Below are 57,671 nucleotides of genomic sequence, written 5' to 3'. Positions count from 1 at the left end.
TCAGAGCCGCCCCGCTTTGCAAAATTTGCTTGCCGGAACTTTTAAGCGCGCCCCATCCGCCCGCAGCTTTAGAAGCCTTGCCGATAAAGCCGGTTTTACCGCTGCACTTGCTCATGCCCGTTCCTCTTTATACGTCAGCTATGCTTTCATTCTGCCAGTTATTAACTTCATTGAATAGTAGTTTATTCATATTGGCAATTAATGCTATCCGTGTTTCTGTGCACTATATTTTAGAAAAAAGGGTGGATACTATGGCGCAAATACTGGAAATCGCAGATCTGAAAAAACTTGCACGCCGTCGTGTGCCGAAAATGTTTTTTGATTATGCAGATTCCGGCGCTTTTACCCAATCCACCTATCAAGCCAATGAAGATGATTTCAAAAAGATAAAATTGCGTCAGCGCGTGCTGGTCGACATGACCAACCGCTCGCTTGAAACCACCATGATTGGTGAAAAGATAGCGATGCCGGTGGCTCTTGCTCCAACCGGCCTCACCGGTATGCAACATGCTGATGGTGAAATGCTGGCAGCCCAAGCGGCCGAAGCGTTTGGCGTGCCATTTACCCTTTCCACCATGAGTGTTTGCTCAATTGAAGATGTGGCATCGGTTACCACCAAACCATTTTGGTTTCAGCTTTATGTGATGCGTGACCGCGACTTTGTTAAAAGCCTGATTGAACGCGCCAAAGCCGCCAAATGTTCGGCACTGGTTTTAACCCTTGATTTGCAGATTTTAGGCCAGCGCCATAAAGATTTGCGCAATGGCTTGTCGACACCACCCAAATTTACGCCGCATCATATCTGGCAGATAGCAACGCGCCCAAACTGGTGCCTTAAAATGCTAGGCACCAAGCGCCGCACCTTCCGCAATATAGCCGGACACGCCAAAAACGTCACCGACCTCTCCTCACTCGCGGTTTGGACAGCAGAGCAGTTTGACCCGCAGCTCAATTGGAGCGATGTGGAATGGATCAAAGAGCAGTGGGGCGGCAAGCTGATCCTTAAAGGCATTTTAGATGTCGAGGATGCCCGCATGGCCGCCAAAACCGGTGCTGATGCAATTATAGTTTCCAATCACGGCGGCAGACAACTGGATGGTGCCTGCTCTTCCATTTCCATGCTGCCGCAAATTGTCGATGCGGTTGGCCACCAGATTGAAATCCACATGGATGGCGGCATTCGTTCAGGCCAGGATGTGTTGAAAGCACGCGCTCTTGGAGCGCGCAGCACCTTTATCGGCCGCCCGTTTCTTTATGGGCTTGGCGCCATGGGCAAAGAAGGTGTCACCAAAGCACTCGAAATTATCCGCAACGAGCTGGATATCAGCATGGCACTTTGCGGCAAACGCGATATTGAAACCATTGATCGCTCTATTTTACAGGTTAATCCTTGGGAAAACGGCCGCTCATGATGGCTTAACCAGCACGTTGCTGGCTAGGCGCTTTCGACAACAAAACCGTGCGGATGGAAAAGCTGGAATGAATGCGCGCAACCCCCGGCAAGCGTGACAAGATTTCCTTATGAATGACTTCATAGGCGGCGGCATTTTCTGCCTCCGCCCGCAAAATATAATCGGCATCTCCCGTCATCAAATAACATTCCTGAATTTCAGGATGACGGCGCACCGCCTCTTCAAAACGATTAAGATATTCCTCCGTTTGTCGGTCAAGCGTAATACGCACAATCGCCACCAGACGCTCGTCACCATCAGTGGAGCCGACAATCGCCGTATAACCGCGGATGACGCCCGATTGCTCCAGAATCTGGACACGGCGCAAACAGGCCGATTGCGATAATCCTACTTCCGCCGCCAACTGGCTATTGGTCATGCGACCATCACGGCGCAAGCTACGGATGATATTGCGGTCGATACTATCAAGCGAGGACATGCATAATCTTCCAATAAAAGATGAAAAATACCTAAATCTCGATTATAAATCGCATAATATTCGAAAGATAGCAAAGATATTCGAACGATCTTCGACTAGCATATCATGATAAACAAAATTTACTGCTGTTCTGTCAGGGTCATGGTCGATGTCACTTTCTAAAATGCAGCTTAACAGTAATGAACATGATCTGGCTGCAGGTGGCATCCTGACAATCAGCCTGAAGGCTTTGCGCCATAATTATCAGGCTGTTGCCAAGCAAATTGCGCCCACACGCGCCGGTGCTGTGGTTAAGGCGGATTCTTATGGTCTGGGCGCAGATAAAGTGGCACCCGCTTTTTATCAGGCCGGTTGCCGCGACTTCTTCGTCGCGCATTTGGGTGAAGCTTTAAAATTGCGCCCGCTCCTTGCCAATGATGCAACACTTTATGTGCTCAATGGCTTGCAGCCACATACAGAAGAGGTTTGCGCCGATGCGCAAATTATTCCCGTCCTCAATTCATTAGAACAGCTTGCCAACTGGCAAAATCTTGCCATCAAGCGCGGTATAACATTACCCGCACTTTTGCAGATCGATACCGGTATGGCGCGTTTGGGGCTATCGCATGAAGAGCTTGATCATTTAGCCGATCACCTTGATCTGCTTGATCATCTCGACATCAAATTCATCATCAGCCATCTGGCTGTCGGTGATGAATTTAATAATCCATTCAATAAACACCAGCTTGAAACCATGAAAGGTGCATTGGCGCGTTTGCCAGAAATGCCGGTCGCCTTCGCCAATTCCGGTGCATGTTTTCAAGATAAAAGTTTCCATTATAATCTGGCGCGTCCGGGTGTGGTTTTATATGGCGTCGGCCCTGATTTGCCGGATCATCCGATTCTGCCGGTTGTCGAACTTTCTGCCCGTATCATACAGGTGCGCAATGTGGCGCAAGGCACGCCGGTTGGCTATGGCTGCACCTATGTGACACCAAAACCCATGCGCATTGCCACCATTGCCGTTGGTTATGCCGATGGCTGGTTTCGCAGTTTAAGCAATAAAGGCTCGGCCTTTTATGGCGATACACGACTGCCGATCGTTGGTCGTGTGTCGATGGACAGCATTACCCTTGATGTCACTGACTTAGCCGAAGGCACATTGAAACTTGGCAGTCTGGTCGAACTGATCGGCCCGCATCAATCATTGCAAGACGTAGCGCGGGATTGTGATACGATCCCTTATGAAATTCTGACAGCTTTAGGGAGCCGCTATTCACGCCACTATGTGGATTAAAAGCACCCGACAACCGCAATTTGAACAATTAAAATTATAAGCAATAAAGGGGTCATCCCATGAAAGTTACTATTTTAGGCAGCGGCGTTGTTGGTGTTTCCACCGCCTATTATCTGGCCAAAGCCGGTCATGAAGTGACCGTTATCGACCGCGAAACCGGTCCGGCACTGGAAACCAGCTTTGCTAATGCCGGCCAGATTTCGCCGGGTTATGCCTCCCCTTGGGCAGCACCGGGCATTCCATTTAAAGCGGCCAAATGGCTGTTTATGAAACATGCGCCGCTGATCATCCGCCCGACCTCCGACCCGTTCCAATATACTTGGCTGTTGTCGATGCTCGCCAACTGCACATCGGGGCGTTATGCCGTCAATAAAAGCCGCATGGTGCGCATTGCCGAATATAGCCGCGATTGCCTCATTCAGCTGCGTGCAGATACCGGCATTGAATATGACCACCGTACACAGGGCACTTTGCAGCTTTTCCGCGAACAGTCACAGCTGGATGCGATTGGCAAAGATGTGGAAGTTCTGCGTAAAGACGGCGTACCGTTTGAAGTGCTTGACCGTGAAGGCTGTGCACAGGCTGAGCCGAGTCTGGCTCGCGTCAAAGAAAAATATGTCGGCGGTTTGCGTTTGCCAAATGACGAAACCGGTGATTGCTTCAAATTCACCAATGCGCTAGCCAAAATTTGCGAAGGCTTGGGCGTCAAATTCCAATATGGCGTCAACATCAAATCCTTCCTGAAATCCGGCGACCGTGTTACTGCGGTTGAAACCGATCAGGGTAACATCACCAGCGACCGTTTTGTCGTGGCTCTTGGCAGCTATACCCGTGCGATGGTCAAAAGCCTCGGCCTCAATGCACCGATCTATCCGGTCAAAGGCTATTCGCTGACACTGCCGATCATCAATGAAGACAATGCACCGGTTTCGACCATTCTGGATGAAAGCTACAAGATCGCGATCACCCGTCTTGGCGACCGTATCCGCGTTGGCGGCATGGCAGAATTGTCAGGATTCAGCAAAGATCTGCCAGCCAATCGTCGTGCAACCTTGGAATTATCGGTAACCGACCTCTTCCCGGGTGGTGGCGATGTTAAGGCTGCAACCTATTGGTCAGGTCTTCGCCCGATGACACCGGATTCAACCCCAATCATTGGCGCCACACGCTATGACAACCTCTTCATCAACTCCGGTCATGGTACACTGGGCTGGACAATGGCTGCCGGTTCAGGCCGCGCTTTGGCCGACATGATCACCGGCGTTAAACCAGAAATCGACATGAGCGATATCGGTATTTCCCGCTACGGCTGAATCTAACTCTCAATAAAAAAGCCCGCGATGTTTTAAGTAACATCGCGGGCTTAACTTATTGAATCAATATTAAAAACTTGGGGGCGTACAGGCGCTCACCACTTCGCAAGGCACCGGCCCTACACAGCGGAAACGATGCGGCAGTTTACTGTCAAAATAATAAGCGTCCCCTGGCCCCAAAATGCGCCGCTCGGAGCCGACAGTCACTTCAATGCGGCCGGAAATCACAATGCCGCCCTCTTCGCCCTCATGCACCAGCATGACCTTGCCAGTGTCAGCACCGGCTTCATAGCGCTCTTTGAGCAATTGCAGCGCACGATTGAAGAGATTTTCACCCACCTGCCGATAAGAAATGGGCCCTCGCCCAATCTCCACCAGCTCATTGGCCTGATAGAAAACCGTCTGCGGCACATCCGGCTCAAGTGCAAAAAATTCCGCCATCCCGATGGGAATACCATCGAGGATTCGTTTTAAAGCCCCCACCGACGGATTGCTCTGGTTGGCTTCAATCAGCGAAATGGTGGAATTGGTGACACCGGCACGTTTTGCCAATTCTCTTTGCGAGAGATTCTGCCGCATTCTGAGGGTGCGTAAACGTCCGCCAATATCCATATTCACAGCACTTCTCCTCCGATTACTGTTACTGATGTTGAATATATCAAACAATCACGAATTTGCACCTGTTTTTTCAATGGCTTAGTCTTTTGCAGAAAAGGACTTGTTGCGGCTCAGAAAGCATGAATATGATAGTGCCTGAAAGAGGAGATCGCTATGCTGACCAAAAACAATGCCCCGAGCCTTGAAAATTTCTGGATGCCGTTTACGGCTAACCGCCAGTTTAAGGCGTCCCCGCGTATTCTCGCTGGCGCTTCGGGTGTTTATTATACCGATATCGACGGCAATCAGGTTCTCGACGGAACCGCAGGTCTGTGGTGCTGTAATGCCGGACACGGTCGTAAGCGCATCACCGAAGCCGTTGAGCGTCAGCTATCCACCATGGACTTCGCGCCAACCTTCCAGATGGGTCACAATGTTGCTTTCGACTTTGCTGAAAAACTGGCAGCAATTGCGCCGGGCAAAGGCGATAAAAAGCTTGATCGTGTTTTCTTCACCGGTTCCGGTTCTGAATCCGTTGATACTGCGCTGAAAATTGCCATCGCCTACCAGCGCTCCATTGGTCAGGGCACCCGCACCCGCATAGTTGGTCGTGAAAAAGGCTATCATGGTGTGGGCTTTGGCGGCATTTCTGTTGGTGGTCTCGTCAACAACCGCCGCGTATTCCCGCAGATTCCTGCCTCCCATATGCGCCATACCCTCGATGTTGAACGCAATGCTTTCAGCAAAGGTCTACCTGAGCATGGTGTTGAACTTGCGGAAGATTTGGAACGTATCGTACAGCTCAATGGTCCAGAAACCATTGCCGCCGTTATCGTTGAGCCTATGTCCGGTTCTGCCGGTGTTATTCTCCCTCCCAAGGGCTATCTGGAACGTCTGCGCGCGATTGCCGACAAATACGGCATCTTGCTGATCTTTGATGAAGTCATCACCGGCTTCGGACGTCTCGGAACACCTTTTGCTGTTGATTATTTCGGTGTTGAACCGGATATGATGACCACGGCAAAAGGCCTGACCAACGGTGCCATTCCAATGGGTGCTGTATTTGCGACCAGCAAGATTTATGATGGTCTGATGACCGGTCCGGAAAACGCCATCGAGCTTTTCCACGGCTACACCTATTCCGGCCATCCGGTTGCATCCGCTGCCGGTATTGCAACATTGGAAATCTATGCTGAAGAAGGCCTGCTCACCCGTGCAGCTTCACTGGCTGACCATTGGCAGGAAGCATTGCATTCGCTTAAAGGTCTGCCGCATGTCATCGACATCCGTAATATCGGCCTTGTTGGCGCGATTGAACTTTCATCACGTGCCGATGCTGTCGGCGCCCGTGCATATGATGTCTTTGTTGATTGCTTCCACAAAGGTCTGCTCATCCGCGTCACCGGCGACACCATTGCGCTGTCACCGCCACTGACCATCGAAAAAGAGCAGATCGACACCATCGTGTCGACGATTGCCGATGCATTGAAGCGCGTTGCATAAATAAGACGAATGAACAAAAAAGCCGCGGAAGATATCTTCCGCGGCTTTTTTTATTGTCTTCAATAAAACTCAAATTATGCACTTTTAAATTTTGCGATAATTCAAATTATGCGCCAGCCAGCAACCAACACGAATACCGGCAATATTGCCTAATGTGTCGCGCTGGAAAACCAGCGTCCAATCGCCGGGTGCCGGTGCATCCATCGAACGCTGGCATGGCAGCAACCACACATCACCACCCGCATAATATACCGGCTGCATGTTGCTTTTGCCCAAAAACCCCTCAAAAGCTGCATAAAAAGCCGTACCAACTTTTTCAACAACCACAGCCGCATCCAATTCACCGCAATAATAACGACCACAAATATTGGGGGTTTCCGCTTTCACAAGCTTTCGGCATTCAAGCACCAGTTTTTCGGCATCACGGCGCAAATGCACAATGTCGCCATCGCGCTTCAAACTGGTCAAGCCATTGGTGGCTTCACTCTCGCTCACAACACGCACCATTTCAGCAGACGTGCCAAGACGGCATTTCATCTGGCCTTCTGAAGCTTTTGAAAGCGTGATCGACAGGCCGGTGCGCTCATCCAGATAATCGCCATACCATGCTGCATCAACAGCAACGGGTGCCGCATCATTTGCAGCCTTGGCCTCACCCAATGCCACCCGCATCAGATCAAGACAAGCACCATAAGCGCTGCTTTCATGGTTGAAGAGAATGATGGCAGACAAGCGCTCATCCTGCGAATGGAAGCGCTGGCAACGCCAACCATTCAGTGCACCACCATGACCGCTCAAACGATATTTGCCTGCATCTGCATATTTCAAGCCCATACTATAAGGGCTGGCACTACCATCGGCAAAGGTCTGCGGGCGCGACAAGCGACGATAAATGCCGTTTTCATCATCGCGGGTTTTATCGATAAAAATTTCCCATGCGATCATGTCTTCAAGGGAAGCCACCATACCGGCATCACCGCTCCAATGGATGCGGTTTTTTGCAGGTTTAAAACCGGTGACAATATCACCAACATAGCCAACGCAATCAGTAAATGTGCCGGTATTCGGTCGCAGTTCTGCGGTTTTCATCTCTGCCGGATCAAAGATCCGCTCATGCATCAAATCAATCAGCGTGCGACCAGTGTGCTGCTCGATCAATTCGTCAACAATGCGAAAATTACCGTTATTGTAAGAATATTCAGTGCCGTGCAAAAACTGTACATGCTGCATACGTTTCAATAATTTACGCGCATCTTCGGGCAAAAATTCGCCTTCCGGATCAGCCCCGCATAAAACCGTCAGCGCCCAATAATCGCGCAAACCTGACTGGTTGTTGCAAAGCTCTCGCACTTTCGGCAGTTCGTCTTTAAAATCATGGAAAAACTTGGCAAAAGCCGCATCCAGCACTTCCGGCTCACCCACCGCATCCAGCAAGGTGGCACAGGTAAATTGTTTGGTCACCGAGCACATAGCAAAGCGCGTATCGGGCTTTATTTCACGGCGCGATGTTAAATCCGCATAGCCCCAGCATTGCTTTAAAACAACTTCACCGTCTTGAATAACCGCGACCGCACCACCTGGTCCTTTATAGAGATCAGGCAATGAATTGACGTATTTTTCAATATCGGCAAAATTTTTTATAGTCGGAGAATTTTGGCGGGGCATCATTTTCACTTCTTCTGGTTCGTCAAACGTCTGCATAGTTCAAAACAGCTGATAATACTGCTTACGCATGGCATCATGACACTTGGTCATCAAATTCAAGCTATGCGGCAGCGCTCAGCTGTGCTGAAATCATGATAATCAAATCAGACCTTTGGTAGCCTAAATCCAAAGCAGTTACGAGCTAAAAACGGGAACAAAAATCATGACAGATCACGCGCATCAACGCACAGGCGGGCAATTGCTGGTGGATGCGCTCATCCATCAGGGAGTGGAGCGTATTTTCTGTGTTCCGGGCGAGAGCTATCTGGCTGTTTTGGATGCGCTGCATGATAAACAAGATAACATTGATCTGATCGTCTGCCGTCAGGAAGGCGGTGCCGCTTATATGGCAGAAGCTTACGGTAAAATGACCGGAAAACCGGGTATCTGTTTCGTCACCCGCGGCCCCGGCGCCACCAACGCGTCCATCGGTGTGCATACCGCTTTTCAAGATTCCACCCCGATGGTGCTGTTTATCGGACAAGTGGCCAGCGATCAGGTCGAGCGCGAAGCCTTTCAGGAAATCGACTATCGCCGCATGTTTGGCCAGATGGCTAAATGGGTGGTGCAAATCGATGATCCGGCACGCATTCCGGAGCTTGTCAGCCAAGCCTTTCATCGTGCGCTTAATGGTCGCCCCGGCCCCGTTGTCGTGGCACTACCGGAAGATATGCTGACCTCACTTGCCATAGCACAGGATGTGCCAGCCGCTCGCCAAGTGGAAATGCATGCAGCCCCTTCGCAATTACAGGAAATGCTGGAGCATTTAAGCCAAGCCAAACGACCAATGCTGATTGCCGGTGGTGGCGGCTGGAATAAAGAAGCTGTCGCCAATTTGCAGCGATTTGCCGAACATATGCATATTCCGGTCGCTGCATCCTTCCGCTGTCAGGATTTATTCAACAATCTTCATCCGCTTTATGCCGGTGATCTCGGCACCGCAGTCGGGCCGCAACTGGCAGAAAGCATCAGGCAGGCTGATCTTTTGCTGGTGCTTGGCGCGCGTTTGGGCGAAATGACCACCCAGGGCTATGCTTTGGTTGAAGCGCCAGTGCCGCAACAAAAACTGATCCATATTCATACCGGAGCCGAAGAACTCGGCCGCGTTTATTATCCAACATTAGGCATCAATGCCAGCATGCCAGCCTTTTGCCGTGAAGCGGCAAAACTCGCACCAATCCACAATCCGGCCGATAAACCGGTATGGCAGGACTGGACACAAAAACTGCATCAGGACTTCCTCCAGCACATCCAGACACCCACTATTCCGGGCAAGGTGCAAATGGGCGAAATCATGGAATGGTTAAAAGCCCATGTGAAAGCCGATACGATCATCACCAATGGCGCGGGAAATTATTCCTCATGGGCGCATCGTTTTTATCAATATAATCAATTTCGCACCCAACTTGCGCCTACCAATGGCTCGATGGGCTATGGCGTTCCGGCTGCCATTGCCGCCAAATTGCAATATCCTGAACGGATGGTTTTAGGTTTTGCCGGTGACGGCTGCTTTCTGATGAATGGTCAGGAACTGGCAACGGCTGCACAATATGGTGCCAATGTTATTTTCATCGTCATCAATAATGGCATGTATGGCACCATCCGCATGCATCAGGAGCGCACCTATCCGGCGCGTGTTTCCGGCACAGGCTTGCAAAATCCTGATTTTGCCGCTCTTGCCCGCGCTTATCACTGCCATGCCGAGCTGGTTGAAAAAACAAAAGATTTCGCCCCTGCATTTGAACGATGCGAAAAATCAGGCAAACCATCATTGATTGAAATCCACATTGATCCGGAAGCACTGTCGCCCAAAATGACACTGAGCCAGATGCGCGAGCAAGGTTTTGCCAAACAAAAATAACTAAAAATCCCTTATAAAAGCCCTGATCAATATCAGGGCTTTTTTGTATGATTCATCGCTTGAAACAGCCACTTTCCGATAAATGACAAACGAATCCTGAAATACCAACTTTCCGGTGAAACAATCACTGCGCATATGGCCTCAGTAGAATATTTTTCCTTGTTTAACGGCAAATTACAGTGAATTATCAAAAATAATTCAAAGTGAGGGGAAGTTTAAACCCTTTGCAGAGATCGTTAGAAATTAATACTCGTCAAAGGGCACAAAATGACACAAGATATCTCGCGCAGAAACAGCCTCAAAGCAATTTTGTTTGCAGCCACCGCATTCAGCCTCGGTCTTGCTCCCCTCGCAGTTCAGGCACAAGATGCCGTTAAAGTCGGCATCATGGGCGGTGAAGACGAATCCGTCTGGAAAGTTGTTGTTGAAGAAGCGGCGAAAAAAGGCCTTACAGTCGAGACCGTTATTTTCAACGATTACAACCAGCCAAATGAAGCGCTGAATCGTAAAGAAATTGACGCCAACTCCTTCCAGCATACCCCGTTTTTGGATGCCCAGATCCAGCAGCATGGTTATAAAATCAGCGTTGCCGGTTACACAGCTGTTTGGCCGATCGGTATTTATTCCCGCAAGCTGAAATCACTGGATGACGTTAAAGACGGCGCAGTGATCGGTGTGCCAAATGACCCATCCAACGAAGGTCGTGCGCTGCGCGTATTGGAACAGCATGGCATTATCAAGCTGAAACCGGATGCCGGTGTGCTGGCCACACCTATCGATATCATCGAAAACCCTAAAAATGTCGATATCAAAGAGCTTGATGCCGGTGTAGTCGGGCGTGCGATTGATGATCTTGATATTGCCATCGTTAATAATGATTGGGCAGCCAAAGCCGGTCTCGAGCCAAAAGATGCCATAGGTTGGGAAAGCCGCGAGAACAACCCGTATAACAACTTCATCGCTGTGCGCACCGATGATCTGGACAAAGATTGGGTAAAAACCCTCGTCAGCTCTTTCCAGAACGATGCGGTGAAAGCCGAGCTTGACCGCGCCTATAAAGGCACCGGTATTCCTGCCTGGGAATAAGCCTCTCAGGCATTAAAACAAACCGCGCCATAGCTTTGGCGCGGTTGCTTTTTGAGCATATTTCTATAATCAGAAAAAATTGCAAAATATCTGAGTGCTGAGTGATAATTAAGAAAGACATCAGACCGTGCCCACAGAGCCAGACGCTGCCAATATTGTCGAATTAGAAAACGTAACACGGTTTTTTGGCACGACACCTGCGATTAACGGCATTACTTTAAATGTTAAGCGGGGTGAGATTTTAGGAATTATCGGGCGCAGCGGTGCCGGTAAATCCACCCTCATTCGTTGCATTAATGGTTTGGAAAAACCCAATAGCGGCTCCATCCGCATTGAGGGCCGCGAGATTTCCAACTTAACCGAAAGCCAGTTGCAACCGGTTCGACGCCGTGTCGGCATGGTGTTCCAGCATTTCAATCTGCTGTCGGCCAAAACGATCGAAGATAATATTGCACTGCCGTTGAAAATTGCCGGTCAAAAGCCTGAACAGCGCAAAAAGCGCGTTGCAGAATTGCTGGATCTAGTCGATCTTGCCGACAAAGCAAAACATTATCCGTCGCAATTATCCGGTGGCCAAAAACAACGTATCGGCATTGCGCGTGCACTCGCCGCAGAGCCTGCGCTTTTATTGTCTGATGAAGCCACCTCTGCGCTTGATCCGGAAACCACGCAGTCCATTCTGGAATTGTTGAAAAACATCAACAAACAGCTTGGTCTCACCATTTTGCTGATTACCCACGAGATGGATGTCATCCGCCGCATTGCCGACCGCGTCATTGTGCTTGATAAAGGCGAAATCGTCGAGCAAGGCTCCGTCTGGCAGGTTTTTGCTCATCCATCTGCTGCAACCACGCAAAGCCTGTTGCAAGTGCTGACACCGCAACTACCGCAAACCATCGCCAGCCGCCTGACTTCAAACAGCAATGATGACGCTGTGGTTCGGGTTAAAATTTCCGGAGTGGATGCAAGACGGCCGCTTTTCAATGATCTGACCTATGCGACAGGTGTAACAGCCCATATGTTGCATGGCAGCATGGATACCATCCAGGGTCAGCCAATCGGCACATTATTCTTACAAATTTCAGCCAAAGACCAAAGCCGCCTGAAAGCTGCAATTGATTATTTGACCCAAAATTCAGACGCAACGGAGGTGCTTGGTTATGTCTCAGGCGATGCTTAATCTTCTCTGGCGCTCTTTCTGGGAAACTATCCTGATGACCGGCATGTCGAGCTTGATCTCGTTAGTTGTCGGCCTGCCGCTTGCCATCATCATGGTGATGACAGAGCGCGGCGGATTGGCACCAAATCGCACTATCAATATGATACTCGGCGCTTTTATCAACGGTTTCCGTTCCGTGCCTTTCATCATTTTGCTGGTGGCGCTTATTCCGCTCACCCGCCTCATTGTCGGTACGGCTATCGGCACATGGGCATCGATTGTGCCACTTTCCATCGCTGCCATTCCTTATTATGCGCGCATCGCAGAAGTATCTTTGCGCGAAGTGGATAACGGCTTGATTGAAGCGGCCCGCTCGATGGGTGCCAACCGTTGGACGATTATCCGTGATGTGCTGGTACCTGAAGCCATGCCTAGTATTGTCTCTGGCTTTACCGTCACCATCATCACGCTTATCGGCGCGTCTGCCATGGCGGGTGCCATCGGTGCCGGAGGTTTGGGCGACCTTGCCATCCGCTATGGTTATCAGCGTTTTGAAACCACCATCATGATTGCCGTTGTTGCTATTTTGATTGTACTTGTCTGCGGCATTCAATGGATTGGTGACCGCATCACCGCCGGTGTCGACAAACGCAATATGAAAGCTTGACGGGCTCAAATCGAAGACAAAAAAAGCCGCGATGAACATCCATCGCGGCTTTTTTATTCACCAAACTTAATCTTCAGCCAATCACTTAACGGGTACGTGCCAGACCATCTTTGGCAGGCTTATAGTTCGGGTCAAGCTGCACGGCACGCGCATAAGATTTAGATGCTTTATCACGCTCGCCACGCTGCTCGTAAACCAGTGCCTGATTGGCCCAGCTTTCCGCCAAGCGATTATCAAGATTGATGGCTGCGTTAAAATCATCAAACGCATTATCGTAATCGCCAAGTGCTACATAAGAAATACCGCGGCCATTATAGGGTTCAGGTGCGGTTGATTGCAGCGACAAAGCGGTCGAGAAATCTTCAATTGCCTGTTTGTGCTGGCCACGCGCCTGATAAATCAAACCACGATTGTGATAGGCACGGCCATTGGTGGTATCTTGCTCAATCGCTCGGTTGAAATCAGCCATTGCCTGATCGAGACGCCCCGCCAAACGATAAACATTGCCGCGTCCGATATAGGCCGCATCATATTGCGGATTGATCTGCAAGGCACGGCTGTAATCTGCAATCGCCTTGGCATTATCGCCCATATAACGATAGATTAAGGCACGGTTGGAATAAGCCTGATAGAAATTCGGATTAAGCTGCAAAGCCGTATCAAAATCCTTCAGCGCATCTTTGTAGCGCCCCGCCTTGCCATAGGCAGAACCGCGCACATTATAGCCTTGCGGGTCACGAGGATTGGCCTGAATAACAGCTGTCAGCGAACCGATATTCTGCGAAGACGCCTGTGCCAGATCCACAGTCGTCAGACCGCTATTGCCAGCGCCCTGACAACCTGCCAGCAGCATGGAAACAAGTCCGAGCGTCGCCAGACTTTGAAGCGAATGTGAACGGACAGCATGGCGCAAGCCAGCCTGATAAGGTGCTCCAGATCGCAGTCCCAATGGCATGTCCTTTCAACTCAAAACATGGTCGCCGTCGTGCTACAAGCACCATGGCCATCATGCGGTCTCTAAAATCCAGCGTAACAGAACGGATATAATTCCATTATATTGCCCGTGATTTTTATGAAACTTAAGTTAGTTTAACTTGAGCGCCCTGACAATGCAGCAAGCGCAAGAAAGCAATTCAGAGCGCCTGATACTGACTTATATGCAACTATGCTTGGCATCCAAATAAACAGCAGACATGCAAAAAGGTGGCAGCGATTAACATCACTCCACCTTTGCAAAGTCTTTAAGCTTTTCACATCAACCATCACTTAAGCCGGTTCATGTTTTATCTTTAAAGCAGTAAACTTGAATAAGCTTACCAAGCCATATGCCGTGACAGCATATGCATTTTAAAGATAATTAGCGGGCAGCTACGCGGCCGCCGCCTACAAGACCTTCACGCTGCGCGCGCTTACGAGCCAGCTTACGAGCGCGGCGAACGGCTTCAGCCTTTTCGCGAGCACGCTTTTCTGAAGGTTTTTCATAATGACCGCGCATTTTCATTTCGCGGAAAATACCTTCGCGCTGCATCTTTTTCTTGAGAGCGCGGAGAGCCTGATCAACATTGTTATCGCGGACGAGTACCTGCACGTGTAATCCCGTTTCGGTTAGAATTTCGTTATAGCCTGAGCCTCAGGGGTCTTTAAAACATTCGATGATAATGAAAAATTATCAAAACGCCCAAAGGCACCCAAGCTTCGCAACGGTCTACCGCTGCAAATTGGTGTTGGCTAATAACAGAATGGCGCTGCCCTGTCCACATCCCACAAGAGATTTCCTGCATTTGAGCGCGATTTATTCAAAAATCAGGGGTTAAACTCATTTCTATCAAACAAATTCAGCCTGTCATTAGCGGATTATTCACCGGAATCTTTCATAAGCAGCCACCATTTTACTTTCAAGAATCATAAAAAAGCCTAGGGCGATTCTTAAAAAACTCGCTTTATCGTGATCAAGTCGGCACAGTTTCTTCACAATCACGCTTTATCAGGCAGTCTTTCAACTGCGGTTCCATTTTTGTCCCCCTTGCCTATAGATTGCAAACACCCCGCCATGCATATTCAAAAACGTCTGGTCGTCCAGTTCACAGGCTATGAAGGCCTCCATGCAAAAGCCATTCGCGGTCGTCATATTCAGGCGGTGAATGACTTCGACAAATTGTGGCACGTTAAATCTACAGCCGGAGCAATCAATAAAACAAGCGACTTCACCTCCACAATGCAGGTGACGAGCAAGGCGGAAAACTGGCAGACAGAAAGCGAATTTTGCCAATTCAGCTCGGCTGAAATTTACGATCATTATGCAGCACGCAACACGATCACCCGTATTATCACCGGCTTTCGCGCCTTTGCCAGCATTGTGCTGACCGGCACACTTTATCGCTATGCCCGCAATAGCTGGCGCTTTGTGCTGTTTTTCCTTTGGCCGTTTTTATTATCTGCCACCCTCATTGCCATCACCGGCATGATTGCTGCCGCACCTTTAATTGCCGGCCTCTCGATGCTCCACCTCTTCTGGTCTCTACCTTTGAGCCTGATGATCGCAACCATACTCATCCGCCATCCCGGTGATAAACTGTTCTTTTCTTATCTGCTGGATGATTGGTCTGCCGCTTATGACCGCGTCAAAGGCAAAAGCCCTCTGCTTCAAAAACAACGTACCGATTTTGCCGAAAGCTTAACCAAAAAGCTGCAGACAACAGATGCGCAGGAAGTGATTGTCTTTGCGCACAGCCTTGGCTCGGTGCAGGCGATAGAGGCGCTGGCGGATGTTTGGCGTGAGCACCCTGACTTATTACGCAAACAACCTGTATCGCTGCTGATAACCGGCTCCTGCCTGTTGATGATCGCTCTTCATCCACGCGCCAAAGCTTTGCGTGAAGATGTTCGTCTCATCATGGAAGACAGTCCTGTTCTATGGACTGAAATTCAGGTGCTCACCGATATTATTCATTTTTATGGTTCAGATCCGGCGAAAGCACTTAAAATCAACGCTGGCCAAAAACCACTTATTCATCATATGCGTTTTAAACATATGCATAGTGAAAAACGTTACCAACGTGCCAAGGGCAATTTTTTCCGCATGCATTTGCTTTACTTAAAAGGTGCACAGATCAAAAACTTTTATGATCCGGGCATGATGCTGCACGGGCCATTCTCATTGCAATATTTAGCAACCGAACATTGGGGGCAACCCGCCCCCATAGATTATATTGAAGTAAGTAACACTTAATCAGTCTTCAGGCGGCGCGACCACTGCAATGGTCAACCATGTGGCGGTCAATGCTGGTTTGATCGAGCCTTCCACTTCCAAAGTCACTTCATAGTGATTGACCACACGGCCTGAAGGGCGGATATCGGCATCGACCAGTTTAAAACGTGCACGCACACGCGCGCCCGATTTAACCGGTGTCATAAAGCGCACTTTATCAAAGCCGTAATTGATGCCCATCGTAGCACCTTCAATCATCGGCAATGCTTCATAAGCAAGGGTCGAAAGCAGCGACAGCGTCAAAAAACCATGAGCAATCGTACCGCCAAATGGCGTTTCAGCCGCTTTTACCGGATCCACATGGATGAACTGATGATCATCGGTTGCATCCGCAAACTGGTTGATCATTTCTTGCGTCACCACGCGCCATTCGGAACAACCAATTTCAGTGCCGATGGCCTCACGTACCTGATCCAGCGTAATTGCGTCTTTCATAGAACTATCTATCCAACTTAACTGATGATGAATCGACTTTTAGCCAATTGCCGATTATTGAACACTAGACTTAATCAGCAAGACAACCACAATCAATCCATGTGGAGGATATAAATGGCAACCAATGTGGAACTGATCGGCCTTGCACGCGATATGCAAGCACGCGCCGACACCGGTAAACCTGTTCGCATCGGCTTGATCGGCTGTGGCGAAATGGGCACCGACATTGTCACAGCTGTTGCCCGTATGCCCGGCCTGAAAGTAGGCGCGATCTCCACTCTGACGCTCTCCAACGCCTTGCGTGCTGTCGACATTGCCTATCAGGAATCAGGCCATGCGCGTGAAGTCACCACGCTTGATGATCTTAATGCCGCGATGGAAGCAGGTAAAATTGCTGTCACCGGTAATGTGGATCATATTCTTGATAGTGGCCTGATCGACGTGATTGTTGACGCAACCGGCATTCCGGCCGTGGGCGCGGAAATTGGCCTGCGCGCAATGGAGCATGGCAAACATCTTGTGATGATGAATGTCGAGGCCGATGTCACTATCGGCGCCTATTTGAAAACCGAGGCCGAGCGTCTCGGTGTTACTTATTCGCTTGGCGCGGGCGACGAACCATCCTCCTGCATGGAGCTGATCGAATTTGTGACCGCAATGGGCTATCCGATTGTTTCTGCCGGTAAGGGTAAAAACAATCCGCTCAATATTGATGCTATTCCTGATGATTATATGGAAGAAGCCAAGCGCCGTAACATGAATGTGCGCTTGCTGGTGGAGTTTGTCGACGGCTCCAAAACCATGGTGGAAATGGCAGCCATTGCCAATGCCACCGGCCTTGTACCGGATAAAGCCGGTATGCACGGCCCTGCTGCATCAATTGACCAGCTTGCCAGCGTGCTCATTCCGGAAAAAGACGGCGGTGTGCTTTCTCGTAAAGGTGTAGTCGATTTCAGTATCGGCAAAGGTGTGGCACCCGGCGTCTTCGTCGTGGCCGAGATGTCGCATCCGCGCATTATCGAGCGCATGGAAGACCTGAAGCTTGGCAAAGGCCCTTACTTCACCTTTCATCGTCCTTATCACCTCACCTCTTTAGAAGTGCCCCTCACCTGCGCCCGTGTGGCGCTTTACGGCAAAGCAGATATGGTGCCACTTTCCAAGCCGGTGGCAGAAGTTTGCGCACTGGCTAAAAAAGATATGCAAATTGGCGAAAAACTCGATGCGATCGGTGAATATTGCTATCGTTCATGGATTATGACTGCGCAAGAAGCCCGCAGTGTAAAAGCCATTCCTTGCGGTATGCTAACCGGTGCTAAAGTGATCAAGCCGATTAAAAAAGGCGAGCTCATCACCTATGACAATGTGCAAATTCCGGCCGGTTCGAAACTGGCAGAGTTGCGCGCCCGTCAGGACAAGATGATTTACGGTTAAAGAAATTGCGCCCGATCCTTTTACATCGGGCGCAAAATTCTCTACCAACCCAATTATTCGAACTTTGACGGCTTATCAAAAATATAAAAAGCTGCACCGGCAGGCAAAATTTTCTCTGCTAACTTTTGCGACATACCAATCTTAATAGCATCTTCAGTATTAAGCGATTTTGCAAAATATTCAGCTTTAGCAATATCCGCAATTTCCTGTTTGTTAAGTGTTGTACAAGCGGTGTAAATATCAATCATATCATCAGAAATTTTATCTAGCTCCCTTCCTAATCGCCGGACCACATCTGGCCTACCTATTTCATTCAGCGTAGTCGAAGGAGCGTGCAAATAGAACTCGTTTTGCTTAACCGCGCTTCGCTCAGAACTGGCGCAGTAAAGAAGAGTTGCCATTGAAGCGACGAAACCCGCGCCAATAGTTTTAACTGGAATGACAGAGCTTTTTATAGCCCAGTAACCAGTCCATCCAGCACGAACCTCACCACCTGGACTATTGATATATAAGTTGATAGCGCGCGCCTTAGGGTAGTTGATGTTAATTGTGTCCAGCGCTTGTTGTAACTCTACAACCTTATTTTCAGTGACATCGCCATAAAAAAATACATTAACATCCTTGCCGTCGACCTTTGCAACTTCAGTCTCCTTACTCTGATCAACAGGTGCGTCCCTCTTCGTAGGAAATACAGTGCCGGTTTCAGCATGTGAAATCTGCACAAACGCAGTCAGCAAACCGGTTACAAGCAGTATCTTTTTGCAAATCATTTACGCTCCAATACATGTAATAAAATAACAAATAATATTAAAATAAAAAAAGGGCGGCTTCTTCCGAAAACCGCCCTTTTTTTTAATATTCCAACTTTATTTTAGCGCATGCTTAATGATCCAGTGCCTTGACGATATTTTCAACCATCTTCTTGGCATCGGCAAAGAGCATCATGGTATTGTCGCGGAAGAACAATTCGTTTTCCACGCCGGCATAACCGGAACCCATGCCGCGCTTGATAAACAGAACCGTGCCAGCCTTATCAACATCCAGAATAGGCATACCAAAGATCGGTGACTTCGGATCTGTTTTCGCCGATGGGTTGGTCACGTCATTCGCACCAATCACGAAGGCAACATCAGCCGTGGCGAACTCGGAATTGATGTCTTCCAGTTCAAACACTTCATCATAAGGCACGTTCGCTTCCGCCAACAGCACGTTCATGTGACCCGGCATACGACCGGCAACCGGATGGATGGCATATTTAACTTCAACGCCTTCGGCCTTTAGCTTGTCAGCCATTTCACGCAGCGCATGCTGTGCCTGTGCAACCGCCATACCATAACCTGGTACGATGATGACTTTGGCCGCATTTTTCATGATGAAAGCCGCGTCATCTGCCGAACCCTGCTTGACCGGACGCTGCTCAACTTCACCGGCAGGACCTGCCGCTGCATCAGCACCAAAGCCGCCAAGGATCACAGAGATGAACGAGCGGTTCATACCCTTACACATGATATAGCTGAGGATCGCACCGGACGAACCCACCAGAGCACCGGTGATGATCAGTGCCAGATTGCCAAGCGTAAAGCCGATACCAGCTGCTGCCCAGCCCGAATAGGAGTTGAGCATCGACACAACCACTGGCATATCCGCGCCACCGATCGGAATGATGATCAAAACCCCGAACAGCAGTGAAAGTGCTACAATCAGCCAGAACACGGTATGGCTTTCGGTCATCACCAGCACCACCACCAGTGCTACAATGGCAATAGCCAACGCTGCATTGATAAAATGGCGACCCGGCAGCGTGATCGGTCGTCCGGACATACGCCCGTCGAGTTTCAAAAACGCAATGACCGAACCAGTGAAAGTGATCGCACCAATGGCAACACCAATGGATATTTCCACCAAAGCCTGTGCATGAATGGAGCCGACTTCACCGATACCAAAGGAAAGCGGCGAATAAACCGCTGCCGCTGCCACCAGCACCGCTGCCATACCGATCAGCGAGTGGAAGGCCGCAACCAGCTGCGGCATTGCCGTCATGGCAATGCGACGCGCAATCACCGCACCAATACCGCCACCAATAGCAATACCGGCAATGATCATGAGAAGACCATTTACGCTTGGACGCGCCAATGCCAAAGTGGTCAGGATGGAAATAGCCATACCGACCATACCATACATGTTACCCTGACGGCTGGTGGTCGGATGCGACAGACCCCGCAATGCCATAATAAACAGCACGCCGGAAACCAGATAGAGAAAGGCCGCTAAATTAACACTCATTATACAGCCTCTCACTTATCTTTTTTCTTATACATGGCGAGCATGCGCTGGGTGACCAGAAAGCCGCCAAAAATATTCACACTGGCAAGGATAAGAGCAACAAAGCCAAATCCGGTTGCCCAACCGCTTAATGAAAGTCCAACGGCCAGCAAAGCGCCCACAACGATAACGGAAGAAATCGCGTTGGTAACCGCCATCAAAGGCGTGTGCAGTGCAGGTGTAACCGACCAGACCACATAATAACCAACGAAAATCGACAGAACAAAAATGGCCAGACGGAAGACGAACGGATCAACCACGCCGCCTGAAGCCTGATGCACAACAGCGGCTGCGGCATCACCCAGTCCGGTTGTACCTTCTGCGGCCTGACGCACGGCTTCCATAGCATCGCTCAAGCCGTTCAGAGCTTTTTCAAGTGCAGAATTTTCCATTATGCTTCTCCTCCGCCTTTGGGTGTTTTAGGCGCAGTTTTACGCTTTTGTGCTGCTGGCTTTTCAGCAACAGCCTTGCTCGTTACAGCTTTAGTGGCTTTTGCCTTGGCTGCTACCTTCGGCTTTGCAGCCGTTTCTTTCACTGCCTGCGCTTTATCTACAGCAGGCTTTTCTGCCTTCGTCGCCACCTGAACAGGAAGATTTTCAAAAGCTTGATGAACAATCTTGCCTTCATGAGTCAACAGTGTTGCCTTGACCAACTCGTCTGCCGGATCAATCGAGAAAATCTTGCTGTCTTTATTCACCAAAGTTTCCAGAAAGGCATAAAGGTTACGCGCATAAAGCTGCGAAGCAGTTGCAGCAATGCGGCCTGCCACATTGTGATGACCAACGATTTTAACGCCGTTTGTTTCCACAACTTCGCCAGCTTTGGCACCTTCAACATTGCCGCCGCGTTCAACCGCCAGATCGACCAATACAGAGCCCGGTCGCATACTGGCAACCATTTGCGCAGACACAAGCTTTGGCGCCGGACGACCCGGAATAAGTGCTGTCGTAATCACAATATCTTGCTTGGCAATGTGATCTGCGATCAGTGCTGCCTGTTTGGCCTGATAATCTTTCGACATTTCTTTGGCATAACCACCCGCAGTTTCTGCGGCTTTAAATTCTTCATCTTCCACAGCGATGAATTTGGCACCAAGAGATGCAACCTGCTCTTTAGCAGCAGGACGCACGTCGGTGGCAGTCACCACTGCACCAAGACGTCGAGCGGTCGCAATCGCTTGCAAGCCGGCAACGCCCGCACCCATGACAAACACACGTGCTGCCGGAACAGTGCCAGCCGCCGTCATCATCATCGGCAATGCGCGGTCATATTCAGCGGCAGCATCAATCACCGCCTGATAGCCGGCAAGGTTTGCCTGTGAAGACAAAACGTCCATCACCTGCGCGCGCGTTATGCGCGGCATGAATTCCATAGTGAAAGCAGAGATACCAGCTTGCGCAAGCGCTGCCACTTCTGCCTCCGCCCCATACGGATCAAGCATGGCAAAAAGCGCGGCACCACGTTTATAGGTTTTCAACTCGCTTGCAGAAGGACGGCGCAGTTTTAAAATAATATCTGCGTTTGCAGCATCTGCTGCGGAAACAATACGTGCACCCGCGCCTTCATATTCCTTGTCGGTAATACGGGATTTTTCACCCGCCCCCTTCTCAACGATGACATCAAATCCAAGGGCGGAAAACTTCTTCACCGTCTCTGCTGAAGCCGCTACGCGACTTTCAGTCGAATCTGATTCTCTGGCTATAAATAGTGTTTGGGCCAAGCTTATCTCCCTCTTATCAAGGTCCGAACACTACAGAGCAGCCTTCAGACCTCACACATCTTTTACAAACAATACCAATTCAAAAGACCAGTCATCACTCTGTCAGCCGCTTAATAATAAGCAGCTGACAAGAAGCACCCGAACTGGAGCGGAGTAACAGCATATTTTTGTCAACAAAACATCGCTCACGCTGAATGAGAGCGCTAAATTATTGATTTAAAATATTTTTGTCACTCTTCCAAGTGGAAAAACTGACTTCTTATAAATTCAAAGAATAAACCAGGCAGCAATCATCACTAAAAAGAAAACAACTGCGCCGGAGATGAAACCTCCGACAAAAAAGCCGAATGCCATTGCAATCAGCAAAGAAACCAAAGCCGTCGTGCCCCATTTTACCAGGCTCACAAAACCATTATAGGTCTGCACATGCTCCGGATAATCCATAGGAGCGCCAAGTTCCAACGACGAATTATTTGCTGTATTTGCCATTTTTTGTTCACCCATTCTGATCATTGATAGTTTTCATATCGAAATTACGACAAAAGTTCAATCTATTGACTGTAAATCAGGGATTTACGCATCAGAAAAAGTGAAAACCGCTGAACCAGCCATATTTTCACCAAAATTTATAAAAGTCAGCTGTCTTTAAAAGTATATTTGGCGGTGGGTAATATAGTCAGCGGCACCGGCCCTGCTGACACATCGGCAAACATCGCACGCCTTTCATGCGGCTGCGAATTAAAGAACGGAAAGCGCTCCATCACATTATCGCGGATTGCTTTAATCGGCGCACCGCTTAACCCCACCAAAATGCCATAACCTTGATGTGAGCGCGGTTCGGCCAAAATAACAGATTTAAAAATCCGGCGATAAAAAGCCATATGCTCAGGCTTAACAGCAGATAGACATTGGTCGGCCGCAAAGAATTCAGATGCCATCGTGGCAATACGCAAGGTCATATAAGGAATGGCCGGATATTCGCTTAAAACAGAAGGTTCGGCAGCAAAACGCGTGGGATCTACAAAACTTTCGCCTCTGTCCAGCATCGGATCAAGAATATCGGGGAAAAGCGCATAGCTCGTGCCCTTGCGATGTTCCGGTGTAATATGATGAACGCGCAAGGTGCTGACCAGTTGACCGTCAATATAAACACCATAGACATAAGCATGACTATCAAGATCAATATCATCTACAATGGAAGGCACCCTGCCTGCATCCATCACGTTACGCGTCATATAGGAGCGATATCGCAACCTGCCGATTTCTTCCAGATCTTCGCCACTGATAACCCGGCGATATTCCACCCGATCCAGGAATTGCAATAATTGTCTGGCAAAATTAGAAACAGGCGGCTTTGCCGCCGTTGTACCCGTCATTCAATAAGCCCCGCCACCCAAGACATTGAAACAATCGCGAAGCAGTCATCAAACATGCTCCCGATTTTTTAAATTTGATCATATCTCAAGTGAATCATCACGCAGGAACTGTCAATATCAAATAAAATATTCAGCGATTTGCTTGAATTTATGTGGAAGGTATATGCGGCAAAACTGTGCCGTTACTGCTTAATATCGGCCTCCCGATATAGTCAGGCACAGAAGTTACCGGCATCGGTTTTCCCATCAAATAACCTTGAATGAGGTCAGCACCTGCCGCAATACGCACCAACGCCAACTGCTCTTCGGTTTCAACACCTTCAACCGTAACACCAAGTCCCAATTCATGAGAAAGATGGGTCACACCACGCAGCAACATCAAGGAACGGCGGTCTTCGACAATGTTACGAACAAACGAGCGATCAACCTTTACCTTGGTCAATGGCAAAGAATTCAGATAGCTGAGGCTTGAATAACCGGTCCCAAAATCATCCAATGCAATATTGATACCCTCATTTTTTAAAGATTGCAGCACCAGAGCGGTATTATAACCATCATTAATAATCGCACTTTCTGTTACCTCCACTTCCAAAAGATGCGGAGGAAGCTTGGCATTAGTCAAAGCATCCGCAATCATTTGGGTAATATTGGTATTGGCCAGATCAATCGCCGACAAGTTGACGGAAACACCGACCTCACCGCCCCATTTTGCACAATCAAGACATGCCTGGCGCAGCATGAAGCGGGTAATTTCTGAAATAACCCCCATTTCTTCCGCCAACGGAATATATTCGGCCGGAGAAATAGCGCCCAATTCGGGATGCTCCCAGCGCGACAGCGCTTCACATGCAACGACACGTAATGAATGAGCGCTGACTATCGGTTGATAAACAACGCTTAACGCACCCTCTTCAATAGCTTTGCGCAATTCGCCTTTTAAGCGTTGGCGGCTGCGATATTTGACATCCATTGCCTCTTCAAAAATTGCCCATTTCTTATTTTCATTCGCTTTGGCTTCATAAAGCGCCAAATCGGCACGAATATGCATATCGCTGGCATCACATTGTCCGGCTTCGCAAATTGCAATACCCATATTCACATTAACAAGAACCTGAGCCGCATCCAGTTTATATATACCGGTGACAGCTGATTGAATTTGTTTAACCACAGCTTCAATCTCGGATTGTTCATTAAGGGCTGCAACATAAACAACAAATTCGTCTCCGCCAAAGCGTGAGACGACAAAATGTTTTGAATCCAATTCACCCAAGCGAACAGCAAAAAGCCTGAGCAACTCATCACCGGCATGATGTCCCAGCGTATCATTAACATGTTTGAAATGGTTGATGTCGATGACGATCAGGCCGGAATAAGGGACCTTCGGATTTTGCGCTTTTAATGAGCGCACCATTGTATCGAAATAACTCCGGTTCGGCAGTCCCGTCAAACTGTCATAACGTGCCATATGCTGGATTTGAGCTTCAGCTTCCACACGCTGGGTTACATCGTCGAGAATTAGAACAGTGCCACTATCTTCACTTAAATTACCGATGCACTCAACATAGCGATTATTGGCAAATTGAAAAATATCACGTTTGCGCATGCCGCTTAAAATATCATCCATACGCGCGCTGATATTACGAAAATCATTATGGGGAAACACGCCCTGCCTGCTGCAATAACGCAAAACGGTTTCTATCGAACGGCCTTGCATCCGAGTACCCTCGGCGATACGCAGCATTTCAACGGCGCGATCATTAATCACCGATATATTTTTGTCGGCATCAAACATGATCAGCCCTTGCGGCATATTATTCAATGCCGCATCGAAACGACTGGCAACGATTGAAAGACTATGTTTGCCCATAATGGCTTCAAACAGGAAGCGGCGCAAACCATTCGCCATCTGAATATTGGTCAGAAAATACGGTACCAGCAAGAGACCGGCCACCATCTGAAAACGCGTACCGCCAAGAAAAAAACCAATAAGAACAGGAACAATAGCCGAAATCGACATCAATAACACAGCCGCCGCAGACGGATAATTGCGCCCGACAATCGATGCGACCGAACCCATTAAAATTGCAAGACTGGTCAATTCAGCAAACGGATCACGCGCTACATAAGTACTGTAAAAACAAACGAGTCCCAACAGCAGACAAACAAGCGAGGCCCCGATAAGATAGCGCGCCTCCCAATGGTCGAGCTGCGCATGAGTCATTGATACGGTTCTGGCACGATCAAAATATGACATGTCCAACAAACGGCCACTGGTCACAATGCAAAAAGCAACGCAAAACCAAAGATAAGCGACATCAAGGGTTTTTAAAAAAATAACGCAACAACCAACTAAATGAGCGACAAGACCGAACCAAAGGGTCGTCCGGTGCCCGTAGAGCGACCGCATAAAAGATAGCCGAACATCTTCTGGTATATCAGTACGCCGGCGTTTTGCCATTTTCTGCCTAATTCCCCTTAACTGCCGCACAATACAGAGAATCCATTAAAAAATGATTTCCAATATCAAACTCAATAGTTGTAGCGCATTAATAGTTACAACCTAAAAAGCAATAAAAACAATATACCTCAAGTATTGTTTTTATTATTATAATCATCATTAAGAAAAATAAGTCTTAAGACTGCACATTCAGATCATGTATGGACTGTCATACTAAGAAAATTAAAATATATATATTTTATGCAGATTTAAACTGAACTCTGTTTTTATGTAAATTTTGGCACGTCTGATCAATGCATTAAACTGTCAGTTTTCACTTATAAATGGTGTCCGCCATCAATAGTCACAATCGTTCCGGTCATATACGCACTGGCATCGGATGCAAGCATCAAAACCGCACCGTCAAGATCGCATAAATCGCCAAGACGCCGCATCGGATTTTGTGCTTTTAAAAAACCTGCAGCCGGGCCTTCCAATAGTTCCGAATTAATGCCCGTGGGAAACCAACCCGGCGCAATAGCATTGACACGGATGGAGTTTTGCGCCCATTCCACCGCCAAAGCCCGCGTCATCTGCGAAATCGCCGCCTTTGACATTGAATAAGCCGCGGCTCCTTTTTGCACGCGTTCTGCCAAAATACTGGTTGTATTGATGATCGATCCAGCTTTTTTGGCCGCAATCATCCGCTTGGCAGCGGTTTGTGCAACCATGAATGCACCGGCCACATTGACGCTGAATATATGCTCCAGCATTTCATAATCAGTATCGAGTGCCCGCGCTTGATGGGCAACACCGGCATTATTGAAAACGACATCAACCGCACCGAATTTGGCTTCTGCCCTGTCAAAAATGCTCACAATTTCTACGTGGTTTGTGACATCGGCGTTTATATAATAAACGCGATCAGAATGAACTTGTGGCTCATGTTGGGTAAAACCGACACAAACAACTTGCGCACCATGCTCTGCAAGAACTGAAACAATCCGCTGCCCGATGCCCGATGATCCGCCGGTTACAACAATGACTTTATCCTTGACGGAAAATAGCTCCCTGCCCGTCATACTTCCCCTCAATTTAAAATCTTTTTACCCATTGGTCATAATATACTTTCAAAACCACCTACAAGACTATTTGCCAAAACTTTTATCCAATCAGGCACATAATCAGGCTTTCCCCCATAAAAGCATGTTTTATGCACAATTTTTGCCCTAAATTGAACAGATGAACGACATTGGCACATCTTCTGTTTGAACAAAAAATATTTATACCCCCTCATTGCATCTGGATCGGCAATTGAGAAATCTCCGCACAATATCTATATTCTTCCTACCTATCAAAACGGACTGCACAAATCGCAATTCTGTCCTTTATATAAGGCAGTAATAATTATTTTTTATAACAGGGTTATTCTATGTCCGACATAAAGCGTCCGCTTGTTGCTATTCCATCAGACCTCAAAACAATCGACAATGTCAGCTGGCATGCTATTTCTGAGCAATATCTGATTGCTGCTGCTGAAGTTGCCGGCCTTACCCCGATCATGATTCCGGCTCTGGGCGCTGCAATCAGCATTGAGACGATTTTGGAAGCCGTAGACGGTGTGCTTCTTTCCGGTTCAGCCTCGAATATTTACCCCGACCATTATGGCGCTGAGGCGAGCCAGGCTTATGAACCTTTTGATCGAGCACGTGATGCCACAACGCTGCCGCTGATCCGCAAAGCGATTGAAAAAGGCCTGCCGCTTTTGGCCATTTGTCGTGGATTACAAGAGCTCAATGTGGCGTTGGGCGGTTCATTATCCAACGAGGTTCAAGAAATCGAAGGCCGTAAAGATCATCGCGCACCGACCACCGAAATTCGTGATGAGCTTTATGGTCTTGCGCATCCGGTGACAATTGAAGCCAATTCGTGCCTTGCAACCATTATCAATGCGGAAACAATTACGGTAAACTCCCTGCATCGTCAGGCAATCGACACTTTGGCACCGAGCCTGACTGTCGAAGCAATGGCCGAAGACGGCACCATTGAAGCGGTTTCCGTGAAAAATGCCAAAAGTTTTGCCATCGGCACACAGTGGCATCCTGAATATTGGGCAAAGACCGATGCGCCCTCGCGCCAAATTTTTGAAGCTTTTGGTGATGCTGTGCGCGCCCATCATCAAAAACGCAGCTGATTGCTATTAAATTCGTCATTTAAAAAAACCCCGCATTGAATACTCTATGCGGGTTTTTTTGAATTAGTATTTACGGGTCACTGTTTGAGTTTCAAAGACGGGTGTCACCACCTCGCCCGAACCAAACCAGCCAAGCAGATTATCAATCACCAGTTTGCTCATATTCAGTCGGGTTAGTTCCGATGCTGAAGCAACATGCGGCAGCAATACGACATTGTCCATTTGCATCAATTCTTCCGGCACATGCGGTTCTTTTTCAAATACATCAAGTCCGGCAGCTGCAATCACCCCGTCCTGAAGTGCTTTAATGAGCGCTTTTTCATCCACCAGCGAACCGCGCCCGACATTAATCAATACACCGTTTTTACCCAAAGCTTCCAACACATCTTTATTGACAGCATGAGTGGTATCTGCACTGGCCGGCGCCACTAAAATCAGCGTATCCACCGCTTTGGCAAGCTCAATCAGACTTGGATAATAGGTGTAGGATACATCCGAAGCTTTGCTGCGATTGTGATATGAAATTGATAAATCAAAAGCTTCCAATCGACGTGCAATTGCTTTGCCAATCCGTCCAAGGCCAAAAATACCGACTTTGCGCTCACGCAATGAGAGTTTGGAAAGCGGATAACCGCTTTGTTTCCATTTGCCCTGCAATAGATGATTCTGCGCGCGCGGCAATTCACGCACAGTATTGATGAGCAAGCCAACAGCGGTATCCGCCACTTCTTCGGTCAAGACATCCGGCGTATTGGTCACCATAATATTTTTTTGCGCCGCATATTTGGCATCAATACCATCATAGCCAACGCCAAAATTACCAATGATTTCCAAATTCGGCAGTTGATCCATCAAGCTATTAGGAAATCTGACCCCGATACTATTAATGACAGCTTTAATCGCGGGCAGTCTATCCGCTTCAAGTTTGCTGCCATCCCCGTCAATCAAATGGATGAGATCAAATTCGGGTTTTAATCTTTCCAACACTGTTGTGTTAAACTTGCCCAAAACCAGAATTGTTTGTTTCTGTTCCATAACCGCATCCCTTGATTTATAATGATATCAGCTTTTCTTCGGTTTCGTCGTGGATTGACGAATATGCAGCTCCGGATGAATCAATTCTTGCGGCACCGGCACCGGCACACCATTGAGCTGATCAAGCAAGGCACGCGCTGCACGACGCCCCACTTCACGCTGACCGTTCCAGACAGTCGTCAAAGCAGGGGTGGCAATCGCCGCCTCTTCCAGATCATCGTAACCGGTAACCGAAATATCTTCGCCCGGCACAAGACCCGCGCGCGCAATACCATTCATCAAACCGATAGCGGTCAAATCATTCCAGCAAACAGCCGCAGTCGGCTTGTCTTTTAAAGCCAGAAATTGCGGTGCTACTTCAAAGCCGCCTTGCTTGGTGCGCGGCCCCTGAATGCGCCATTCTGGTTTGACCTCCAAACCTGCCTTTTCCATCGCCATGACATATCCGTGATAACGGTCACGGCCGGTCGATGTCTGGTCGGTGCCGCCCACCATCGCGATTTTCTTGTGGCCAAGTGAAATCAAGTGGTTAGTGGCAAGGCTCATACCATAAGCATCATCACCACGGAAAACCGGTGCATCAACACCGTCAACACTACGCGCAATTAACACAATCGGCAGACCATTATCTTCAGCGAGCTGAATATCTTCAGCCGGTGTGCCAATTGCCGGTGACATAATCACCCCATCCGCACCGAGCTGTAATAAAGTGTCGATGAATGTGCGCTGCTTTTCCAACTGGTCATAATGATTGGAAAGGATGAAAGTTTGGCGTGAACGGTCAAGCTCGGTTTCAATCGAGCGCAAAATCTCGGCAAAAAACGGGTTCATAATGTCATGCACCACCACCCCGACAATGCCGGAGCGCGAAGTGCGCAGACTGGCGGCGCGCCGGTTGTAAATATAACCGATCTCGCGCGCATGCTCTTTAATCTTCTCGCGGGTCTGGTCAGCCACCAAGGGGCTGTCACGCAAAGCCAGTGAAACAGTCGCAGTGGAAACACCCAATGCATCAGCAATTGTGGATAGTTTTATTTTTTGAGCCACGACGCCTCCTGTCTAACCCCCGTTGACCTGATTATTCAGGCTGCAATCCGCCTCCGGCAGGATAATGCCGCATATTGCTTTGGCACAACACAAACATAAATATGCGCTATATCATAAAGTTTAGTAAATTGGTCTGATAAGGAGATCAATATGGAATGATATGAATTATGCTGTTGCGACTATAAAGTGTATAAGCAATCAAACGGAAATGTAAAAGTGATCTCTGCTGCCTCTGAAACTACGACACCACAAAAGATTGCCGTTCTGCCACTCGGTGCGCATGAACAACACGGAAGCCACCTGCCGTTTGAAACGGACACCATCATTGCACAAGGCATTGCCGATCATTTGAAACAAGCCATCTCCGGCAAACTCGACATTGAATTTCTTCCCGCGCAACCGGTGGGATATTCGATTGAACATATGGATGTTGCAGGCAGCAAAACACTTTCCTTTGATGAAGCGGTCAATCAATGGATCAGCATTGGCGCATATTTACATGCCCAAGGCATCCACAAATTAATGCTCATCAACGCGCATGGCGGCAATTCCCCCCTCCTCACCATTGTCGCCACCGAATTGCGGGTGCGTTACAATATGTTGGTGGTCGCCACCAGCTGGACACGCTTTGGCGTGCCTGAAGGGCTCATCAGTCAACAGGAAAAATCGCTCGACATTCATGGCGGCTTTATTGAAACCTCGGTGATGCTGGCGCTCCGTCCTGATCTTGTGGACATGAACAAAGCTGAAGATTTCGGCAATCGTCAGGCCGAATTTATTCAAAACTTCAAACATCTTCGTGCCTATGGCCCGCATGCTTTCGGCTGGAAAATGAGCGATCTCAACGCGCAAGGTGTGGCCGGCAATGCCAAAGCAGCCAACGCCCAAGCCGGTGAAAAACTCATTGCCCATGCAGTCAAAGGTTTAAGCGAATTACTGGAGGATATCAGCCGTTTTGATTGTGAAGACTTAAAATAAGCCATCATAATGTGCATAAGTGTCTATGTAATAGTATAGCATTTCACGGATCGATTCCCTATATCCGTCTTCTGATTAAATCCGCATCCAAATTGAGAGGCGATCATTATGAGCCAAGAGCAAACTGAAACGGCTACCACGCCGAACCGTATCCCTGTTACCGTTCTTACCGGATATTTAGGCTCAGGCAAAACCACGCTCCTCAACCGTATCCTCACCGAAGCCCACGGCAAGCGTTATGCGGTTGTGGTCAATGAATTTGGTGAAATCGGGATTGATAATGATCTGATCGTCGAATCCGACGAAGAGATTTATGAAATGAACAATGGCTGCATTTGCTGCACTGTGCGCGGCGATCTTATCCGCGTGGTGGAAGGCTTGATGCGTCGCCCGGGTCGCTTTGATGCCATTATCGTTGAAACCACCGGTCTTGCTGATCCGGTGCCGGTTGCACAAACATTCTTCATGGATGACGATGTGCGTGCCAAAACCAGCCTTGATGCTGTCGTTGCGCTCGTTGATGCCAAGCATTTACCGCTGCGCCTGAAAGACAGCCGCGAAGCAGAAGACCAGATCGCCTTTGCCGATGTGGTTCTGCTCAACAAAACCGATCTCGTCAGTGAAGATGATCTGGCCAAGATTGAAACAACCGTGCGCGCCATCAATCCGCATGCCACCATCCATCGCACGGAGCGCGCCAATATCGCGCTTGACCGTGTGCTGAATCGCGGCGCTTTTGATTTGCAGCGCGCACTGGATAATGATCCACATTTCCTCGATCACGATCATCCTGATCATGTTTGTGGGCCTGATTGTGATCACGATCACGGGCACGACCATCACCACCACCATCATAATCACGACCACAGCTGTGGCCCTGATTGCGACCACGATCACCATCATCACGAGCACGATCATGAACATGATCATGCTCAGGGCAAAGCATCCGACATTCATGATGTGACGGTGACATCCATCTCGCTGCGTACCGGCGAGTTGGATCCGGAAAAATTCTTCAGCTGGATTCAGGATATTACCCAGACCCAAGGCCCCAATATTCTGCGTCTCAAAGGTATTATGGCCTTTAAAAACGACAATGACCGTTATGTCATTCAAGGCGTCCATATGATTATCGAAGGCGATCACCAGCGCCCTTGGAAAGATGATGAAAAGCGGGAAAGCCGCCTTGTATTCATCGGACGCGATCTTGACAAGCAAGCGCTCAAATCCGGTTTCGAGGCCTGTAAATAAGCCATGCCAACACTTGCTCCTTTTGATCTCGAAGGCCATTGCCTTTTTAGCTGCTTCGTCAATGACATCCCGTTTTTTGTCATGGCCGACGGTACCGTAAATTGGCAAGATAACGGCCATCAAAAAGTAACCGCGCATGATGGTATCCTCTGCGCTGTTCTAAGCTTTGACGGTAAAAGCATCCTTACCGGTGGTGAGGATGGCCGCGTCTGCCGCATTGAGGCGTCCGGCAAAGTCCGTGAAATTGCTCATCAATCCCGCAAATGGATCACCACTATTGCCAGCGGTCCGCATGGGATGGTGGCATTTGGTTCAGGCCGTATTGCATGGGTGCTCGGTTCCGACGGCAAATTACAGGAATTGGCGCAGGAACGCAGTGTGGAAGGCATCGCCTGTGCCCCGAAGGGCCAGCGCATTGCTATTGCACGTTACAATGGCGCCGACCTGATCTGGACAGGCACCTCTGCAAAACCTGTCGATCTTGATTGGAAAGGTGCCCATATTGATGCAACTTTCTCGCCCGACGGCCGCTTTCTGGTTACGTCCATGCAGGAAAATGCGCTGCATGGCTGGCGTCTGGAAGATAACCGCCATATGCGCATGACCGGTTATCCGGCGAAGGTCAAAAGCTGGTCCTGGAGCGCCAAAGGCAAATGGCTCGCCACCTCCGGCGCATCAGCCGCGATTGTCTGGCCTTTTGCCAGCAAAGACGGGCCGATGGGCAAAGCACCGCTGGAACTTGGCATGCGCGGCGATACGATGGTAACATCGGTAAGCTGTCATCCAAGCGAAGATATTGTCGCGATCGGTTATCAGGACGGCATGATCATGGTCGTGCGCTTTGCTGACAACAAAGAAGTGCTGCTACGTCGTCCCGGCAAAAGTGCGGTCTCATCAATGGGTTGGGACAAGGCCGGTCATCGCCTCAGCTACGGCTCCGAAAATGGTGACTGTGGTTTGATCGACATCACCGCATGAAATTAAAAAAGCAGTGGTTAAAACCACTGCTTTTTTCTTAATGTTTTTTTGGCCTGACCTTCACATCGGTCAAGTTCGTGCCATCAAGAGAAGCCAACCATTGCCTAATGATCTGGCGATCTTTCAAGCCGAGCATATGCCCTGCATCCACCATTTCCGCATCCAGTTTGGCATCACTGCGGCGTAAGGCATCGGATAAAGCCGGCGCAAAAGGTGAATATAATTTATCCTGCTCACCGGTAATCGTCAGCACCTGAACTTTACTCAGATCCGCTTTCGGCATTTGTGCCAGCACCGGCATTGAGCGCATCAACACCGCACGACGTACCAGATCGGAATGCATAAACATGGTGGCAGCGAGCAAATTGGCACCATTAGAATAGCCGACAAAAGTCGCATTCGGCAAATCAAGATTTTCTTTCTCTGCCAACTTGCTTATAAAAATAACAAAAGTATCAGCTTCCTGCTGCACATCTTTTTCATCAAACTTTACGGCAGTTATTTTACGATACCAGCGCGTGCCGCCATCCTGCAAAACACGTCCTCTAACACCGAGCAAGACCGCGCGCGGCCAGACACGGCGCGCCAGGGGAACGAGACTTGCTTCATTGCCGCCCGAGCCATGCAAAAGCACCACCAATTCACGTGACGGGTTTCCCCCCTCCAATTCATCAGGATGATAAAACTGATAGATAAAGGTCCGATTACGAACCAGATTCTCCGGCTTTTTATCGTTCTTTTCTGCCGGTTTCTTCGTCGGGTCAATCATGATAAGCCCCTCTCCGGTCGGACTGATAGCAGCTGGCTTCGTCGTCACAGGTGTTTGTGTTTCGAGAGGTATATTGTGCTGCTTGCTACCCGACACCGACGCCAAAGAAAGCGTCTCCGCCATTGATGCAATTGAGAAAGACACACAACCGGATAATATACCGGCAACCAAACATGATTTTAAGAAACCGTTTACCATAAAAACTTTTTTGCCACCTAAACATTAGGCATTGGTTAAGAATGCGGGGTCACGAAGGATTAAACATGGAGTTTGGCAAAAATAATGCAAATTTGGATTTACAGGAACCGAATTACGCTGGATTTTTTTAACTTTATTACCTAGCCTCGTTTAAGCGCTTCTTGGCACTGAAAATATGCGTTGAAAACACATCATGTAAACAACATGCAAACTGGCGAGGATCGTTTAAGCGTAATGAATAATTACGACTGGCTCAATATCATCATCAAGCTCATCCTCTGTCCTGTCGCAATTGCCTTTTTCATTTGGGCAAGCTGCGCCATCTGGTTTCAAGCCCCTTTCGGCACTTTAATGCGTATTGCCATCATCGGCTTATGGCTTGGCGTGCTGGTCTGGTATCTGTGGGGTGAACGTCAGCCAGCCCCGTGGCCACGCCGCGCTATTTTCTTATGTCTGTGCCTTGCCATTTTGGGTTGGTGGGCAACCATCAAACCATCACTCAACCGTATTTGGGCTGCAGAAGTTGCCTATACCGTCACCGGCACGATTGATGGCGATATGGTCACACTCAATAATATCCGTGATTTTGAATGGATAAACGAAACCGAATATAAAATTCGCTGGAAAAGCGAGACTTACGATCTGAACACCATTACTTCAACGGATGCTTTTCTTTCTTACTGGACCGGCCCTGCCATTGCACACACATTAGTGTCTTTCGGATTTGCCGATGGCCGCCATATCGTTTTTTCCGCAGAAATTCGCAAAGAACATCACGAAGAATTTTCAACAATCGGTGGTTTTTTCCGCAAATTTGAACTGGCAATGATTGCCGCCGAAGAAAGCGACATCATCTTTACCCGCACCAATATTCGTGGTGAGCAGGTTTATCGCTATCCGATCGATATTGAGCAGGAAACCGCCAAAACATTGTTTTTAAACTATGTGGAAAATGCCAACCGTCTGGCCGAAGAGCCGGAGTTTTACAACACGCTTTTAACCAACTGCACCACCGTCATTTTTGAAATGGCGCGCCTGATGGACCCGGGCATCATGTTTGATTATCGTATTTTATTATCAGGCTATGCGCCTTATTACCTCTATGATCACGAACTGATTTCGACAGCGGATACAGCAGAACATACAATTGCCAAAGCGCATATCAATGAGCTGGCGAAAGGTGACGCAAAAGATTATTCACGCCGTATTCGCCAGCCTGTCACACTCGAGCAGCTGGACAAAATGCCAGAGCCGAGTTTTAAAACCATTAGTCCAGCGCTGCCGTAATAATGATTTCCACTTTATAATCAGGGCTGGCGAGCTTTGCCTCGCCGGTCGCACGTGCAGGCGTGTTGGCCGGATCAACCCAAGCTTCCCACGCTTTATTCATTTCACCAAAATCAGCCATATCATCCAGCCAGATGATCGCCTGCAGAATTTTGGATTTATTAGTGCCGGCCTTTGCCAAAGCTGCATCAATCTCTGCGCAAACATCTTGCGTCTGCTGAAAAACGCTGGCGCCTGGTGTACCGACCTGACCGGACAGATAAACCGTATTGCCGTGAATGACAGCTTCACTCATGCGCGGGCCAACTTCAATACGACGAATGCTCATGCTCAACTCCTGCTTTGCAATGTTAAAATTTCAAGCGTCACCGCTTGAAATTCATCCGCCTATGCAGAGCATATTTATTTTGATCACAGCAATCACTTTTTTATCATCAACGCTTTTTAAATGGCGTTAGTCCCTTTAAATGAACAGCTCCGGCCTTTCCCGAGCGTGTTTACTTGTGCCTGAACCTATTTACTTGTGCCCTAACCTATTTACTTGTGATTGACTCAAAAGGCGGCATTCTCTATAAGCCGCAACATATTCGTGAACATTTCACATCCGGCCAAAAGCCGGAGGCTTTCGTTAAACGAATTCGCTCCTGTTCAAAATACAGAACCAAGAAGGGCCGCACACCGCGGTATTAAATAAATGAAGCGTACATACCAACCATCCAAGCTCGTCCGTAAGCGTCGCCACGGATTCCGTTCACGCATGGCCACCACCGGCGGTCGTAAAGTTATTGCCGCTCGCCGCGCTCGCGGTCGTAAGCGGTTGTCCGCATAATTCGCAACCGCGCTTTAAAGCGCGGCCATGAGCGAAATGGACAAAATAACGAACAAACAAACACTCCGCCTTCGCAAGAGAGCGGAGTTTTTGACTGTAAGGAATGGCGAAAAACGCCGTGGCCCCTTGTTTCTGATGGAAGTGCGGGGGCGCACTCCAGAAGAATCGGCTAATGCTAAAATTGGCAACGCAACGCGAGTCGGTTTTACGGTGACCAAGAAAAACGGCAATGCCGTTATTCGCAACCGTATCCGCCGCAGGCTTCGAGAAGCCGTGCGCTGTCATGCAGCAGATGACATGCAGCCTTCAACCGACTATGTGATTGTTGCACGAAGAGAGGCACTCACTGCGCCCTTTCTGATCCTCGCCCAAGAAATTGCCAAGCGCGCCAAGCGCAGCAATGAAAGCAACCGATCAGATAAGAAGCGCCGAAGCGAACGACCGGAATCAGGACCCGTCAATGGAAAATAATCGAAATTTCTTCATCACCATTGCCCTGTCCATCCTCATACTGACACTCTGGCAGGTCTTTTACATGGGCCCCAAGTCGGAAGCCCAGCGTGAACAGACACGCATTGAGGAGCAGCAGCGTCAGGCACAAACCGCCACGCAGCAGGGCAATGGAGCCAATACCGGCTTAAGCGACACCCCCCAGTTACAGCAATCTGCTGATAATATTCCGGGTCAGGTTCCGGGAGCTGACAATGTTGCCGCCGGCTCACTGAGCCGCGAGGCAGCACTTGGTCAGTCCAAGCGTATTGCCATTGAAACCCCGGCTTTGCGCGGTTCCATCAATCTGACCGGCGCGCGTCTTGATGATTTATTCCTGAGCAAATATCACGAAACCGTCAGTGACAAATCGCCGAATATTGAGCTCTTGGCACCTTCTGCCTTGCGTCAGGGCTATTTTGTTGAACTGGGCTTTGCCGGCAATGACACAACCGGCGCAGTCCCGGGTCCGGCTACTGTCTGGACGGTTGAAGGCAATGACAAGCTTACCCCTTCAACACCGGTAACATTGTCCTTCACCAACGAGAAAAACATCACTTTTAAACGCACCATCTCGGTGGATGATGCTTATCTCTTCACTTTCGAAGACAATATCATCAATGAAGCAGGTGTGCCTGTATCGCTGGCCTCTTATGGTCGCGTTACCCGCTTCAACCAGCCGGAACATGCAAGCGCCACTTATGTACTGCATGAAGGCCTGATCGGTGTAATGGGTGACGACGGTCTTCAGGAAATCAAATATTCCAAGATCGAAGACAACAAGGACATGCCGTTTAAAGACGTGTCCGGCGGCTGGCTCGGCATCACCGATAAATATTGGGCTGCAACCCTTATTCCGCCACAGGCAGAAAAATACACGGCCCGTTTCTCCCATTTCACCAATGACCGTCCGCGCTATCAGGCTGATTTCCTGAGCGAGCCGATCACTGTTGCTGCTGGTGAAACTCAAAAACTGACCAATCATGTTTTTGCCGGTGCAAAAGTTGTTTCCGACATCAAAAAATATGAAGAAAATCTCAGCATCAAAAACTTCGAATTGCTGATCGACTGGGGTTGGTTCTACTTCATCACCAAACCGATGTTCTACCTGATTGACTGGATTTATAAATTCTCCGGCAATTTCGGTGTCGCGATTCTGGTGGTAACCGTTATCCTCAAAGGTCTGTTCTTCCCGCTTGCCAACAAGTCTTATGCTTCGATGGCACGTATGAAGATGATGCAACCTGCAATGCTTGAAATCCGTGAAAAATATGCGGATGATAAAGTCAAGCAACAGCAGGAAATGATGCAGCTTTACAAACGGGAAAAAATTAACCCGCTTGCTGGTTGCTGGCCGGTATTGGTGCAGATCCCTGTATTCTTTGCGCTCTATAAGGTGCTCTATGTCACCATTGAAATGCGCCATGCGCCTTTCTTTGGCTGGATTCATGACCTTGCAGCGCCGGATCCAACATCGCTGTTCAACCTGTTCGGTCTGTTGCCATATGATGTGCCACAGTTCCTGATGATTGGTGTCTGGCCGGTGATCATGGGTATCACCATGTTCTTGCAGATGCGCATGAACCCGACCCCGCCGGATCCGACACAAGCGATGATCTTCACATGGATGCCGATCATCTTCACCTTCATGTTGGCCGCTTTCCCTGCTGGTCTCGTCATCTACTGGGCATGGAACAATACACTCTCGATCACCCAGCAGGCGATTATCATGAAACGTCAGGGTGCCAAGATCGAATTGTTGGACAATCTTAAAGGTCTCTTCAAGAAAAAGCCCAAACCGGCTAAATAATCCGGTATAAGAATAAAAGCCCCTGTCTTCACAGGGGCTTTTTTTACATCATTTTTAATTGCATAGTTGACAAGCGAGCTATTAAGCTTGATGCCAACATTGAAAATAAAACCCCTTCTGAACTGGATATCCAAGTTGAGCAAACAAGATAAACCAACATCCAAAAACTTGAGCTCTGCTTCTCCGGCTTCAGCGAAAGCATCCACACCTGCAAAAGCACCTGTGATCACTATTACCTCTTCCAATGCAGGCGAACTGCTTGCCCGCGAAGAAGCTGCGCGTCAGGCTCTGATCAATGAAGGTCGTCTGCTTTTTGCCAAAAGCTGGATTTTCATCCGCGGCGTTCCGTCGATGAAGTTTCTGCCGGCAGAAGGCCCTGTCGAGATTGCCTTTGCCGGACGCTCCAATGTTGGCAAATCCTCGCTGATCAATGCGCTTGTGACAAAAAAAGGCTTGGCACGCACATCCAACACGCCGGGTCGCACACAAGAGCTCAACTATTTTGTGCCTGATGGCTATTCAGGCGAGGACGGCGATCTGCCGCCACTCGCGCTTGTCGATATGCCGGGTTATGGTTTTGCTGAAGCGCCTAAATCGCAAGTGGATGCATGGACGCGACTGGTCTTTGATTATTTGCGCGGCCGCACCACTTTGAAACGCGTTTATGTGCTGATTGATTCGCGCCACGGCATCAAAAAGAACGATGCCGAAGTGCTTGATCTCCTCGACAAAGCTGCGGTTTCTTATCAGATTGTGCTCACCAAGATCGACAAAATCAAACCAGCCGGCATTCCGCGCCTGATGGAAGAGACCAAGAAACTCACCATCAAACGCGCCGCCTGCTTCCCCGGTATCATTGCCACTTCATCGGAAAAAGGCATCGGCTTTGAAGAATTACGCGCGGCCATCGCGCTTGTTGCCAAAGAAGCCTGATTAATCACAAAACACCAGTTGAAGCATTCCGTCAGGAATGCTTTTCTGTAATGAACCACTTTATGTCCGTTTGCTGCTATGGATAATGTAATGACCAATACACCTGAACAGAATGCCGAAGTACAAGCTCAACTTTTATCCGCAGCACTGCCTTTTATGCAGCGTTACGAGAATAAAAATGTCGTGGTGAAATATGGCGGTCACGCCATGGGCAATCCGGAACTGGGCAAAGCTTTTGCACGTGATATCGCATTGTTGAAACAATCCGGCATCAACCCGATTGTGGTTCATGGCGGCGGCCCGCAGATTCAGGCCATGCTTACCAAACTCGGCATTGAATCGCGTTTTGAAGGTGGCTTACGTGTTACCGACGAGAAGACCGTCGAAATCGTTGAAATGGTGCTTGCCGGTTCCATCAACAAAGAAATCGTCGCTCTCATCAATGCCGAAGGAGAATGGGCAATCGGTCTTTGCGGTAAAGACGGTAACATGGTTTTTGCCGAAAAAGCCCGCAAGACTGTGATTGATCCGGATTCCAATATCGAAAAAGTGCTGGATCTTGGTTTTGTCGGCGAGCCGGTTGAGGTTGATCGCACATTGCTTGATCTCCTGGCCCGTTCCGAAATGATTCCTGTGATTGCGCCGGTTGCACCGGGTCGTGACGGTCACACTTACAACATCAATGCCGACACTTTTGCCGGTGCAATTGCCGGTGCATGTAAGGCTACCCGCCTATTGTTCCTCACCGATGTTCCGGGCGTTTTGGACAAAGACAAAAACCTGATCAAAGAACTGTCGATTGCTGATGCAAAAGCTTTGATCAAAGACGGTACCATTTCCGGCGGCATGATCCCGAAAGTGGAAACCTGCATTGAAGCGATCAACCGCGGCGTTGAAGGCGTGGTTATCCTCAATGGTAAAACGCCTCATTCCATTCTGCTTGAACTCTTCACCGAGCGCGGTGCCGGCACATTGATCGTACGCTAAAATTTACAAGCGTCTCTTGTCTGTAGCAGCCGGTATTGAAACAATGCCGGCTGCTGGATTTTATTGTGGTCTTTATTTTCTGAGGATGTGATGACTAACATACCGGATGCTCAAGCTTTTTCGCATATTACAGATTGGGTGTTTGATCTCGACAACACACTTTATCCGCACGAAACCAATTTGTTTTCGCAAGTGGACGCACGGATGACGGCCTATATTCGGGAGTTGTTGCAGCTTGATCACGATGATGCGCGCAAATTGCAAAAACAGTTCTACCGCGATTACGGCACCACGCTAAAAGGCTTGATGGAAGTCCACAATATCGATCCGGACGACTTTCTGATGAAAGTACATGATATTGATTATACATGGCTGAAACCTGATCCGGATTTGGCGAAGATCCTGAACCAGCTTCCAGGTCGTCGTTTTATCTTCACCAATGGGGATCGAACCCATGCCGAGCGTGCTGCCAGCCAGCTCGGGATTCTCGATTGTTTTGACGATATTTTTGATATTGTCGCCGCCGATTTAATGCCAAAACCGGCACAGGCAACCTATGACGGTTTCTTGCAAAAATTCTCGGTCGATCCGACAAAGTCGGTGATGTTTGAAGATTTGGCGCGCAATCTCACTGTACCGAAAAATCTTGGCATGAAAACCGTGCTGATCGTACCCAATAATTTCGAACCGACGTTTTCGGAAATCTGGGAAAGCGATGAAAGCTACACTGATGAAGTTGATTATGTCACCGATAATATCGGAGCATTCTTAAAATCGGTACTCTGAGACAAATTAAAAAGGCGCCAGTTTTTAACTCTGCCGCCTTTTTTTAAAAACTTATAATGAATAGAAGCGCTTCACTTCTTCCCATGCTTCTTCTGCCGTATCAACAAAGGTCAGAAGATCCACATCGGATGGTGAGATAGTGCCCTGCTCGGCAAGATAATCAATATTGATGGCCTTGCTCCAGAACTCTTTGCCAAACAGCAATAATGGCACCGGCTCCATACGATTGGTCTGGATCAGCGTCATGGTTTCAAACAATTCATCCATTGTTCCGAAACCACCCGGAAACACGGCAAATGCTTTGGCACGCATCAGGAAATGCATTTTGCGGATAGCAAAATAATGGAAGTTGAAGCATAGCTCCGGTGTCACATAAAGATTGGGCGCCTGCTCATGCGGCAGCACAATATTCAAACCGATGCTTGGCGCACCCACATCCTGTGCGCCGCGGTTTCCCGCTTCCATCACACCGGGGCCGCCGCCTGTCACTACAACAAATTCACGGTAATAAGTGGTTGCTGAATATTCCGAGCAGCGACGTGCAAACTCACGTGCTTCTTCGTAATATTTGGCATTGGCTTCGAGATTTTTCTTTTGCAATTCGTTTTTGGCAGCCCATGCCTCGCCACCCGGTTCAGGGATACGCGCTCCGCCAAACAACACAACGGTTGATTTGATACCGCGATCTGCCAGCACCATTTCAGGCTTGAGCAGTTCAAGTTGCAAACGTACAGGGCGCAATTCACGTCGCGTCAGAAAATCATTATCGTCAAAAGCCAAACGGTAAGCGTCGGATGTGGTTTGTGGGGTTACAGGCACTTCCGCTGCCTGCTTCACAGCTTCCTGTGAGTTCGGAAATGGCGTCCAACCGTTTTTCTCAATCGGATTCATATTTTATCCTGTCTCATTCCTGTTATTTCACATCGTCATCAAAGATGCATAGCATTACAAGGGTGAATAAAAAATCATTCTGTTGTTGTATATCAAGATTGCGTGAACCCTGTGTTTCCACTATCCATAAGCACTTAAGCCTTATTTTAATTACGCCCGCAGTGTTTAACTGCTCTTACAATTCGCTATTGAAAAGTCTCGCACCAATGCAACATACCGATCTTCATTCACTTCAAAACATCATTGAAAATGCATTTACAGAAGCTGAAGCGATTACCCCTGATACCAAGGGCGAAATTCGCGATGCAGTAGAACATGCCTTGCAATTGCTGGGCGAAGGCAAGCTTCGTGTCGCAGAAAAACAAGAAAATGGCAACTGGTACACCCATCAATGGTTGAAAAAGGCCGTGTTGCTCTCTTTCCGTCTCAAGCCAATGGCACTCATCAGCGGCTCGCCCAACCAATCCTCATGGTGGGATAAAGTGCCGTCCAAATTTAATGGCTGGGGTGAGCAGGAATTTCTGCAAGCTGGTTTTCGCGCAGTCCCTAATTGCGTTGTCAGACATTCCGCTTATATCGCACCAAAGGCCGTGCTGATGCCCTCATTTGTCAATGTCGGCGCCTATGTCGGTGAAGGCAGCATGGTGGACGCATGGGCAACCGTTGGTTCCTGTGCCCAGATCGGCAAACACGTGCATCTGTCTGGTGGCGTCGGCATTGGCGGGGTTTTAGAGCCGTTGCAGGCAGGTCCGACCATTATCGAAGACCATTGCTTTATCGGTGCTCGCTCGGAAGTGGTTGAAGGTTGCATCATCCGTGAAGGCGCGGTGCTTGGTATGGGTGTTTTCATCAGCCAATCTACCAAGATCGTCGACCGCGAAACCGGCAATATCACCTATGGCGAAGTGCCGCCTTATTCTGTGGTCGTTGCAGGTGCATTGCCTGGCAAACCAATGCCCAATGGTCAGCCGGGCCCAAGTCTTTATTGTGCGGTCATTGTCAAACGTGTCGATGCACGCACCCGCTCGAAAACATCGATCAATGATTTGTTGCGTGACTAACCTTGGAACAAATAAGACGAGGACAAAAGTCCTCGTCTTATAAGGGGGATGTAAACGGTATTGAAACTTTTACATCGACTGGAGACTTATTGAATAGCGACAAAACATGCCGCCAATAAGGCAAGCTGTATCTGTTGTATTTTTGCGTTTATTTTCCTAAGCTTACAGCCAATTATTCCTCCTCGCGTCAGTTAAGGTTTGTGAACTTTGCCAACAATCGACACAATTTACCGCTATTTCTACGGTGTCTGGCGCATGATGACCGGCAAGTCCGACGGGCTTGCCTATCTCGACATCTCAGCCGATGGTTTTTGGCGCTCATTTTACGCAATTCTTGTAAGCCTTCCGCCACTGCTTGCGGGTTGGGTTGCCTATGCAGCAGAACTTACCGGCGGGCGAGAGGAAACTGCCATGCGTTTTTCCATCGTCATCAAAGCAGCAATTGTTGATATTACGGCATGGATTTTGCCGATTTTTCTTCTTGGCCTTGTCGTTAGCAAAATTGGTATTGCCAAACGCTTTGCCCCTTATGTCATTGCCAGCAACTGGGGCACAGCATTGTTGGCATGGGCTTTTGCGCCCATCAGCCTGTTACAATTAGTGATGCAACAGCGCAGCCAAACCATAAGCATTCTGTCGCTTGTCTTTATGATCGCAATTATCGTAATGAGCTATCGCCTCACACGCACGGCTCTGCAAAAACCAACCAGTTTTGCCCTGCCCTTTTATATTGCGATGTTCATGGTGTCTTTTGCCATCACCATCATGTTACAAGAATTATTCGGCATTAATTACGATTTTAACGCCGGTTATTAAACTGGATCATCATAATCGACGCCGATAAGATAGAGCCCGTAAGGCGGTGCAACCGCGCCACAACGCGAACGCTCACGCGCTTCTAATGCAGCAACCAAATCTTGGCTGGTCCAGCGGCCGGAACCGACTTCCATCAAGCTACCGGCGAGTGAGCGCACCTGATTATGCAGGAACGAGCGCGCCGACGCCCGAATTTCAATAATCTCGCCATTGAGTGTCACATCCAGACGATCCAATGTTTTGACCGGACTTTTTGCCTGACATTGGCTCGCGCGAAAAGTGGTAAAATCATGCTCGCCGAGCAAAAGCTGCGCAGCCTCATGCATCTTTTCATGATCAAGCGGTTTGGACACCCACCATGCGCGATTAAGATCAATACTTAACGGCGGGCGACGATTGTGAATGCGATAAAGATAATGACGGCCACGGGCAGAAAAACGCGCATCAAAATGATCAACGGTTTTCTGCACATTGATAATGCTGACCTTCTCCTGCCATTGCGCCAGATGGGCGTTCAAGGCCTCACGGAGTTTACCGGCCGACCAGTCACGCTCCAAATCCACATGCACAGTCTGAGCCAAGGCATGCACACCTGCATCGGTGCGTCCTGCCGCGCCAAGCGTTAAATCCTGACCGGTAAAGCGCTTGAAAGCCTGCTCGATAGCCGCCTGAATGGTGTGACCATTTTCTTGACGCTGCCAGCCGACATAAGGCGTGCCGTCATATTCAACTGTCAACCGATAACGCGGCATTCTTCAAAGAACCCGCAAATCGGCTGCGCCGCGTAAAAATTCGGATGCCGGCAATGCCTTGCCACCAGCGCGCTGCAGGCTCAGCAATCGCACAGCCCCCGCACCGCAAGCAATGGTCAGCTTGTCGTCAAGAAGGGTGCCGGGTGTGCCTGAACCTCCGGCCAAAGTAGAGCGCAAAATTTTAACGCGTTCCACTTTGCCGCCAATTTCCATCTCGCACCAACTACCCGGAAAAGGCGACAAGCCACGAATGGTATTATGCACAATTTCAGCTGGCTTCGACCAATCAATACGCGCTTCCGCCTTGTCGATTTTGGCGGCATAAACCACACCGTCTTCGTCCTGAGGACTGAGCGTCAGACTTTCACGCTCCAAAGCACCCAATGCACGGATCATCAAATCCGCACCTGTCATGCTCAGCCTGTCATGCAATTCACCGGTGGTCATATTCTCGGTGATCGTGATTTTCTCAACCATGGCAACAGGGCCGGTATCCAGCCCCTCATCCATTTTCATAATCATCATTCCGGTCTCTTTGTCGCCGGCCATAATGGCGCGCTGGATCGGTGCCGCACCGCGCCAGCGCGGCAATAGCGACGCGTGACCATTGTAGCAACCAAGGCGCGTGCCTTCCAAAATCGGCAGCGGCAATAACAAGCCATAGGCGACAACAATTGCAACATCAGCTTCCAGATCACGGAATTTTTGCTGCTCTTCTTCAGAACGCAAGCTTTTTGGCGTAAAGACAGGAATGCCGAATTCTTCCGCTTTCTGATGTACAGGGGACTTGGTCAGCTCCAGACCACGGCGTCCTGCGGCACGCGGCGGCTGCGAATAAACGGCAACCACATCATAACCATGACCAATAATAGCGGTGAGAACAGGTACGGAGAACTCCGGCGTTCCCATGAAAACGACACGCAATGACATTATAGCACCTGCTTGCTTTGCTGGCGTTCTTTGGCGATTTTTTTGAATTTCTTGATCACCATATCGCGTTTCAGCTTGGAAATGTGATCAATAAACAAAACGCCATCCAAATGGTCAATTTCATGCTGGATGCATGTGGCCATCAATTCATCGACTTCCATTGCCTGTGGCTTACCCTGCACATCCTGATATTCAACGTGCACGCGTGCGGGACGTTCTACCTCAGCATAATATTCCGGAATAGACAAACAGCCTTCTTCATAAATGCTGCGCTCATCGGATGAATGCACGATCTTCGGATTGACAAACACATGCGGCGCTTTTTCATCGCCCTCACGTGCCAGATCAATCACCACCAGACGGATCGGCTCACCGACCTGAATAGCAGCAAGCCCGATACCAGGTGCATCATACATGGTATCAAACATATCATCAGCAAAAGCTTGCAGTTGTGCATCAAAACGCTCAACCGGTTTTGACACCAAACGCAAGACAGGATCGGGTAAAATAATCAGTGGTTTTATCGACATGGGTTTCACCTAATTGTTACAAGTTACCACGTCAATGCTCGTGAACGGCCGAATGATAAAATGTTCCTGTTTTGATCTCTTAATTCATGCGCGAATCGGTTAAAGCAATATGTATGGAAAACACAAATAGCCTGACACAGCCAGTTTTTCAGCTTGGCCAATATCAATTTTCAGCGGGTTTTTTGCTCGGCGCAATTTTTCTTGCCGTCATTCTCATAGGGCTGCTGTTTATATGGATGGGCAACCGTAACGCGAAAAACGCGATGATCACCGAAATGCTCGCCGAAGAGCGCGCCCGTGACGCAGAAATGCGCATGGCTGAAATTTTGAAAAGTCAGGCCGAAATGCAAGGCCGGATGCAAACCATGGCGGAAGTATTCGGCTCGCGCCAATCCGAGCTTAATCAATCCATCCGCGAGCGCCTCGACGGCATGACCAACCGCCTTGGTCACACCATGAACGAACAAACCAGATCAACGCATGAAAATCTTGCCAAACTGCAAGAGCGGCTTGCGGTGATTGATACGGCACAAAACAATATACAATCACTGGCCGGACAAGTGGTGCAGTTACAGGCCATTCTTGCCAATAAACAAAGCCGCGGCGCTTATGGTCAGGCACGGATGGAGGCGATCATCGCCGATGCTTTACCGCAAGGGCTTTATGAGTTTCAATCAACACTTTCCAATGCAACCCGTCCGGATTGTATCATCCGTATGCCCAATAATGCGCCCTCACTCGTGATTGATGCCAAATTTCCGATGGAAGCATGGACAGCGGTGCGCGAGGCCAAAAGTGCGGAGGCACAAAAACAAGCCGCGCAACAATTCCGCCGCGATATTGAAGTCCATATCAAAGATATATCCGATAAATATCTGATTGCCGGTGAAACGCAGGATACGGCCTTTTTATTTGTGCCGTCAGAATCGGTCTTTGCAGATATCCATGAGCATTTTTCATCGCTTATTCAAAAAGCCCATCGTGCCCGCGTCGTTATCGTCTCCCCATCGCTTTTGATGCTTTCAATTCAGGTAATCCAATCGGTATTGAAAGATACCCGTATGCGGGAGCAAGCCCATCTTATCCAAGCCGAAGTGATGCGCTTGATGGAAGATGTAACGCGGCTTGACGAGCGTGTTCGCAAATTACAAACCCATTTCCAGCAAGCCAATAAAGATATTGATGATATTCTGATCTCATCCTCCAAAATCAGCCGCCGTGGCGAAAAAATTGAAACACTTGAACTTGGCAGCCCACCAACACCCGATACACCTACCTCCGAACCGCAATGGCATCTGCGCCTTGTTGATGATGAATGAGTAAAAAGAAATGCCGGTTAAGTTACTTAACCGGCATTTTGAATTCTTAGCCCCACACCATCAAAGCAGCCATACCAGCAGCACCGACAATCAGCCGCCACCATGCAAACAGCTTGAAACCGTGACGTGATACATAATCGAGCAAATAGCGCACAACAAAGACGCCGGAAATAAAGGCCATCACAAAACCAACCGCAATCAATGCGCCATCATTGAATGACAATTGATTGTGGGTTTTATAAAGATCATAGGCAAAAGCACCCGCCATTGTCGGCATCGCTAAAAAGAATGAAAATTCAGCCGCCGAGCGCTTGTCGGCACCAAGCAATAAAGCGCCAACAATGGTTGAGCCTGAGCGCGACACACCAGGCACCATCGCCAGACATTGCACAAAACCAATGATCAGACACATTGGCAGCGAGAAATCCATTGCATTATGATAACGCGGCTTCAAGTCGATCCGGTCGACCCAGAGCAAAATAAAACCGCCCAAAATCAACATAATGCAAACCAGCATCGGGGTTTCAAACAGCACTGTTTTGATAAATCCATGCGCCAATGCACCAATGAAAGCCGCTGGCAGAAAAGCCACCAACACGCCCAGCACAAAACGACGTGTTTTGGCATCACTGGAAAAATCGCGCAACAAGCGCATGATTTTAGCTGCATAAACGCTCAAAATTGCAAGAATAGCGCCGAGTTGCACCAGTACTTCAAAGGATTTTCCGGCGGATTCAAAGCCTAAGAAATGTCCGACCAGCAATAAATGCCCGGTCGATGACACAGGTATAAACTCGGTCATACCTTCCACGAGGCCCAAAAAACCCGCCTCAAGAAAATTATAGATGTTCATAAACTGCTGCCTTTTGTCACTTAAGCATATAAAAATGCTCATTGACCACATTTTAAACATGAAAGCTTAACAATAATTTCAGCATAAATGCCTATCAGGTTATTTTACGGAAAAACATTTCCTCCAATCTTTGCACCCTAATCCTTGTCGACGGGTTCCGGCAGTTCAACATAGCAGCAGCGCTTCACGAAGTTTCTGTTATGTCAGTCATATTGACTATGCTTGGAAGCCATATTTGAAAGTGTTGTTGCCTGCGGTCATGCTTACGCTTTTTCATCATCCTATGTCGTCCGGTTCCCGCTATACCCGTCTTATTCTCAACGAATATGACGTTGATGCCGAGCTTATCGAAGAACGCCCCTGGGCACGCCGTAAAGAGTTTTTAGCGATCAATCCTGCTGCCACTTTACCGGTTTTGCTGGCTGAAAATGATCTGGCGGTTATTGGTGCGTCGGTGATTGCTGAATATCTCGACGAAACGCGCGGTGCCTTGAAGCGTAATCGTCGACTTCTACCGGAAAGCCCGATGGAGCGCGCTGAAGTGCGCCGTCTGGTTGATTGGTTTCTGGTCAAATTTGAAAATGAAGTAACCCGTCATATTGTGCGCGAACGCGTTTATAAATTGCAGATGTCGGCAGAAATAGGCGGCAGTGCGCCTGATTCGACCGCAATCCGCGCCGCACGCACCAATATCCGCCAGCATATGAAATATCTGGACTGGCTGGCCGCCACGCGTGACTGGTTGGGTGGTGGACATGCCACTTATGCTGATATGGCAGCCGCAAGTGCTATTTCCATTTTGGATTATTTAGGCGAAATTGAATGGACTGAAACACCAGCGGCACGGGACTGGTATGCGCGGATGAAATCGCGCCCATCCTTCCGTCCGCTATTAAACGACCGGGTTCGTGGATTGGCGCCGGTGGCACATTATGGTGACCTTGACTTCTGACGACAAAGAAATGGCCAAAAAGCTGAAACTCAAAAACCTGCTCGCGGATGAAGCCCGTGCAGCAGGTTTTGACGTCGTGGCTTTTACCCATCCCGGCTCTATTCCGCAGGCACCAGAACGCTTGCGCGAGTTTATCGACAATGGTTATCACGCCGATATGGAGTGGATGGAGGAAACAGAAGAGCGTCGCGCCAATCCGCAAACACTATGGTCGGAAGTGCGCACCATTGTCATGCTCGGCATGAATTACGGCCCAGAACATGACCCGATGGAAGTGCTTAAACATAAGGATCGCGGTGCCATTTCGGTTTATGCGCAAAATCGCGATTATCACGACATTATCAAAGGTAAGCTCAAACATGTCGCAAGCCGCTTCATTGCGCGCGCGAGCGGCGCGGTGAAAGTATTTGTCGACACGGCACCTGTGATGGAAAAGCCCCTAGCCGCCGCAGCCGGTATGGGCTGGCAGGGAAAACACACCAATTTGGTCAGCCGCGACTATGGCTCATGGTTGTTTTTGGGTTCTATTTTCATCACGCTGGATTTGCCCCCCGATGAACCCAATCGCAACAATTGCGGCTCGTGCCGCGCCTGTCTTGATGTATGCCCGACCAATGCTTTTCCTACTCCCTTCAAAATTGATGCAAGGCGCTGCATTTCTTATTTAACGATTGAGAATAAAGGCCCGATCCCGCACGAATTTCGGAAAGCCATTGGCAATCACATCTATGGCTGCGACGATTGCTTATCGGCCTGCCCGTGGAATAAATTTGCTCAAAAAGCACAGGAAATCAAACTGCGCGCCCGCGAAGATCTGCGCAGCCCCTCGCTGGAATTTCTGCTGAATTTAGACGATGCCGAATTTCGCACTTTTTTCTCCGGCTCCCCGATCAAGCGCATCGGCCGCAATCGCTTCTTACGCAATGTGATGATTGCTGCCGGCAATTCCGGCTTTTCAAGCTTTGTGCCGCAATTGGAATACCATTTGAACGATCCAGAACCTTTAGTGCGCGGCACGGCTGTCTGGGCTTTGCGGCAATTATTGCTTCACGATAAAATTAGCCCATTACACGCGCATTATGCTAAAGATGAAACCGACCCTTATGTTTTAGATGAATGGAACAGGTGCCAGTAGCTATGCGGATTTTTCTTATCGGTGCAGGTTATTCAGCGCAATTTTTCGCACAGAAAATGAAAGACAATGCCCAATCCATCTATGGCACAACCCGCTCAATAGAAAAATTTGAAACGTTAAAACAATATGGCATTGAGCCACTCGTATTTGCAGAAGATGCAATTGACCCGAATTTTGCAAGTCATTTAAAAAACGCCACTCATATTGTCATTTCGGCAGCACCCGGCAAAGACGGCGATCCGGCCTTACCCCATGTAGAAGATGCATTAAATGCACCTGACAATAAAATTGAATGGATCGGATATCTTTCCACCGTTGGTGTTTATGGCGATCATAAGGGCGCACTCATTGATGAAACGGCTGCCTGCAACCCATCGGCACAGCGTTCAAACGAGCGGATAAAAGCCGAGAAACAATGGCTGGCTTTAGGCGAAAAATACCAAATGCCGGTCGCAATTTTACGTCTTTCCGGCATTTATGGCCCTGACCGCAATGCTTTTGTTAATTTGGCACGCGGTACCGCACGTCGTATTATTAAAAAAGACCAGATTTTTAACCGTATCCATGTGGAAGATATTGCCGGCTCGCTTGAATATTTAAGCACGCGAAAAATCGACGGTATTTTCAACATTACCGATCATGAACCAGCACCGCCACAGGATGTGGTGACTTTTGCCGCCGAATTGATGGGTGTCACACCGCCGGAAGAAATTGATTTCGACAAGGCTGAAATGACCCCGATGGCGCGTTCTTTTTATGGCGAGAACAAACGCGTTTCTAATAAAAAAATAACCGAAACCGGCTATCAGTTTATCTATCCGAATTATCGCATTGCTTTTAAGTCCATGTGGGAAAAGTCGAACTGGCGCTCGCACAAAGATTAAAAAATTTCATCATCATTTGGAAAATCCATATGTCTGAAAAACGCTTTTTTTTGAAAAACGCCGCCATATTGCTCACAACATTCAGTCTGAGTATACTTGCAGTGCCCACAGCGCAAGCTGAAGACATGCCTGCAAAACAAGCCTTCGGCGCAATGAAATTACCCAATCTGAATGCTCAACCGCAAGCAATCGGCTTTTATTCCAAAGGTTGCATGTCCGGCGCTGTGGCAATGCCGATTGACGGCCCAGACTGGCAGGTGATGCGTTTGTCGCGTAACCGCAATTGGGGCCATCCAAATCTTATTGCTATGCTGCAGCAGCTTTCACGCGATGCCAAAAAAGATGGCTGGAACGGCCTGCTGGTAGGCGATATTTCACAGCCGCGCGGCGGCCCGATGCTGACCGGTCATGCCTCGCATCAGGTTGGACTTGATGCAGATATCTGGCTCAATCCTATGCCAAACAAGCGTTATACCAATCAACAGCGTGAAGATGTCTCTGCCGTTTCGGTGTTGAAAGATAACAGCCTTTATGTCGACCCTAAAAAGTGGTCGGACAAACATACGGCATTGCTGAAGCACGCAGCCTCCAACCCTCAGGTCGAGCGGTTATTCGTGCATCCGGGCATAAAAAAACAGCTTTGTGATACGGTTTCCGGCGACCGCTCATGGCTTGGTAAAGTGCGCCCTTATTGGGGGCACCATTATCACTTCCATATTCGTATGAGTTGCCAGCCGGGTTCACCCAATTGCAAGCCTCAGGACAAGGTTGCCAAGGGCGACGGCTGTGATAAATCGCTGGCATGGTGGTTTACCGACGAACCTTGGAAACCGGCTAAACCATCGGATAAACCGGCACCAAAACCAAAGCCTATGATGGTTTCGGCTCTGCCGAAAGCTTGTGCTGCACTTCTCAATGCGCCCTCACCCGCATCAGCGGCGGAAGTGACACTCTATCCATAAAACAAAACCTTGCGAAAAGGCTGGCTAATGACCAGCCCTTTCTTTTGAAACATATGTAAGCTATAGATTTCAAACGATTTAAGCATTGTTTGTCATGACATAAAAATTTGCAAATTTTATGCTAGCAACCAATGCGGGTTACGCGTTTCGGATCATTATCCGGCAGTTTTTTGAGTTTGATAAAGGATCGCTGAAATTGGTAAAAATTAAGCGTATAGCTCTGATCGCCCATGATCAGAAAAAGAATGATATGGTTGATTTTGCCAAAACCCATCAGGCAGAATTAGCAGCATATGAAATTGTCGCCACCGGCACCACCGGCGGTTTGATTAAAGATGCCTGTCCCGTTTTAAATGTAGAGCGCGTTAAAAGCGGGCCATTGGGCGGCGATCAGCAAATAGGAGCTATGATTGCTGAAAACACCGTGCAACTGTTGATTTTCTTTATCGATCCGTTGTCACCATTGCCCCATGATGTGGATGTGAAAGCACTCACCCGCCTTGGCAGTGTCTATAATTTGCCGATGGCTTTGAACCGGGCAACCGCCGAGATGCTGATCAAAGCACTGAACTGAAAACCGATATACACTTAAAATCACTTTTTCTTTGGTAACTGACAGGAAATATGATGCCTGATAATTTTAATAGCGAACCATTTTTTAAATTTCCTGTACTGGTCGGCGATATCGGCGGCACCCATGCGCGTTTTGCCATTCTTGTTGATGCCCATGCCGAGCCGCGAGAATTTCCGGTTATCAACACTGCCGATTATGCCAGTATTGATGAAGCCATTCAAAGCACAGTTTTAAACCATACTTCCTTGCAACCACGATCAGCGGTACTGGCTGTTGCCGGTCCTGTTGACGGCGATGAAATTGAACTCACCAACTGCCCGTGGGTGGTGCGTCCAAAGCAATTGATCGCAACTATGACATTTGAAGATGTCACCATTCTCAATGATTTTGAGGCACAAGCCCTCGCCGCCGTTTCCCTCGACAGCCAATATCTGGAACAAATCGGCGGCAGATCCGGAGAAATCAAGGCCACCCGCGTGGTGCTTGGGCCGGGCACTGGTTTGGGTGTGGCCGGGCTTTTGCGCGCACATCGTTCATGGATACCGGTTCCTGGTGAAGGCGGCCATATTGACTTAGGCCCGCGCACCAAGCGCGATTATGAAATTTTCCCGCATGTCGAAACAATCGAAGGCCGTGTGGCTGCCGAGCAGATTCTCTGTGGTCGCGGCTTGTGCAATCTTTATAAGGCCATTTGCACTGCGGATACTATGAAACCCGTATTGAACACTCCGGCAGATATTACCGCTGCCGCATTGGAAGAAAGTAACGCGCAAGCCATTGAAGCGCTTGACCTGTTTGCTGCCTATCTTGGCCGCATTGCCGGTGATCTGGCACTTATTTTCATGGCACATGGCGGCGTTTATCTTTCCGGCGGCATTTCACAAAAAATTGTTTCCATTCTTAAAAAAGGCACCTTCCGTGCCAATTTTGAAGATAAAGCCCCCCATTCTCATATTATGCGTGATATCCCCGTTCATATCGTCACCCATCAATTGGCGGCTCTAAACGGTCTTTCGGCCTTTGCCCGCAGTCCGGCACGTTTTCAGGTTGCTACCGAAGGCCGTCGCTGGATTAGTGCCGATTAAATTTTTAACGAAAACCGCCCTTAAAACCTGCATGATGATTTTCAAAAATAGTTTATTTTCTTGTCCCACAATAAAATGGCCATGCATTAGGCATGGTCAACAGGCTCTGATAAGGTTATAGGAAATTCTGTCTCAGGCGAACTCGCATTCTGTCTGTGACCGGCCGCCGGAACCTCTGGCTTGAAAGCTCAAAGCTTCAGGCATTGGTGACAGCATTTTCAACCGCAAACAGCTTTGGCAGTCCAAGGCTTTTGCCTCACGAAAAGTGCCTTTAGCTTGATTAAACGGAAGAAAAAAAAGAAAATCGACCCTACTGAAGCCAGCAGTATTATCCGCCGCGTTTTGTCTGAAAACGCGCGTGATTATAAAGGTACCTATGCGGTGACCATTATTGCTCTGCTTCTGGTCGCGCTCAGCAGCGGTTTTCTGGCGTTCCAGATGGAACCGGTCATTAATAAGATTTTCTATGAACAGCGAATTGATCTCATCCCGATCATTTGCGGTACATTATTTCTGGCCTTTATCGTGCGCGGTTTGGCCAGCTATGTGCAATCTGTTCAGTTGGCCAAAATTGGCAATAATCTTGTGGCGCGCTATCAAAAGCGTATGTTCGACCACCTGATGAAGCTTGGCCTTGATTTTTATAGTGATGCCCGATCCGGCCATCTGGCGGCCCAGATCAATCAAAACGTCAACGGTATCCGTGACGTGATGAGCATCACCATTACTTCAATCACTCGCGACGTGATCGGTCTTGTTGGTCTTGTTGCGGTGATGTTCTATAAAGATCCGGTGCTCTCGCTTGTCGTTTTTCTTATCGGCCCGCCGCTGATTTATGCGGTTTCTTATATTTCACGCCGTATCCGCACGGTCACCCGTGATCTGGTTGACCTTAACTCGCATTTGCTTGGCGCGATGCAGGAATCCGTACAAGGTATTGCGATCGTCAAAGCCTTTACGATGGAAGATCAGCTGCGCGGTAAACTCTATAATCTGATTGACCGCTCTGAAGAGCGTTCCAACAAAATCGCCCGCGTTTCTGAGCGCACCACGCCGATCTCTGAAATTCTGGCCGGTTTTGCCGTAGCCGGTGTTCTTGCCTATGGCGGTTATCGCGCCATCATTAATCAAGAGCCGCCGGGCGCCATGTTTGCGTTCATCACGGCACTGTTGCTGGCCTATGATCCGGCACGCCGCCTTGCGCGTTTGCAGGTCGGCCTTGAACGTGCGCTCGTCAATGCGCGGATGATTTATGAAATCCTCGACATTGAACCACGTCAGGTGGATGCGCCTGATGCCGGCACATTACAGGTCGGCAAAGGTGAAATCCGTTTTGATGATGTGCGCTTCTCTTATGGCAAAGCAGAAGTTTTGCATGGAATCAGTTTTGTGGCTGAACCCGGCAAAGTCACAGCTGTTGTGGGAGCATCAGGGGCTGGGAAATCAACATTGATTGCCCTCACCCAACGCTTCTATGATATCGACAGCGGCAAAATCCTTATCGATGATCAGGATATTGCGAAAGTCACCAAGGATTCACTGCGTCACCAAATTGCTTACGTGTCGCAACAGCCTTATCTGTTTGAAGGCACCATTGCCGATAACATCCGCTATGGTCGACCTGATGCAACGGATGCAGAAATACTGGAAGCTGCCAAACTTGCCCATGCGGATGAATTTATCGTTCAGCAACCCAATGGTTATGATACGCCGGTTGGTGAAAATGGCGTTACCCTTTCCGGCGGTCAACGTCAGCGCCTCTCCATTGCCCGTGCCATCATCCGTAACGCGCCGATCTTGTTGCTTGATGAGGCAACATCGGCACTTGATAATGAATCGGAAAAACGCGTTCAGCAGGCATTGGAACATGTCATGCAAGGGCGCACGACCATTGTAATTGCGCATCGTCTTTCAACCATCGTCAATGCCGATCATATCGTTGTAATGGAAAATGGTTACGTGGTTGAAGAAGGTATTCACCGCAATCTGATCGCTATGGAAAATGGTATTTATGCCCGTTTCTATCAGTTGCAAAGCGGCAAAAACAATGACGCAGCATTGATCGAACATGAGAATGAAAAGACGACAGGAGAACACTTATGAGTGGGGCTAGTGAACAAAACGCCGATATGGGCTTGGTAATTGTTGGTGCGGGTGGCCGTATGGGACAGGCTCTTATCCGTGCCATTGCCGAGATCGACGGTGTGCGCGTTGCCGCCGCTATCGAGCGCAAAGGTTCACCGCTGATAGGCCGTGATGCCGGCGAGCTTGCAGGTCTTGGACCAATCGGCGTCGCCATCACAGATGATCCGCTTACCGCCTTTTCCAAAGCCGAAGGCGTGCTTGATTTCACCCGTCCTGAAGCAACCATTGAATATGCCGGTTATGCTGCACAAGCCCGTATCGTCCATGTTATCGGCACCACTGGCCTGAGTGCTGAAGACGAAGAAAAAATCGCAGCCGCCGCGCGTCATGCAACAATTGTCAAATCCGGCAATATGAGCTTGGGGCTTAATCTGCTGGCAGGGCTTGTTAAAAAAGCAGCAGCAGCACTCGATCCAAAAGATTTCGACATTGAAGTATTGGAAATGCACCATAAACATAAAGTCGATGCGCCATCCGGTACTGCTTTAATGCTGGGACGCGCCGCTGCTGATGGACGTCATGTCAATCTGGATGAGGTTAGCCAACGTGGCCGCGACGGCATTACAGGTGCCAGAGAAACCGGCACAATCGGTTTTGCAAGTCTACGCGGTGGTTCGGTCATTGGCGAACATTCAGTCATTTTTGCTGGTTCCTCTGAACATGTCACGCTGGCACATAGCGCAGAAGACCGCACCGTTTTCTCCCGTGGCGCGATTAAAGCAGCTTTATGGGCAACGGGTAAAAAACCAGGCCTTTATTCCATGTTCGATGTACTTGGTCTGAACGACTGATCATCATCTTTAACTTTCAAGGAGCGCATAAGCATGTCCCGCACTCTCGTTCTCGTTCGTCATGGTCAAAGTGAATGGAACCTAAAGAACCTTTTTACCGGTTGGCGTGATCCGGGCCTGACCGAACAAGGTCACGCCGAAGCAAAAGCCGCCGGTGAACGCTTGAAAGCCGCTGGCCTGAAATTCGATATTGCTTACACATCCGATTTGTCACGCGCTCAGGTGACATGCCAGCATATACTTGATCAGCTCGGTCAATCTGATTTAGAAACCATCCGTGATCAGGCACTCAACGAGCGCGATTATGGTGACCTCTCCGGCCTCAACAAAGATGATGCCCGCGCCAAATGGGGCGAAGAACAGGTTCATATCTGG

Annotated in this window: 56 protein-coding genes and 1 pseudogene (2 of these 57 only partly in view); 33 read left to right on the top strand and 24 right to left on the bottom strand. The window is 48.8% G+C overall.

The window, feature by feature from the left end:
* The coding region annotated (locus ACI0FR_RS14350) for an FdhF/YdeP family oxidoreductase (RefSeq protein WP_461667958.1) crosses the window boundary (this coding region is incomplete at its 3' end): on the bottom strand, positions 1-115 show 115 of its 2,007 nt. The annotated region extends 1,892 nt beyond the left edge of the window.
* Positions 116-251: 136 nt separating this feature from the next.
* Between ACI0FR_RS14350 and ACI0FR_RS14345 the strand changes: the two genes are divergently transcribed.
* Positions 252-1,412 (top strand): alpha-hydroxy acid oxidase, encoded by a 1,161-nt coding sequence (locus ACI0FR_RS14345; RefSeq protein WP_404906113.1) that lies wholly within the window; start codon positions 252-254, stop codon positions 1,410-1,412.
* A 4-nt stretch (positions 1,413-1,416) separates the two neighbouring features.
* Here ACI0FR_RS14345 and ACI0FR_RS14340 read toward each other — a convergent pair whose 3' ends face one another.
* The gene (locus ACI0FR_RS14340; RefSeq protein ID WP_374833634.1) at positions 1,417-1,890 is read right to left on the bottom strand and encodes an Lrp/AsnC family transcriptional regulator; all 474 of its coding nucleotides are present in this window, start codon (positions 1,888-1,890) and stop codon (positions 1,417-1,419) included.
* Between the two features lie 148 nt (positions 1,891-2,038).
* Here ACI0FR_RS14340 and alr point away from each other — a divergent pair, with 148 nt between their 5' ends.
* Positions 2,039-3,166 (top strand): alanine racemase, encoded by a 1,128-nt coding sequence (gene alr / locus ACI0FR_RS14335; RefSeq protein ID WP_404906114.1) that lies wholly within the window; start codon positions 2,039-2,041, stop codon positions 3,164-3,166.
* 59 nt (positions 3,167-3,225) lie between these two features.
* Complete coding sequence (locus ACI0FR_RS14330; RefSeq protein WP_374833629.1) at positions 3,226-4,479, top strand: D-amino acid dehydrogenase; 1,254 nt, start codon at positions 3,226-3,228, stop codon at positions 4,477-4,479.
* Positions 4,480-4,548: 69 nt separating this feature from the next.
* Here the strand turns inward: ACI0FR_RS14330 and ACI0FR_RS14325 are convergent, their stop codons facing one another.
* Positions 4,549-5,097, bottom strand: a complete 549-nt coding sequence (locus tag ACI0FR_RS14325) for a cupin domain-containing protein (protein ID WP_374833627.1) — start codon at positions 5,095-5,097, stop codon at positions 4,549-4,551.
* A gap of 153 nt (positions 5,098-5,250) precedes the next feature.
* Between ACI0FR_RS14325 and aptA the strand changes: the two genes are divergently transcribed.
* The gene (aptA, locus tag ACI0FR_RS14320; protein ID WP_404906115.1) at positions 5,251-6,579 is read left to right on the top strand and encodes an omega-aminotransferase AptA; all 1,329 of its coding nucleotides are present in this window, start codon (positions 5,251-5,253) and stop codon (positions 6,577-6,579) included.
* Between the two features lie 84 nt (positions 6,580-6,663).
* Here the strand turns inward: aptA and ACI0FR_RS14315 are convergent, their stop codons facing one another.
* Positions 6,664-8,244 carry a D-aminopeptidase gene (locus tag ACI0FR_RS14315; RefSeq protein WP_404906184.1) on the bottom strand — a complete coding sequence of 527 codons (1,581 nt, stop codon included), beginning with the start codon at positions 8,242-8,244 and terminating at the stop codon, positions 6,664-6,666.
* 202 nt (positions 8,245-8,446) lie between these two features.
* Between ACI0FR_RS14315 and ACI0FR_RS14310 the strand changes: the two genes are divergently transcribed.
* The 4 genes from ACI0FR_RS14310 to ACI0FR_RS14295 all read left to right on the top strand — a co-directional run bounded on the left by ACI0FR_RS14310 (position 8,447) and on the right by ACI0FR_RS14295 (position 13,056).
* Positions 8,447-10,144, top strand: a complete 1,698-nt coding sequence (locus ACI0FR_RS14310) for a thiamine pyrophosphate-binding protein (RefSeq protein ID WP_404906116.1) — start codon at positions 8,447-8,449, stop codon at positions 10,142-10,144.
* A gap of 267 nt (positions 10,145-10,411) precedes the next feature.
* Entirely contained in the window at positions 10,412-11,230 is an 819-nt protein-coding gene (locus ACI0FR_RS14305) for a MetQ/NlpA family ABC transporter substrate-binding protein (RefSeq protein ID WP_404906117.1), read from the top strand.
* 127 nt (positions 11,231-11,357) lie between these two features.
* Entirely contained in the window at positions 11,358-12,410 is a 1,053-nt protein-coding gene (locus tag ACI0FR_RS14300; RefSeq protein ID WP_404906118.1) for a methionine ABC transporter ATP-binding protein, read from the top strand.
* Positions 12,391-13,056, top strand: coding sequence for a methionine ABC transporter permease (locus ACI0FR_RS14295; protein WP_404906119.1), 666 nt, complete (start codon positions 12,391-12,393; stop codon positions 13,054-13,056). The genes ACI0FR_RS14300 and ACI0FR_RS14295 overlap by 20 nt, the downstream gene beginning before the upstream one ends.
* Positions 13,057-13,141: 85 nt before the next feature.
* On the opposite strand, the gene ACI0FR_RS14290 is transcribed toward ACI0FR_RS14295, so the two are convergent.
* Entirely contained in the window at positions 13,142-13,909 is a 768-nt protein-coding gene (locus ACI0FR_RS14290; protein WP_404906185.1) for a tetratricopeptide repeat protein, read from the bottom strand.
* Between the two features lie 504 nt (positions 13,910-14,413).
* Positions 14,414-14,644 (bottom strand): 30S ribosomal protein S21, encoded by a 231-nt coding sequence (rpsU, locus tag ACI0FR_RS14285; protein ID WP_022712514.1) that lies wholly within the window; start codon positions 14,642-14,644, stop codon positions 14,414-14,416.
* A gap of 462 nt (positions 14,645-15,106) precedes the next feature.
* Between rpsU and ACI0FR_RS14280 the strand changes: the two genes are divergently transcribed.
* Complete coding sequence (locus ACI0FR_RS14280) at positions 15,107-16,285, top strand: alpha/beta hydrolase (RefSeq protein WP_404906120.1); 1,179 nt, start codon at positions 15,107-15,109, stop codon at positions 16,283-16,285.
* Here ACI0FR_RS14280 and ACI0FR_RS14275 read toward each other — a convergent pair whose 3' ends face one another.
* Entirely contained in the window at positions 16,286-16,759 is a 474-nt protein-coding gene (locus tag ACI0FR_RS14275) for a MaoC family dehydratase (protein WP_374833613.1), read from the bottom strand.
* 114 nt (positions 16,760-16,873) lie between these two features.
* Here ACI0FR_RS14275 and ACI0FR_RS14270 point away from each other — a divergent pair, with 114 nt between their 5' ends.
* Positions 16,874-18,190, top strand: coding sequence for an NAD(P)H-dependent oxidoreductase (locus ACI0FR_RS14270; protein ID WP_374833611.1), 1,317 nt, complete (start codon positions 16,874-16,876; stop codon positions 18,188-18,190).
* A gap of 53 nt (positions 18,191-18,243) precedes the next feature.
* On the opposite strand, the gene ACI0FR_RS14265 is transcribed toward ACI0FR_RS14270, so the two are convergent.
* The 8 genes from ACI0FR_RS14265 to ACI0FR_RS14230 form a co-directional block, all read right to left on the bottom strand.
* Complete coding sequence (locus tag ACI0FR_RS14265) at positions 18,244-18,960, bottom strand: ATP-dependent Clp protease proteolytic subunit (RefSeq protein ID WP_374833609.1); 717 nt, start codon at positions 18,958-18,960, stop codon at positions 18,244-18,246.
* A 112-nt stretch (positions 18,961-19,072) separates the two neighbouring features.
* Entirely contained in the window at positions 19,073-20,473 is a 1,401-nt protein-coding gene (locus ACI0FR_RS14260) for an NAD(P)(+) transhydrogenase (Re/Si-specific) subunit beta (protein WP_374833607.1), read from the bottom strand.
* 11 nt (positions 20,474-20,484) lie between these two features.
* Positions 20,485-20,904, bottom strand: a complete 420-nt coding sequence (locus ACI0FR_RS14255; protein WP_184219429.1) for an NAD(P) transhydrogenase subunit alpha part 2 — start codon at positions 20,902-20,904, stop codon at positions 20,485-20,487.
* A complete protein-coding gene (locus tag ACI0FR_RS14250; protein WP_404906121.1) occupies positions 20,904-22,232 on the bottom strand; it encodes a Re/Si-specific NAD(P)(+) transhydrogenase subunit alpha in 1,329 nt (442 codons plus the stop codon). Before ACI0FR_RS14250 ends, ACI0FR_RS14255 begins: the two co-directional genes overlap by 1 nt.
* Positions 22,233-22,499: 267 nt before the next feature.
* Positions 22,500-22,721 carry an aa3-type cytochrome c oxidase subunit IV gene (locus ACI0FR_RS14245; RefSeq protein WP_374833603.1) on the bottom strand — a complete coding sequence of 74 codons (222 nt, stop codon included), beginning with the start codon at positions 22,719-22,721 and terminating at the stop codon, positions 22,500-22,502.
* Positions 22,722-22,867: 146 nt separating this feature from the next.
* Positions 22,868-23,608, bottom strand: coding sequence for an N-acyl amino acid synthase FeeM domain-containing protein (locus tag ACI0FR_RS14240; protein WP_374833601.1), 741 nt, complete (start codon positions 23,606-23,608; stop codon positions 22,868-22,870).
* Between the two features lie 148 nt (positions 23,609-23,756).
* Entirely contained in the window at positions 23,757-26,066 is a 2,310-nt protein-coding gene (locus ACI0FR_RS14235) for a putative bifunctional diguanylate cyclase/phosphodiesterase (protein ID WP_404906122.1), read from the bottom strand.
* A gap of 317 nt (positions 26,067-26,383) precedes the next feature.
* On the bottom strand, positions 26,384-27,127 hold the full coding sequence (locus ACI0FR_RS14230) for an SDR family NAD(P)-dependent oxidoreductase (protein WP_374833597.1): 744 nt from the start codon (positions 27,125-27,127) through the stop codon (positions 26,384-26,386).
* A gap of 350 nt (positions 27,128-27,477) precedes the next feature.
* On the opposite strand from ACI0FR_RS14230, the gene ACI0FR_RS14225 reads away from it, so the two are divergent.
* Positions 27,478-28,239: a gamma-glutamyl-gamma-aminobutyrate hydrolase family protein gene (locus tag ACI0FR_RS14225; RefSeq protein WP_404906123.1), complete on the top strand. Its 762-nt coding sequence runs from the start codon at positions 27,478-27,480 to the stop codon at positions 28,237-28,239.
* Between the two features lie 63 nt (positions 28,240-28,302).
* On the opposite strand, the gene ACI0FR_RS14220 is transcribed toward ACI0FR_RS14225, so the two are convergent.
* On the bottom strand, positions 28,303-29,274 hold the full coding sequence (locus ACI0FR_RS14220) for a 2-hydroxyacid dehydrogenase (RefSeq protein WP_404906124.1): 972 nt from the start codon (positions 29,272-29,274) through the stop codon (positions 28,303-28,305).
* Positions 29,275-29,301: 27 nt separating this feature from the next.
* Positions 29,302-30,321, bottom strand: coding sequence for a LacI family DNA-binding transcriptional regulator (locus tag ACI0FR_RS14215; protein ID WP_374833591.1), 1,020 nt, complete (start codon positions 30,319-30,321; stop codon positions 29,302-29,304).
* Positions 30,322-30,537: 216 nt separating this feature from the next.
* Between ACI0FR_RS14215 and ACI0FR_RS14210 the strand changes: the two genes are divergently transcribed.
* The 3 genes from ACI0FR_RS14210 (at position 30,538) to ACI0FR_RS14200 (ending at position 33,528) form a co-directional block, all read left to right on the top strand.
* Entirely contained in the window at positions 30,538-31,299 is a 762-nt protein-coding gene (locus ACI0FR_RS14210; protein WP_404906125.1) for a creatininase family protein, read from the top strand.
* Between the two features lie 108 nt (positions 31,300-31,407).
* A complete protein-coding gene (locus ACI0FR_RS14205; RefSeq protein ID WP_374833587.1) occupies positions 31,408-32,550 on the top strand; it encodes a CobW family GTP-binding protein in 1,143 nt (380 codons plus the stop codon).
* 3 nt (positions 32,551-32,553) lie between these two features.
* Positions 32,554-33,528, top strand: a complete 975-nt coding sequence (locus ACI0FR_RS14200) for a WD40 repeat domain-containing protein (RefSeq protein WP_374833585.1) — start codon at positions 32,554-32,556, stop codon at positions 33,526-33,528.
* A gap of 37 nt (positions 33,529-33,565) precedes the next feature.
* Here the strand turns inward: ACI0FR_RS14200 and ACI0FR_RS14195 are convergent, their stop codons facing one another.
* Entirely contained in the window at positions 33,566-34,495 is a 930-nt protein-coding gene (locus ACI0FR_RS14195) for an alpha/beta hydrolase (protein ID WP_461667957.1), read from the bottom strand.
* Between the two features lie 234 nt (positions 34,496-34,729).
* On the opposite strand from ACI0FR_RS14195, the gene ACI0FR_RS14190 reads away from it, so the two are divergent.
* On the top strand, positions 34,730-35,782 hold the full coding sequence (locus tag ACI0FR_RS14190; RefSeq protein ID WP_404909693.1) for an Lnb N-terminal periplasmic domain-containing protein: 1,053 nt from the start codon (positions 34,730-34,732) through the stop codon (positions 35,780-35,782).
* Here ACI0FR_RS14190 and ACI0FR_RS14185 read toward each other — a convergent pair.
* On the bottom strand, positions 35,763-36,110 hold the full coding sequence (locus ACI0FR_RS14185; RefSeq protein ID WP_374833579.1) for a RidA family protein: 348 nt from the start codon (positions 36,108-36,110) through the stop codon (positions 35,763-35,765). The two genes, ACI0FR_RS14190 and ACI0FR_RS14185, sit on opposite strands and share 20 nt — an antisense overlap.
* 366 nt (positions 36,111-36,476) lie before the next feature.
* Between ACI0FR_RS14185 and rpmH the strand changes: the two genes are divergently transcribed.
* The 6 genes from rpmH to ACI0FR_RS14155 all read left to right on the top strand — a co-directional run bounded on the left by rpmH (position 36,477) and on the right by ACI0FR_RS14155 (position 41,616).
* Positions 36,477-36,611: a 50S ribosomal protein L34 gene (gene rpmH, locus ACI0FR_RS14180; RefSeq protein ID WP_374833577.1), complete on the top strand. Its 135-nt coding sequence runs from the start codon at positions 36,477-36,479 to the stop codon at positions 36,609-36,611.
* Between the two features lie 36 nt (positions 36,612-36,647).
* Entirely contained in the window at positions 36,648-37,082 is a 435-nt protein-coding gene (gene rnpA, locus ACI0FR_RS14175; RefSeq protein WP_374833650.1) for a ribonuclease P protein component, read from the top strand.
* Entirely contained in the window at positions 37,072-38,910 is a 1,839-nt protein-coding gene (gene yidC / locus ACI0FR_RS14170) for a membrane protein insertase YidC (RefSeq protein WP_404906127.1), read from the top strand. Before rnpA ends, yidC begins: the two co-directional genes overlap by 11 nt.
* Before the next feature lie 255 nt (positions 38,911-39,165).
* The gene (gene yihA / locus ACI0FR_RS14165) at positions 39,166-39,843 is read left to right on the top strand and encodes a ribosome biogenesis GTP-binding protein YihA/YsxC (RefSeq protein WP_184219667.1); all 678 of its coding nucleotides are present in this window, start codon (positions 39,166-39,168) and stop codon (positions 39,841-39,843) included.
* A gap of 90 nt (positions 39,844-39,933) precedes the next feature.
* Positions 39,934-40,830, top strand: coding sequence for an acetylglutamate kinase (gene argB, locus ACI0FR_RS14160; RefSeq protein WP_374833573.1), 897 nt, complete (start codon positions 39,934-39,936; stop codon positions 40,828-40,830).
* Positions 40,831-40,920: 90 nt separating this feature from the next.
* The gene (locus ACI0FR_RS14155; protein WP_374833571.1) at positions 40,921-41,616 is read left to right on the top strand and encodes a pyrimidine 5'-nucleotidase; all 696 of its coding nucleotides are present in this window, start codon (positions 40,921-40,923) and stop codon (positions 41,614-41,616) included.
* 51 nt (positions 41,617-41,667) lie between these two features.
* On the opposite strand, the gene ACI0FR_RS14150 is transcribed toward ACI0FR_RS14155, so the two are convergent.
* Entirely contained in the window at positions 41,668-42,507 is an 840-nt protein-coding gene (locus tag ACI0FR_RS14150; RefSeq protein ID WP_374833569.1) for an LOG family protein, read from the bottom strand.
* Between the two features lie 206 nt (positions 42,508-42,713).
* Here ACI0FR_RS14150 and dapD point away from each other — a divergent pair, with 206 nt between their 5' ends.
* Positions 42,714-43,568, top strand: a complete 855-nt coding sequence (dapD, locus tag ACI0FR_RS14145; RefSeq protein ID WP_374833567.1) for a 2,3,4,5-tetrahydropyridine-2,6-dicarboxylate N-succinyltransferase — start codon at positions 42,714-42,716, stop codon at positions 43,566-43,568.
* Between the two features lie 207 nt (positions 43,569-43,775).
* The gene (locus ACI0FR_RS14140; RefSeq protein ID WP_404906128.1) at positions 43,776-44,384 is read left to right on the top strand and encodes a hypothetical protein; all 609 of its coding nucleotides are present in this window, start codon (positions 43,776-43,778) and stop codon (positions 44,382-44,384) included.
* On the opposite strand, the gene truA is transcribed toward ACI0FR_RS14140, so the two are convergent.
* The 3 genes from truA to def are packed head-to-tail and all read right to left on the bottom strand — an operon-like array spanning position 44,381 to position 46,596.
* Entirely contained in the window at positions 44,381-45,136 is a 756-nt protein-coding gene (truA, locus tag ACI0FR_RS14135; RefSeq protein WP_404906129.1) for a tRNA pseudouridine(38-40) synthase TruA, read from the bottom strand. The two genes, ACI0FR_RS14140 and truA, sit on opposite strands and share 4 nt — an antisense overlap.
* Before the next feature lie 3 nt (positions 45,137-45,139).
* Positions 45,140-46,060 (bottom strand): methionyl-tRNA formyltransferase, encoded by a 921-nt coding sequence (fmt, locus tag ACI0FR_RS14130; protein WP_374833648.1) that lies wholly within the window; start codon positions 46,058-46,060, stop codon positions 45,140-45,142.
* Between the two features lie 5 nt (positions 46,061-46,065).
* Positions 46,066-46,596: a peptide deformylase gene (gene def, locus ACI0FR_RS14125; protein WP_374833561.1), complete on the bottom strand. Its 531-nt coding sequence runs from the start codon at positions 46,594-46,596 to the stop codon at positions 46,066-46,068.
* A 272-nt stretch (positions 46,597-46,868) separates the two neighbouring features.
* Here def and ACI0FR_RS14120 point away from each other — a divergent pair.
* Positions 46,869-47,915: pseudogene (locus tag ACI0FR_RS14120) on the top strand (DNA recombination protein RmuC); the annotation flags it as partial.
* A gap of 46 nt (positions 47,916-47,961) precedes the next feature.
* On the opposite strand, the gene ACI0FR_RS14115 reads toward ACI0FR_RS14120, so the two are convergent.
* Positions 47,962-48,768, bottom strand: a complete 807-nt coding sequence (locus ACI0FR_RS14115) for an undecaprenyl-diphosphate phosphatase (protein ID WP_374833559.1) — start codon at positions 48,766-48,768, stop codon at positions 47,962-47,964.
* 259 nt (positions 48,769-49,027) lie between these two features.
* On the opposite strand from ACI0FR_RS14115, the gene ACI0FR_RS14110 reads away from it, so the two are divergent.
* The 9 genes from ACI0FR_RS14110 to ACI0FR_RS14070 all read left to right on the top strand — a co-directional run.
* Positions 49,028-49,720 carry a glutathione S-transferase family protein gene (locus tag ACI0FR_RS14110; RefSeq protein WP_374833557.1) on the top strand — a complete coding sequence of 231 codons (693 nt, stop codon included), beginning with the start codon at positions 49,028-49,030 and terminating at the stop codon, positions 49,718-49,720.
* On the top strand, positions 49,701-50,855 hold the full coding sequence (gene queG, locus ACI0FR_RS14105) for a tRNA epoxyqueuosine(34) reductase QueG (RefSeq protein ID WP_404906130.1): 1,155 nt from the start codon (positions 49,701-49,703) through the stop codon (positions 50,853-50,855). Before ACI0FR_RS14110 ends, queG begins: the two co-directional genes overlap by 20 nt.
* Before the next feature lie 2 nt (positions 50,856-50,857).
* The gene (locus ACI0FR_RS14100) at positions 50,858-51,739 is read left to right on the top strand and encodes an SDR family oxidoreductase (protein ID WP_404906131.1); all 882 of its coding nucleotides are present in this window, start codon (positions 50,858-50,860) and stop codon (positions 51,737-51,739) included.
* 125 nt (positions 51,740-51,864) lie between these two features.
* Entirely contained in the window at positions 51,865-52,701 is an 837-nt protein-coding gene (gene mepA / locus ACI0FR_RS14095) for a penicillin-insensitive murein endopeptidase (RefSeq protein WP_404906187.1), read from the top strand.
* A 196-nt stretch (positions 52,702-52,897) separates the two neighbouring features.
* A complete protein-coding gene (locus ACI0FR_RS14090) occupies positions 52,898-53,275 on the top strand; it encodes a methylglyoxal synthase (RefSeq protein ID WP_374833551.1) in 378 nt (125 codons plus the stop codon).
* Positions 53,276-53,328: 53 nt separating this feature from the next.
* On the top strand, positions 53,329-54,360 hold the full coding sequence (locus ACI0FR_RS14085; RefSeq protein WP_374833549.1) for a glucokinase: 1,032 nt from the start codon (positions 53,329-53,331) through the stop codon (positions 54,358-54,360).
* 276 nt (positions 54,361-54,636) lie between these two features.
* Positions 54,637-56,463 carry an ABC transporter ATP-binding protein gene (locus tag ACI0FR_RS14080; protein ID WP_374833547.1) on the top strand — a complete coding sequence of 609 codons (1,827 nt, stop codon included), beginning with the start codon at positions 54,637-54,639 and terminating at the stop codon, positions 56,461-56,463.
* The gene (gene dapB, locus ACI0FR_RS14075) at positions 56,460-57,296 is read left to right on the top strand and encodes a 4-hydroxy-tetrahydrodipicolinate reductase (RefSeq protein WP_404906132.1); all 837 of its coding nucleotides are present in this window, start codon (positions 56,460-56,462) and stop codon (positions 57,294-57,296) included. The genes ACI0FR_RS14080 and dapB overlap by 4 nt, the downstream gene beginning before the upstream one ends.
* A gap of 33 nt (positions 57,297-57,329) precedes the next feature.
* On the top strand, positions 57,330-57,671 hold the 5' portion of the coding sequence (locus tag ACI0FR_RS14070) for a 2,3-bisphosphoglycerate-dependent phosphoglycerate mutase (protein WP_374833543.1). It continues 282 nt past the right edge of the window; 342 of the gene's 624 nt are visible here — the first part of the coding sequence; the start codon lies at positions 57,330-57,332; the stop codon falls past the right edge of the window.

The organism is Paenochrobactrum sp. BZR 201-1 (genome assembly GCF_044987585.2).
Lineage (GTDB): Bacteria > Pseudomonadota > Alphaproteobacteria > Rhizobiales > Rhizobiaceae > Paenochrobactrum > Paenochrobactrum pullorum.
The sequence above is the reverse complement of the archived record's forward strand: the minus strand, read 5'-3'. Positions and strand labels throughout refer to the sequence as shown.

What these genes read in the sequence shown, in the direction of transcription:
- ACI0FR_RS14345 (WP_404906113.1), top strand. Translation starts at nt 252, where the DNA reads ATGGCGCAAATACTGGAAATCGCAGATCTGAAAAAACTTGCACGCCGT.
- ACI0FR_RS14340 (WP_374833634.1), bottom strand. Translation starts at nt 1,890, where the DNA reads ATGTCCTCGCTTGATAGTATCGACCGCAATATCATCCGTAGCTTGCGC.
- alr (WP_404906114.1), top strand. Translation starts at nt 2,039, where the DNA reads ATGTCACTTTCTAAAATGCAGCTTAACAGTAATGAACATGATCTGGCT.
- ACI0FR_RS14330 (WP_374833629.1), top strand. Translation starts at nt 3,226, where the DNA reads ATGAAAGTTACTATTTTAGGCAGCGGCGTTGTTGGTGTTTCCACCGCC.
- aptA (WP_404906115.1), top strand. Translation starts at nt 5,251, where the DNA reads ATGCTGACCAAAAACAATGCCCCGAGCCTTGAAAATTTCTGGATGCCG.
- ACI0FR_RS14315 (WP_404906184.1), bottom strand. Translation starts at nt 8,244, where the DNA reads ATGCCCCGCCAAAATTCTCCGACTATAAAAAATTTTGCCGATATTGAA.
- ACI0FR_RS14310 (WP_404906116.1), top strand. Translation starts at nt 8,447, where the DNA reads ATGACAGATCACGCGCATCAACGCACAGGCGGGCAATTGCTGGTGGAT.
- ACI0FR_RS14305 (WP_404906117.1), top strand. Translation starts at nt 10,412, where the DNA reads ATGACACAAGATATCTCGCGCAGAAACAGCCTCAAAGCAATTTTGTTT.
- ACI0FR_RS14295 (WP_404906119.1), top strand. Translation starts at nt 12,391, where the DNA reads ATGTCTCAGGCGATGCTTAATCTTCTCTGGCGCTCTTTCTGGGAAACT.
- ACI0FR_RS14290 (WP_404906185.1), bottom strand. Translation starts at nt 13,909, where the DNA reads ATGCTGCTGGCAGGTTGTCAGGGCGCTGGCAATAGCGGTCTGACGACT.
- ACI0FR_RS14280 (WP_404906120.1), top strand. Translation starts at nt 15,107, where the DNA reads ATGCATATTCAAAAACGTCTGGTCGTCCAGTTCACAGGCTATGAAGGC.
- ACI0FR_RS14275 (WP_374833613.1), bottom strand. Translation starts at nt 16,759, where the DNA reads ATGAAAGACGCAATTACGCTGGATCAGGTACGTGAGGCCATCGGCACT.
- ACI0FR_RS14270 (WP_374833611.1), top strand. Translation starts at nt 16,874, where the DNA reads ATGGCAACCAATGTGGAACTGATCGGCCTTGCACGCGATATGCAAGCA.
- ACI0FR_RS14265 (WP_374833609.1), bottom strand. Translation starts at nt 18,960, where the DNA reads ATGATTTGCAAAAAGATACTGCTTGTAACCGGTTTGCTGACTGCGTTT.
- ACI0FR_RS14260 (WP_374833607.1), bottom strand. Translation starts at nt 20,473, where the DNA reads ATGAGTGTTAATTTAGCGGCCTTTCTCTATCTGGTTTCCGGCGTGCTG.
- ACI0FR_RS14255 (WP_184219429.1), bottom strand. Translation starts at nt 20,904, where the DNA reads ATGGAAAATTCTGCACTTGAAAAAGCTCTGAACGGCTTGAGCGATGCT.
- ACI0FR_RS14245 (WP_374833603.1), bottom strand. Translation starts at nt 22,721, where the DNA reads ATGGCAAATACAGCAAATAATTCGTCGTTGGAACTTGGCGCTCCTATG.
- ACI0FR_RS14240 (WP_374833601.1), bottom strand. Translation starts at nt 23,608, where the DNA reads ATGACGGGTACAACGGCGGCAAAGCCGCCTGTTTCTAATTTTGCCAGA.
- ACI0FR_RS14235 (WP_404906122.1), bottom strand. Translation starts at nt 26,066, where the DNA reads ATGGCAAAACGCCGGCGTACTGATATACCAGAAGATGTTCGGCTATCT.
- ACI0FR_RS14230 (WP_374833597.1), bottom strand. Translation starts at nt 27,127, where the DNA reads ATGACGGGCAGGGAGCTATTTTCCGTCAAGGATAAAGTCATTGTTGTA.
- ACI0FR_RS14225 (WP_404906123.1), top strand. Translation starts at nt 27,478, where the DNA reads ATGTCCGACATAAAGCGTCCGCTTGTTGCTATTCCATCAGACCTCAAA.
- ACI0FR_RS14220 (WP_404906124.1), bottom strand. Translation starts at nt 29,274, where the DNA reads ATGGAACAGAAACAAACAATTCTGGTTTTGGGCAAGTTTAACACAACA.
- ACI0FR_RS14205 (WP_374833587.1), top strand. Translation starts at nt 31,408, where the DNA reads ATGAGCCAAGAGCAAACTGAAACGGCTACCACGCCGAACCGTATCCCT.
- ACI0FR_RS14200 (WP_374833585.1), top strand. Translation starts at nt 32,554, where the DNA reads ATGCCAACACTTGCTCCTTTTGATCTCGAAGGCCATTGCCTTTTTAGC.
- ACI0FR_RS14195 (WP_461667957.1), bottom strand. Translation starts at nt 34,495, where the DNA reads ATGGTAAACGGTTTCTTAAAATCATGTTTGGTTGCCGGTATATTATCC.
- ACI0FR_RS14190 (WP_404909693.1), top strand. Translation starts at nt 34,730, where the DNA reads ATGAATAATTACGACTGGCTCAATATCATCATCAAGCTCATCCTCTGT.
- ACI0FR_RS14185 (WP_374833579.1), bottom strand. Translation starts at nt 36,110, where the DNA reads ATGAGCATTCGTCGTATTGAAGTTGGCCCGCGCATGAGTGAAGCTGTC.
- rpmH (WP_374833577.1), top strand. Translation starts at nt 36,477, where the DNA reads ATGAAGCGTACATACCAACCATCCAAGCTCGTCCGTAAGCGTCGCCAC.
- rnpA (WP_374833650.1), top strand. Translation starts at nt 36,648, where the DNA reads ATGGACAAAATAACGAACAAACAAACACTCCGCCTTCGCAAGAGAGCG.
- yidC (WP_404906127.1), top strand. Translation starts at nt 37,072, where the DNA reads ATGGAAAATAATCGAAATTTCTTCATCACCATTGCCCTGTCCATCCTC.
- argB (WP_374833573.1), top strand. Translation starts at nt 39,934, where the DNA reads ATGACCAATACACCTGAACAGAATGCCGAAGTACAAGCTCAACTTTTA.
- ACI0FR_RS14155 (WP_374833571.1), top strand. Translation starts at nt 40,921, where the DNA reads ATGACTAACATACCGGATGCTCAAGCTTTTTCGCATATTACAGATTGG.
- ACI0FR_RS14150 (WP_374833569.1), bottom strand. Translation starts at nt 42,507, where the DNA reads ATGAATCCGATTGAGAAAAACGGTTGGACGCCATTTCCGAACTCACAG.
- dapD (WP_374833567.1), top strand. Translation starts at nt 42,714, where the DNA reads ATGCAACATACCGATCTTCATTCACTTCAAAACATCATTGAAAATGCA.
- truA (WP_404906129.1), bottom strand. Translation starts at nt 45,136, where the DNA reads ATGCCGCGTTATCGGTTGACAGTTGAATATGACGGCACGCCTTATGTC.
- def (WP_374833561.1), bottom strand. Translation starts at nt 46,596, where the DNA reads ATGTCGATAAAACCACTGATTATTTTACCCGATCCTGTCTTGCGTTTG.
- ACI0FR_RS14115 (WP_374833559.1), bottom strand. Translation starts at nt 48,768, where the DNA reads ATGAACATCTATAATTTTCTTGAGGCGGGTTTTTTGGGCCTCGTGGAA.
- ACI0FR_RS14110 (WP_374833557.1), top strand. Translation starts at nt 49,028, where the DNA reads ATGCTTACGCTTTTTCATCATCCTATGTCGTCCGGTTCCCGCTATACC.
- queG (WP_404906130.1), top strand. Translation starts at nt 49,701, where the DNA reads ATGGTGACCTTGACTTCTGACGACAAAGAAATGGCCAAAAAGCTGAAA.
- ACI0FR_RS14100 (WP_404906131.1), top strand. Translation starts at nt 50,858, where the DNA reads ATGCGGATTTTTCTTATCGGTGCAGGTTATTCAGCGCAATTTTTCGCA.
- mepA (WP_404906187.1), top strand. Translation starts at nt 51,865, where the DNA reads ATGCCTGCAAAACAAGCCTTCGGCGCAATGAAATTACCCAATCTGAAT.
- ACI0FR_RS14085 (WP_374833549.1), top strand. Translation starts at nt 53,329, where the DNA reads ATGCCTGATAATTTTAATAGCGAACCATTTTTTAAATTTCCTGTACTG.
- dapB (WP_404906132.1), top strand. Translation starts at nt 56,460, where the DNA reads ATGAGTGGGGCTAGTGAACAAAACGCCGATATGGGCTTGGTAATTGTT.